This window comes from Sphingopyxis sp. SCN 67-31 (genome assembly GCF_001725095.1).
The window spans coordinates 57,672-114,989 of the sequence record NZ_MEFH01000018.1 but is presented as its reverse complement, the minus strand read 5'-3'; the positions used below and the strand labels follow the sequence as shown (position 1 = coordinate 114,989).

Here is a 57,318-nt window from a genome sequence, read left to right as displayed (position 1 = left end):
GGTCCCGACGAGGCGACGATGGGCGCGGTCGCCGCGCATCTCGTCGGGCTTGCGGGCCCGGAGGCTGAGCGGCTCGACCTCGCCTCGCCGCAGCTGTCGCAGGATGCGGCGCTGCTAGCCGCTGAGGCGGCGTCGATGTCGCTCTTTTCGCCGGCGCGGGTGATCCGGCTGGAGATCGCGGGCAGCGGCGACGATTGCCTGTCGGCGGTTGAGGCGCTGCTCGCCGCCGACACCGCGATCAACCCGGTGATCGCGACCGGCGCGTCGGTGAGCGCGCGTTCGAAGCTCGTCAAGCTGGTCGAGGGCGCGGCGGGGGCGGTTGCCGCCATCTGCTACCAGCCCGACCGGCGCGCGCTGGTCGGCATCGCGATGGACGCGGCGCAGGATCAGGGGTTGCGCCTGTCCAACGCCGATGCACAGCTGCTCGTCGATCTCGTGTCGGGCGACCAGGCGCTGATGCGGCGCGAGATCGAGAAGATCGCGCTCTACCTCGACGCCGCGCCCGACCGGCAGCGGCAGGTGACGGCGGCGGACATCGCCGCGCTGGGCGCCGCGACGCACGAGGAGGACGTCAGCGCATGCATCAACGTCGCGCTCGGCGGCAAGGTGCGCGACCTGCCCGACATGCTGGCGAAGGCGGCGGCGATCGGCGTTGCCGAAATCCGCATCATCCGCGCGCTCGGCATCCGCGCGATGCAGCTCGCCCGGCTGCGCGCCGAGGTCGATGCGGGCGCACATCCGGCGACGGTGGTATCGGCGCGGAGCAGCGGCGTTTTCTGGAAGGAGCGCGATGCGGTGACGGCGCAGCTCCACATCTGGGATTCGCTGCGCGTCGCGCGGCTGATGACGCGGCTGCTCGATTGCGAGCGCGCGCTCAAATCGTCGGGCACCGCGGGGGCGGTGCTGTTCCGCAAGCTGATGACCGACATCGCGCACCAGGCGGCGCGAGCGCGCTAATTCAGGGATCGGTTCAGGGAGCCGCGTCGCGCGCCTCGATCCGCGTGCGCGGCTCGTCGGGCGGGACGAAGGTCCAGACGGTGTCGCCCGGCTCGACCGGCGGCCGGTGCTGGGCGGAAAAGACGGCGAGGTCGCCCGACGGCCGCGCGACCATCAGGCTGTCGCCGCCCGACGCCTTCATCCGCGCGACGAAATCGGCATAGGGGAATTTCTCGGTGATCCGGGTGCGGCCGAAGGTCCACCCCGCCTGCAGCCGGTCGAGCTGCGTCTCGATCGGCGTGCCCCCGAGCGTCAGGACGCGCCCGCGCCGCCGGCTGCCCCGCGGCGTCTCGGCGATCACCCGGCTGACCCGGTCGTGGCCGACCTCGGGCGCCAGCTCGCTGCACACCAGCGCGTTATAGGCGTCGTTGTCGGTCGCGGCGATCAGTTGCTGATAGCGGCCCATGTCGAGATGGTCGTCGTGCGTCTCGTCCAAGATATCGCCGTGATAGACGGGCAGGTCGGCGGCGCGGGCGCGGCGCAGCGCGAGCAGGCTGGTGTCGGCGACCAGCACCGCGCGGCCCTGTGCCTTGACGAACTCGGCGAAGGCGATCGTCCAGCCGTTGGCGCCGACGAGCAGCACCCCGTCGCCCTTGCCGCGGTCGAGCCCCAGCCAGCGCGCGAAGGGCGCGGCGGTGAAGCCGTGCGCGAAGATCGTCGCGATGACCACCGCAAAGGACAGTGGCACCAGCGCCTCCGCGCCCGGCACCCCGTAATCCGACAGGCGCAGCGCGAACAGGCCGGTCACGGCGGCGGCAACAATGCCGCGCGGCGCGATCCAGGCGACGAACAGGCGCTCGCGCAAGGGGATGCGGGTAAAGAGCAGCGCCGCCATGATCGTCAGCGGCCGCACCACGAAAAGCAGCAGGACGAGGAAGAGCAGGAAGCGGAGCTGGAAATTCTGGACGACGGTCCAGTCGAGCGTGGCGGACAGGATGATGAACACGCCCGAGACGAGGAGGACGGTCAAATCCTCCTTGAAGCGCATCAGCATATGGCTCGAATCGGTCTCGCGGTTCGCCATCACCACCCCCATCACCGTGACGGTGATCAGTCCCGTTTCGTGCATGATGAGGTCTGAGAGGACGAAGACCGCGATCACCGTCGTCAGCAGCACCGGCGCCTTCAGATATTCGGGCACCCAGCCGCGCACGAAGGCCGCGGTCAGCGCGAAGGCGGCGGCGCCGCCGATCAGCATCGCGAGCAGGCTGGCGGCGACGACATCGGTGACGATGCCGACGCCGTTCGCGTCGCTGCCGCCGTGGATGATGTAGGAATAGATGCCGACCGCGAGCAGCGCGCCGATCGGGTCGTTCACGATCGCTTCCCATTTCAGCATGTGCTTGACGCGCGGCGTGATGTTGAGCGTGCGCAGCAGCGGCACGATCACCGTCGGGCCGGTGACGACCATGATGCCGCCGAACAGCGCCGACAGCTCGAACGGCAGCCCCGCGCCGTAATAGGCGGCCGCGGTGCCGAGCGCCCAGCCGACCGGCACGCCGACGAAGACGAGCATGAACACCGCGACGCCGGCATGGCGCAGTTCGCGGAATTTCAGGCTGAGCCCGCCCTCGAACAGGATGACGGCGACCGCGAGCTTGATGATCGGTTCGCGCAGCGCCCCGAAATCCTTTGCCGGGTCGATCAGGCCCAGCACCGGACCGGCGACGATGCCGGCGAGCAGCATCAGCGCGATCGCGGGCCGTCCCGTCCGCCAGGCGACCCATTGCGCGCCGATGCCGATGACGCCGATCAGGGCGATTTTGACGAGCAGGGAGTCGATCGCGAACATCGCGCAAGCCTATGCAAGGACAGGCGAAAAGCAAAAGAAAACCGCCCGCGCGCGGGATGGCGCGCGGGCGGTCGAAGCGCGATTGCGCCGGATCAGAACTGGCCGCGCAGCGTCACGCCATAGGTGCGCGGTTCGCCGGGGAAGCCGACGAAAAGCTGGCTCGCCGTCGCCGGGAAGCCCAGCGATGCGGGCGCCGCGACCGATCGGAAGGTGCCGCTGCCCTGCAACGGCATGTCGGCCCCGATCTGGTAGTAGCGCTTGTTGAGCAGATTCTGCCCCCACAGCTCGATTCCCCAGCGCCGGTCGGGACCGTAGAGGCCGACGCGACCGTTGACGACCGCGAAGCCGTCCTGGATCTTCTCGACGTCGAGGTCGGAGCCGGTGTTGGTGTCGCTTTGCAGGCGCGTGTCGAGATAGAAGAGCGCGCTCATCCCCGACCCGCCGATCGGCGGCGTCCAGCTGATCCCGGCGGTTGCGACATATTTGGCGGCGTTCGACACGCCGCGACCGGGAAGCTGGAACAGCACCGGCGACAGCGGCCGGCCTCCGGTGCCGACGAGATTGCGGCGATAGAGGGTGTCGACATAGGTCAGCCCCATGTTGACCGACAGATAGCGCGCGGGGCGCAGGAAGGTCTCGATTTCCAGCCCCTTGGCGACGACGCCGGGTTTCAGCCGGTCGGCCGCGCAGCCGCCGGTAAGGGCGCTGTTGTCGATCGGGCCGGTGCCGAGGTCGTCCTTGCACGCCTGGATGTTCGTCACCTCGAAATTGACGCCATTGTAGGTGTTGAGCTGGTAATTGCTGTATTCCTGCCAGAAGGCGGCGATGTTGACGTCGATCCCCGGCCCGTCCCACTTGATGCCGAGTTCGTAGGCGTCGACCTTTTCGCTCGCGAACTGCAGGTCGCTCGCCTCGGGCCGCCCGTTGGCCGGGGTGTTGGCGGGAAGCGCGAGCAGCGCGGTGCAGGCGGCGTTCTGCGCCGCCGACCCCGCGGTGGTGCTGCACGGCCGGTCGAGCGCCGAGAAGTCGAGGTTGAAGCCCCCGGCCTTGTACCCCTTCGACGCCGAGCCATAGACGAGCAGGTCGGGCGTCGGTTTCCAGCTCAGCACCGCGGTGCCCGTCCACTGGCTGTCGCTGAAGCGCGTGCCCGGCGCGCCCTTGACGAGGTCGGGCGCTGTGCCGTTGATGACGCAGGCGAGGCTCGCGAGCGCCTGCAGCGATGAATTGACGATCGCCGGGCACAGCGTGTTGGTGAAATTGGCGTCGCCGGCCAGCGTCTTCTTTTCGTGCGTGTAGCGCGCGCCGATCGTCAGCGTCAGCCGGTCCTCGACGAGGTCGAAGCTGTTGTGGGTGAACAGCGCATAGTTGGTGCTGCGCTGGTGAAAGCTCGGATCGGCGGCGCCCGTGCCGTTGAGGCGCGGCGCGTTGAGCAGCGCGGCGATCCCCTGGAAGCCGGGGAAGGAGGTCGCGGGCAGGTTCGAGCAGGTGGCCGAGGCGGGATTGACCAGCGTCGGCGCGAGCGTCACCGCCGCGAGGCAGTTGGCGAAGCGCTCGTAATCGGCCCCATAGACGATGTCGTCGTCGATATCGAGCTTCTCGTTGGCGAAATAGCCGCCGATCAGCCAGTCGAGCCGCCCGTCGAGCGCATCGCCCTGCAACCGCAGTTCCTGCGTGAACAGGCGGAAGCGGCGGTCGAGGTCGGTGCGGTGCAGGATGTCGAGCGCGTTGAAGTCGGCGTCCTGCCCCTGCGCATTCTTGTAATCGCGATAGGCGGTGATCGAGGTCAGCGTCGCCGGGCCGAGCTCCCACGTCAGCTCGCCCGAAACGCCCCAGTCCTTGGTGTCGGAGCGATAGGTGATGCCGGGGGTGGTCGCCTGGGTGCGGATGAAGCTCTCCCCCGGGGGCGGCACCTGATGGTTGGCGCCGAGAAGCTGGAGCAGCGGCAGCAGCGTGTTGGGCCCGGCGACCGGAAAGCCGTCGGCGCCGCGCGTCAGGCCGCGCACCGGGCCGAGCAGCACGCCGCCGCAGCAATTCTCGTCGCGCTCGCTGTAATCGGCGATCAGGCGCAGCCTGATGCTGTCGCTCGGTTCGAACAGCATCTGCCCGCGCACCAGCCAGCGGTCGCGGTCGTTGATGTCGGGTTCGCCGGGCGTCGCATTCCTGATGAAGCCATCGCGCTTCTGCCATACGCCGTCGAGACGCAGCGCCGCCTTGTCGCCGAGCGGCGCGTTCAGCGACCCGTCGATGCGCCAGTAATCATAATTGCCGTAGCTGACCGACCCCTTGCCGCCGAAATGGCCGAGTTCGGGCCCCTTGGTGACGATGTTGATCAGCCCGGCGGTCGAGTTGCGGCCGAACAGCGTACCCTGCGGCCCGCGCAGCACCTCGACGCGTTCGATGTCGCCCAGTTCGGACAGGCCGACGCCAGTGCGGCTACGATAGACGCCGTCGATGAACAGGCCGACCGAGCTTTCGAGCCCGGGATTCTCGCCGACCGTACCGATGCCGCGGATGCGCGCGGTGAAATTGACTTCGCTCGTCGCGCCCGACACGAGCAGCGACGGTGCGACCTGCCCCAGCGCGCGCACGTCGGTCGCGCCGGTCTTTTCCAGCGTCTCGCCGGTCACGGCCGATACGGCGATCGGCACGTCCGACAGCATCTCGCTGCGCCTCGTCGCGGTGACGATGATCGAATCGGGATCCTCATATCCCTCGCCACCGCGCGCCTGCGCGAGCGCCGGGGCCGCGGCAAAGGCGACCGCCAGCGATACCCCTAGCGCGCTGGTGTGAAGCAGGTGGGACGCGGAAAAACGCTTGGCTTTCATCTGTGGTCCTCCTCTCGCAATATCTTTTCATTCTGCGAGGAAGGAGCATATCAAAATGGCGTGGAGCGACCAGAGGCCGCCCGTTTCCGTAGCGGTTTTACGCCGCGGGCGCGTCTTTTCTGCCACAGCTGCCACGAATGCCAGTTTGACAAAAAGAAAAAGGCGGGGCGCGCCGGCCCCGCCTTTTCCAATCGGGGCGGCCGCGGCCGCCCCGACCCCCTTGCGGCTCAGAACTTGCCGCGCAGCGTCACGCCATAGGTCCTCGGCTCGGCGAGGAACATCGAGAAGATCTGGCGACCGCCCGGATATTGCGGATCGGCGAAATCGGCCGTCGTCGCACCTTCCTGGAACGGCGAGTTGAAGGCGACCTGCGAATATTGCTTGTTGAAGATATTCTGCGCCCACAGCTCGATGCCCCATTTCTCGTCGGGGCCGCGCACGCCGAGGCGCGCGTTGAAGATGGCGTAGCCGTCCTGTTCCTTCTGCGGGAAGAGGTCGGAGCCGGTGTTGTAGTCGCTGGTCATGCGGCCGTCGACATAGACGAGCCCGGTCAGCCCGCTGCTGCCGATGTCGGGCGTCCAGGCGATGCTGCCGGTCGCGACCAGTTCGGGCGCGTTCGACATATTGTCGCCGGGAAGCTTGCGAAGCGCCTGGTCGAGCGGCGTGCCCGACGAGTTGCCGACCAGATTCTTATTATACTTGGTCCGGGCATAGGTCAGCCCCGCGGTCATGCGGAAGCTGCGTGCCGGGATCAGCGAGGCTTCGAGCTCGAAGCCCTGCGAGCGCACGCCCCAGGTCACGTCGTCCGCGGCGCAGGCGCCGGTCGTTGCGGCTGCCGCGTTGTAGTTGGGCGCACTCGTAAATTTGCTCTGGTCGCGGTCGGCCCCGCCGAGATCGGCCGAGCAGCCGTTGATCGTCTGCACGATATAGGTCGAGCCGTTGAAGGTGTTGAGCTGGAAGTTCTTGAAGTCGGTGCGGAACAGGGTCAGCCCGGCGCTGAACGGACCGCCCGAATATTTGGCGCCGAGTTCGTAGCTGGTGACGAGTTCGGGGTCGAACTGGAGGCCGCTGACCAGAGCTTGCGCGCCCGCTTGGCCGCCGAACGGAACGATCGGCGATTTCAGCGCCGAGCGGTCGAGGTTGAAACCACCCGCCTTGTAGCCGCGTGAATAGCTGGCATAGGTCATCAGATCGTCGGTGGGTTTCCACGACAGGATCGCGGTGCCGGTGAACTTGTCCTCGCTGCGCTGGTCGCTGATCGACACGCCATTGAGCTCGGCGGTAGCATTGCCCTGACAGCCGAGGCCGATCAGCGCGCCCGCCAGCGCCTTGGCGGTCGCATTGCTGGTAGTGCTCGTCAGGTCGTCGAGCACGAGACCTTGTATCGTCGTGCAGACCGTGTTGTCGTTGGTGAAGCTGGCCGAGAATTTCTTCTTGTCGTGCGTGTAGCGCAGGCCGAGCGTCAGATCGAGCGTGTCGGTGATGTGGAAGATATTGTGCGTGAACAGCGCCCAGTTCGTTCCGTTCTGCCGATAGCGGTCGTTGATCGAGCCGAGGTCGTTAAGGCCGTCGAGCGCGGAGAAGGCGGCGACGATATCCGCCCCCGAAGTGCCCGAGGCGCCGAGGATCGTATTGCGGCCCACCCCGAGCGGATTGTCGATGCCCCCCGCGACGCAGCCTGCCTGACCCGGCGAATAGAGGCCCGCAAGCGCGCTGCCGCTAACGAGGCGGCAGTTGGCGAAGCGGCCGTAATCGTCGCCGAAGCGCAGATTGTCGCGCACCGTCAGCTTTTCGTTCGCGTAGAATCCGCCGATCAGCCAGTCGAGCTTGCCGTCGAAGGCTTCGCCCTGCAGCCGCAGTTCCTGGGTGAAGGTGTGGAACTGGCGATAGGCGTCCTTGTCGTCGGCGCGATAGAGGATGTCGACCGCGCCATAGTCGAGGTCGCCCGCCTGTCCGGAGCGATATTCGCGATAAGCGGTGATCGACGTCAGCGTCGCGCCGCCGAAGTCATAGTCGATCTGGCCCGAGAAGCCGTAATCCTTGGTCTTGCCGGCATAGCTGCGGCCCGGGGTGACATAGATGTCGCGGTTGTAGCCGGGGGTCAGCGCCGCGGCGGGCTGTCCCAGGTCGATCAGCACCCGCGTGATGTTGTTGGTCGTCGCGGTCGCGGCCCCCGTCGGGCTCGGGTTGTTGAGGTTGCCGATGTAGGGATTGACGCTGTTGTCGACATAGATGGCAGCGCAGCAGCGCTCGTCGCGGTTGGTATAGTCCGCGATCAGGCGCAGCGACAGCGCGTCGGTCGGTTCGAACAGCAGCTGCCCGCGCAGGAAATAGCGGTCGCGGTTGTTGATCTGCGTGTTGTTGTTGACGTCGTTGTAGAAGCCGTCGCGCTTCACCCACACGCCGTCGATGCGCGCCGCGAGCGTGTCGCTGATCGGCCCGGTGACGCTGCCGCCGAGGCGCCAATAGTCTTGGTTGCCGTAGGTGACCTCGCCATTGGCGCCGAAGGTGAAGGAGGGTTTCTTCGAATAGATGCTGATCAGGCCCGCCGACGAGTTGCGGCCGCCCAGCGTGCCCTGCGGCCCGCGCTGCACCTCGACCCGGTCGATCTCGCCCAGTTCGTTGAGGCCGATGCCGGAGCGCGAGCGATAGACGCCGTCGATGAACACCGGAACCGAGCTTTCGAGCCCGGGGTTGTCGCCGACGGTGCCGATGCCGCGGATGCGCGCCGAGCCGTTGGCCTCCGAACCGGTCGACGAAACGAGCAGCGACGGGGCGACCTGGTTGAGCTGGCGGATGTCGTTGGCGCCGCTGTTCTGCAGCGTCTCGGCGCTGACCGCCGAGATGGCGACCGGCACGTCGGACAGCAGCTGCGCGCGGCCCTGCGCGGTGACGATGATCGGCGCGTCGCCGCTATCGTCCGCCGTCGCCTGATCCTGCGGCGCGGCGTCCTGCGCGAAGGCGGGAACGGCGGCCGCGGCGACCGCCAGCGATACGCCGAGCGCGCTCGTGCGCAGCAGGTGGGCAGACAGAAGGGAAGATGATTTCATTTGGGGCACTCCTCTCAGAGAATTTCTGTTCTCGTTGCCGCGCGATCATAGCCCGATCGCTTCCGCGTTCCAGTCAAGCTCGCGCTTTTGCGCGTTTCTTTGCAACGAGTGATGCTTTTTCGCCACAGCTACACCGGGGCGTGCCGGGCGCAAATTAGGGGAAATCCCCTATGCCGTAGCGTCACATCCGGCGGCGTCACGGCACGGGAAAGCGAGCAGCCGTCCCTGCGCGACGAGCATCGCGCGATACGGGCCGGAAAATTGCTCTGCGATCGCCGCGTCTCGGACGTCGAGGCCGCCTGTGAGGCTACCGAAGGCCGGCAGCATCAGGCGCCGGTCGTCGGCGGCGAAGCAGGGGCGCGACACGTTGCGGCCGCGCAGCGCGAGGCGCAGCTTGGGGTGGAAATGCCCCGAAATCTCGGGCCGCGTTTCGCCGGGCAAGCATTGGTGGCGCAGCACGATGCCGTCGACGACCAGCTCGTCGACGACGGTGCCGCCCCATGCATCGCCGCTCAGCCCGTCGTGGTTCCCGGCCACCCAGACGAGCCGCGCCCGTGCCGCGTGATGGGCGAGCCGCCGGGCGATCGCCGGCGCGACGGCGCGCGCCGCCTGCGGATCGTGGAAGCTGTCGCCGAGGCACCAGATCTGCCGCGCGCCGGTGTCGGCGGCGAGCCGCGCGAGCCGGTCGAGCGTATCGATACTGTCATAGGGCGGCAGCGGCTGGCCGCGCGCGGCATACCAGCGCGCCTTTTCGAGGTGCATGTCGGCAACGATCAGCGCGCCGTGCCGCGCCCAGAACAGCGCGCGGTCGCCCGCCACGGCAAAGCGGTGGCCGGCGAAGTCCAGCGCCGGTCGAGCGGACGGCGGCGGGACGAGCGGGGCAGGCGCCATCGCGCGGCTATGGCAAGGCGGCGGGGCGGCGGCAAGCGCCGGGCGACGGGTTGCGCCGATCAGCTCCCGGCAGCGATCCCGGCGGCGGCATAGCGCAGTGCCGGGTCGCGGCTCGCGCGTTCGGGCAGGTCGAAGACGACGCGCTTGTTCGGGAAATCGATCTCGACCCGGTCGAACAGCGACAGGCTGTCCATGCCGAGCAGCAGCGCCGGACGCTCCGCGAGATCGAGCGCGCGAAACGCCTGCGAATCGGCGAAGCTGACCGGCAGGTCGTTGACCTCCATCCCGTTGATCGAGATGCGGCGGACGATCGTGCGCATCGCCGCGACCGGCTCGCCGGTCACCGCGTTGAGTGTCACCGGCAAGAAGGGCAGGCGGTTCTGCTTCCGGTTGGCGACGAGCCGCTGGAAGGCGAGGTTGCCGACGCTCGTCTGCGCCCCCGTATCGACGATCACGTCGACGCGGTGGCCGTCGAGCCGCGCGTCGGCGAGGATCAGCCGCCCCGCCTGATTGCGCGCGGTGACGACTATCGCGTCGTCGTCGCGGATGATCGGCCGCGCCCGGCGCCGGGTCTCGAGGATCGCCATGCTTTCCTTGCGGAAATCGATGAGGACGCGGCGGTCTTCGAGCATGTCGACGCCGATCAGCCCCGCGGCGCCGATATGGCGGCCGGCGAAGGCCGGGGCTTCGAACCCGCTCATGTGCAGGTCGGTCATCTGCAGCGCCGCGACGCGATAGCTCTGCGCGGTCGCCGAACCGCCGATCGTCGCGAGGCGCAGCGTCGCGCCGGGAAGCAGGCCGAGCCGCTCGGCGAGCTCCTTGGCGATCACGGTGCGTTCGGCGCCGGTATCGACGAGGAAGGAAAAGGGCCCCTGCCCGCCGACCATGACGTTGACCGCCATGCGCCGCGTCGCGTCGAGGTCGAACGGCTGGATGAAGGGCGTGACCTCGCTCGTCGTCGTCGCCGGGTCGGCGATGCCGTCGGTCGGGGGGGCGGGCACGATCGGCGCCGTCGGGATCGTCGCGCCCGGCGGGGTCGATCCCAGCAGCACGGGGGCGGCGAGCAGGAGGATCCAAAGCGGCGCGCGGGCGGCGGCGTGTCTCATGGCGGCATCCTTCTTTTGATGCCAGTCTACGCCTGCGGCGGCGCCGCGGCAAGCGGGACGAGGAGTCGCCCTTCTGGTGGCCCTAGGGCCCCATCGCCGCTTCGGCGAGCGTGTCGGCGAGTTCGCCGAGCAGCGCATCGTCGAGATCGGCGGCGGCGACATTCTCGCGGCCGATCAGGACGAGGACGGGGATTGCGAGCGGGCTGATGCGGTCGAGCCGCTGGTGCACCATCGTTCCGGCCGCGCGGTCGAGCAGGTCGCCGAGCCGCGCGACGTCGGTCAGCCGCTCGCGCGCATCGGCCCAGGCGGCCTCGAGCAGCAGATGGTCGGGCTCGTACTTGCGGAGCACGTCGAAGATCAGGTCGGTCGAAAAGGTCACCTGCTTGCCCGTCTTGCGCTTGCCCGGATGCTGGCGCTCGATGAGGCCGCCGATCACCGCGACCTCGCGGAAGGCGCGTTTCAGCAGGTGCGATGTCTCGACCCACTCGACGAATTCGCCTTCGAGGATCGTCGCGTCGAACAATGCCTCGGGATCGGTGACCGGCCGTAGCGACCAGAGCGCGATCGCATAGTCGGAGGCGACGAAGCCGAGCGGCTGCAGCCCCGCGCGCTCCATCCGCTTCGACAGCAGCATCCCCAGCGACTGGTGCGCGTTCCACCCCTCGAACGGATAGCAGACGAGATAATGCGCGCCTTCGTGCGGAAAACTCTCGACGAGCAGTTCGCCGGGACGCGGCAGCACCGACCGCAGCGCCTGCATCTCCAACCAGAAGCGGACATCCTCGGGAAAGCGTCGCCAGCTTGCCGGATCGGCGAGGAAAGCCCGCACCCGGTCGGCGAGGCGGGTCGAGATGGCGAGCCGCGCGCCCATATAGCTGGGGATGCGCGCGGGACGCGTCGTCGCGCGGACGATCAGGTCGGTGTCGCGGATCGCCTCGACCTCGAGGCTGAGCCCGGCGAAGGCGAAGGTGTCGCCCGGTGTCAGCGTGCTGGCGAAATATTCCTCGACCTGCCCCAGCCGCCGCCCGTTCCGGAACCGCACCGCCGCCATCGGCGCCTCGACGATGATCCCGGCGTTGAGCCGATGCTGCGCCGCGAGCCGGGGGTGCGCGACCCGCCAGCGCCCCGGTCCGTCGGGTGCGAGGCGGCGGAACCGGTCATAGCTCTTGAGCGCATAGCCGCCGTCGCGCACGAAGCCGAGCAGGCGCGCGAAAAGCCCGGCATCGACCCAGCGATAGGGCGTCGCGGTGCGAATCTCGGCAAGCAGTTCGGCCTCGTCGAACGGCGCCGCGCAGGCGAGCGCCATCACATGCTGCGCGAGCACGTCAAGCGCGCCGGGACGGAAGCGGTCGGCATCGCGCTCGCCCGCCGCGACCGCATCGAGCGCGGCGCGTGCCTCCAGATATTCGAAGCGGTTGCCGGGCACGATCAGCGCGCGGCTCGGCTCATCCAGCCGGTGGTTGGCGCGGCCGATGCGCTGGAGCAGCCGCGACGAGCCCTTGGGCGCGCCCATCTGGATCACGCAGTCGACGTCGCCCCAGTCGAGCCCGAGGTCGAGGCTGGCGGTCGCGACGAGCGCGCGCAGCCGCCCCTCGGCCATCGCCGTCTCGGCGCGCTGCCGCGCCTCGCGGTCGAGGCTGCCGTGGTGGATCGCGATCGGCAGCGACAGGTCGTTGACCTTCCACAGCTCCTGAAAGATCAGCTCGGCGAGCCCGCGCGTGTTGCAGAAGATGATCGTCGTGCGGTTCTTCGCGATCTCCGCCATCACCTGATGCACCGCATAGCGCCCCGAATGGCCGGCCCACGGCACCGCGCCTTCGGGCAGCAGGATGCGGATGTCGGGATCGGCCCCGGGCTCGCCCTCGACCAGCGTTACCCCCCCGGCATCGGCGTCGGGCGCCAGCCAGGCGCGATAGGCGTCGGGGTCGGCGATGGTGGCCGACAGGCCGACGCGGCGCAGACCGGGCGCGATCCGCTGAAGCCGCGCCATCGCGAGCGACAGGAGGTCGCCGCGCTTGCCGGGCGCAAAGGCATGTATCTCGTCGATCACCACCGTCTTCAGATCGGCGAACATCGCGAAGCTGTCGGGCCAGGAGAGCAATAGCGACAGCGATTCGGGCGTCGTCAGCAATATGTTCGGCGGCTTTGCGCGCTGCCGCGCCTTCCTGTCCGAACTGGTGTCGCCGCTGCGGCTCTCGACGCTGATGTCGAGGCCCATGGCGGCGATCGGGCCGAGCAGGTTGCGCTCGACATCGGCGGCGAGCGCCTTGAGCGGCGAGACGTACAGCGTGTGCAGCCGGTCGCTGGGACGACCCGCAAGGTCGGTCAGGCTGGGCAGGAAGCCCGCGAGCGTTTTGCCCGCGCCGGTCGCCGCGACGAGCAGCGCATGCTCGCCGCGCTCCGCCGCCGCGAGCATGGCGGCCTGATGTCCGCGCAGCCGCCATCCGCGCGCGGCAAACCAGTCGGCGAAGAGGGGTGGCAGGGCCATGCAGCGGATGTGGCGCCGCGGACGGCGGGGGGCAAGCCCCCGGACCGACGGCAGCGCTACGGATGTTCGCTTTCGACTGGAAGCGGACGTTTCTTCTCCCCTCCCGCCTGCGGGAGGGGAAACCAGGGCATGTCTCAAACGACCGCTTCCCACCCCAAAGCCGACACCGGTTCAGAGAAGTTCGCTCAACCCCTTGAGCAATCTTCGCCAATGTTCGCCCAGCCGGTGCTGGAACAGCATCAGCTCGAACCCGTGCCGCGCGGCGTGATGCTGCGGAATGCCGTCCCATCCGCGATGCTCGACCGTTACCCGCGTGTCGGCGCCGACCGCCTCGAAGCGCACCTCGACCTCGGTGGTCTGGTCGGGCGCGAAGCTGGGCAGCCGCCAGCCGAAGGCGAGGCGTTCGCCGGGCGACCAGTGCCGTACCGCCCCGATCTCCCACTCGGTGCCGTCGGCGAAGCGAGTGACGAGGCGGCCGCCGGGGCCGGGAGGATCGAAGCGCAGTTCGCCGTCGCCTTCCGGTGTCAGCGGGAAGAGCGGGTGGCTCGTCCACCAGCGGCCGATGTCGCGGGTGAAGGCGGTGAAGGCCGCCATCGGCGACGTGGCGACGCGCAGCGCGACGATCACCGCCGCACCGCTCACGTGCCCCGCCCTTCGACATGCGTCTTGAACGCCGCGAGCTGGTGCGCCCAGCGCGCCTCGGTCTCGGCGAGCCAGGCCTTGAGTTCGTCGGTCGCGCCATCCTTCAGGCGATAGATGCGCACGCGCGCGTCGAAATCGGGATGCGCATCCTCGACCAGCCCGCCGGCCTTGAGCGCGCGCAGATGGCGGCTCATCGCGGGCGGGGCGAGGCCGAGCGCGCCAGCGAGATCGCCGGCGCTGCGCGGTCGCTCGCGCAGCAGCTCGACCGCGCGGCGGCGCTGCGGATCGGCGAGCGCGGCGAGGGTGCGGTCGAGCGCGGCGCTCAATCGTCGAGCCGCGTCTTGGTGGTGAAACCGCCCTCGGCGTCCCATTCCGCCGCGGTTTTGGCTTCGACAGTGACGCCGAAGGTCCAGATATGCCCCTCCGGGTCTTTGGCGCGATAGGTACGGTCGCCGTAGAATTGCGTCTCGGGCGCGGCGATGATGTCGGCGCCCGCGGCGCGCGCGCGGCCGCAATGCGCGTCGATGTCCTCGCCGGCGCCGAGCTGGACATGCACCGACTGCGTATTCTTGCCGCCGATCGATTTCGGACTGCGGTGATGGTCCGACCATTCGCTGCCGACCATCACCACCGAATCGCCATAGCCCATCTCGCTGTGCGCGAGATTGCCGTCGGCGTCGAGCAGCACGAACAGCGGCTCGAAACCGAACGCCGCCTCGAGCCAGCGGAAGGCGGCCTTGCTGTCCCGATAGCTGACCGCGCTCGAAAGTCCCTTGGGACGGTGCTGTTCGGTCATTTTCCGTCTCTCCTGCGAATCATATGATTTTCCATATCTACAATATTTGCAGGAAATTGAAAATATATAGATGGAAAGCGATGTTCGAGCCCTGTCGGCGGCACCTGTCTTTTTTGAAACCGACCCCTCTCTGTAAGAAGAGGAGATTATCGGCCTTTCGGTCTGACCGGTCGACCGCTCAGTCGTCGAGCAAGGTCATGTTGACGCGTGCGGTGCCGGAGCGGTGCATGCCGATCTCCTTAGCAGCGGCGTGGCTGACGTCGATCACGCGGCCGCGGCCGAAGGGACCGCGATCATTGATGCGGACGACGACGCTCTGGCCGTTGGCGATGTTGGTCACGCGCACCTTGCTGCCGAAGGGCAGGGTGCGGTGCGCGGCGGTCAGTTCGTCGGGATCGAAGGGCTCGCCGCTCGCGGTGCGGTTTCCGGCGAGTTCGTCGCTGTAATAGCTGGCGACGCCGCTGCCCATCTCGGTGCCGTCGCCGGCGTCGGCTTCGCCCGGACCCTGATCCTGCGCGATCGCCGGCGCGGCCGACCACAAGGACGGGGCCAACAGCAGGGCCAGGGCCAATCCCATCGAACGCCGCATATGCAGACCTTCCCCTTTGACGTGGGCGGCATCAAGCAGCGGCGTCCGCGGGGTGCAAGCGGCCGGCGTCGTATCGGTTCGAATTCGCGGCCAGCGGTGGACCGGTCAGACGTCGAGATTGGCGACCGACAGCGCGTTGGTCTGGATGAAATCGCGCCGCGGTTCGACCTCGTCTCCCATCAGCCGCTCGAAGATGTCGTGCGCGATGTCGGCCTGTTCGGCCTCGACGCGCAGCAGCGAGCGGTTGGCGGGATCGAGCGTGGTTTCCCACAATTGCTCGGCATTCATCTCGCCCAGCCCCTTGTAGCGGCTGATCGCCAGCCCGCGGCGGCTGTGCGCGAAGATCGCGTCGAGCAGTTCGGACGGGCGCGTGACCGGCGTCGCGCGCGCGGCGGGCGTCCGGGCGGCCTCCGCCTCCTCGTCGTCGGGACCCGCCTCGACCTCGGCCGCGGCGCTGCCCGCCTTCACCAGCCGGGCGGGGCGCGCATAGGTTTCGACCTGCTCGGCGGCGAGCTTGTGAAGGCGGCGCGCCTCCTGGCTCGCGAGGAAGGCGGGGTCGATCGCATGATGATCGCTGACTCCGCGCCAGCGGCGTTCGAGCGTATAGCCGCCACCCTCGACCGCGGCGATCGTCCACACCGCTTCGTTGCCGCCGGTCAGCGCGCGCTCGGCGGCGTTCAGCCAGCGGCTGGCGGTTTCGGCGGCGCTGTGGCGGCCCGCGGCGTCGAGCTCTGGATCGAGCGCGCCCGCGAAGGCGAGCGCCTCGATCAGCCCGGCGTCGAGGGTGCGCGGCACGTAGCGCATCAGCGCGCGCAGTCGCCGCCCGTGCTCGATCAGCTCGCGCAGGTCTTTGCCCGAGCGCGCGCCGCCCGCGGTTTCGAGCAGCAGCGCGTCGATGCCGGCGTCGATCAGATAATTTTCGAGCGCGGTGTCGTCCTTCAGATAGACCTCGCTGCGCCCCTTCGCTACCTTGTAGAGCGGCGGCTGGGCGATGTAGAGATGGCCGTTCTCGATGATCTCCGGCATCTGGCGATAGAAGAAGGTGAGCAGCAGCGTGCGGATATGCGCGCCATCGACGTCGGCGTCGGTCATGATCACGATCTTGTGATAGCGCAGCTTCTCGACGTTGAATTCGTCGCGGATGCCGGTGCCGAGCGCCTGGATCAGCGTCCCGACCTCCTTCGACGAGATGATGCGGTCGAAGCGCGCGCGCTCGACGTTCAGAATCTTGCCCTTCAGCGGCAGGATCGCCTGGACGTGGCGGTCGCGGCCCTGCTTGGCCGACCCGCCCGCCGAGTCGCCCTCGACAAGGAACAGCTCGCATTTCGCCGGATCGCGCTCCTGGCAGTCGGCGAGCTTGCCGGGCAGGCTGGCGATGTCCATCGCGCCCTTGCGCCGCGTCAACTCGCGCGCCTTCTTTGCCGCTTCGCGCGCGGCGGCGGCGTCGACGACCTTCTGGATCACCGCCTTGGCATGGCCCGGATTTTCCTCGAGCCATTCGGTCATGCGGTCGGCCATCAGGCTTTCGAGCGGCTGGCGCACCTCGCTGCTGACCAGCTTGTCCTTGGTCTGCGACGAGAATTTGGGGTCGGGCAGCTTGACCGAGACGATCGCGGTCAGTCCCTCGCGCATGTCGTCGCCGGTCAGGCTGACCTTCTCCTTCTTGAGCAGTCCCGACTTCTCGCCATAATTGTTGAGCGTGCGCGTCAGCGCGGCGCGGAAGGCGGCGAGATGGGTGCCGCCGTCGCGCTGCGGGATGTTGTTGGTGAAGCAGAGGACATTTTCATAATAGCTGTCGTTCCATTCGAGCGCGACCTCGATGCCGATGCCGTCGCGTTCGGAGGTGATCGCGATCGGATCGGGAAGCAGCGCGGTCTTGTTGCGGTCGAGCCATTTGACGAACGCCGCGATGCCGCCTTCGTAGAAGAGGTCGTGGACGACATGCTCGGTGCTGCGCGCATCGACCAGCTTGATGCGGACCCCCGAGTTGAGGAAAGCGAGCTCGCGGTAGCGATGTTCGAGCTTCTCGAAATCGAACTCGGTGACGTTCTTGAACGTCTCGGTCGAGGCCTGGAAGGTGACGCGCGTTCCCTTCTTGCCCGCCGGCGCGGGGCCGCGGACGACCAGCGGCGCGACCGCGTCGCCATGCTCGAAGCGCATCCAATGCTCCTCGCCGCCCCGCCAGATGGTGAGTTCGAGCCATTCGGACAGCGCGTTGACGACGCTGACGCCGACGCCGTGCAGGCCGCCCGACACCTTGTAGGCGTTGTCATCGCTGGTATTCTCGAACTTCCCGCCGGCGTGGAGCTGGGTCATGATGACTTCGGCCGCCGACACGCCTTCTTCCGGATGGATGCCGGTCGGGATGCCGCGGCCATTGTCCTCGACGCTGACCGACCCGTCGCTGTTGAGCGTGATGAGAACGAGGTCGCAATGCCCGGCGAGCGCCTCGTCGATCGCATTGTCGCTGACCTCGAACACCATGTGGTGCAGGCCCGACCCGTCGTCGGTGTCGCCGATATACATGCCCGGCCGCTTGCGCACCGCGTCGAGGCCCTTGAGGACCTTGATCGAATCGGCGCCATAGGCATTGGTGTTGGGATGCTTGCCGCCGTGGTCCGGCGCGTTCGTCTCTGCAGTGTCCGTCATGTCGATCATATAGGGTCCGGGGGGGCAAAACCCAAGCGAAAATGCGCCTCTTGCCGCGGCGCCGGGGGGCGTTGCGCCGACGCCGCAGGACGGCTAATTTCGCGGCATGAGACAGACATATGCTCCCCGTTCGATGCTGTACGCGCTGGCGCTGATCGCGTTGCCGCTCGCCGGCTGTTCCAAGCCGGCGCCGCCGCCCGCCGACAATGCCCCGGCGGTGGCCGGCGACCCGATCGCCAGCCGGCCGGTGATGGTCGGCACCGAAGGGCCGAGCCTGCCCGCCTGTTCGAGCGTCAGCCGCGTCAAGGACGGCGGCACCGACGTCTATTGGGCGCCGGGTGAGACGCGCGCGGTCAAGGCGAAGCTGGCGGGCGGCGCGCCGGTGTCGCTGTGCGAGGCGACCGACGACGACGCCTGGTTCGGCGTCGTCTTCATCGCGCCGGGCACCGACAAGGACATGTGCGGCGTCGGCAAGCCGGTGCCCGCGGCGCGCGAATATCAGGGCCCGTGCCGTTGGGGCTGGATTCGCGGCGGCACGATGCGGCTGGGGGCTTAAAGCGACAAAGGACTCGTATCGGGGGGTCCGATTTTTATCCTTTGTGGCTTTAGGGAGACGGTGCGCTGCTCGACGGCCTGCGGGGATTCGAGTTTTGGCGAGTTCCCACATTCTTCGTCATGCTGAACTTGTTTCAGCATCCATGGCCGAACCTTCCCTTTTGCGCTGCCTTTCCGTCGAGGTCAGATCATGGACCCTGAAACAAGTTCAGGGTGACGATGATGACAAGAACTTCGATTCCACCATACTAAAGCGGTGAGCCGTTAATCTGCACCGTTTCAGCACGAACGGAAGCGGGGATGGCGCATCATTTCCGAGCGCGCTTCATCGGCAATCCTCGATCACGCGGCCGATCTCGGACTGCACCGGCAGGGTCAGCGCGCGACCGGCGCCTTCGAGCGCGAAGCGGCCGCGGCTGAAGGCGATGCGGTCGAGGCGGATGTCGCGGTTCGGCACCGTCGCGCTGCCGCCATCGAAGCGGATCTGGTCGGTGCCCGCGCTGGTGCGCAGCGCGACCGGGCCGTCGAGCCCGGCGGTGAGGCGGATGGCGCCGCCGCTGCACGCCATTGTCAGCAGCGGGCTGGCGCCGCCCGTGGGCACGAAGCGGGCGGTGCGGCTGCCGGCGTCGTAGCGCCACGCGCCGCTGTCGAGCGCGCGTGCGTCCCACGCCGCGGCGGGCGGCGGCGGCGCGGGGGACGGCGGCACCGCGGCGGGCGGCGGTGGCGCGGGCGGCGGCGCCTCTGGCGCCGGGATCGCGGTGCAGCCGGCGGCCGCGAGCAGCAGCGCCGCGGCGGCGGCGGAACGAAAGCGGATGGATGGGCGGTTCATGCGTCGAATCCCTGCCAGTCGATGACTTCGTCCAGCCCAACGCGCGGCACCGGCCAGCGGTTCACCGGCGCCTCCTCGTCGGCGTGGCCGATCGCGAGGCCCGAGAAGAGAATCTGGTCGTCGCCAAGCCCCAGTTCGGCCCGCACGGTCGCACCATACATCGCCCAGCATTCCTGCGGGCAGCTCGCAAGGCCGTGCTCGACGAGCAGCAGCATCACCGATTGCAGCCACATCCCCATGTCGGCCCATTGCGGCGGCCCCATGATCCGCGAGCAATGGAGGAAGAGCATCACCGGCGCGCCGAAGCCGCGGTAATTCTGCTGGAACTGGGCGATCCGCCCCGCCTTGTCATCGCGCGCGATGCCGAGCGAGGCGTAAAGCGCCTCGCCGACGCCGAAGCGGCGGCTGTCCCACGGATCGGTGAGCCCCCGGGGATAGATGTCATATTCGGGCTGGAACCCCTCGCGCCCCATCACGATACGCGCCGCGACCGCGTCCTGCACCGCCTGCCAGCGCTCGCCGGTGACGACGGTCGCCTGCCACGGCTGGAGGTTGCCGCCCGATGGCGCGCGCTGTGCGATCTCGAAGATCCGCGCGAGCAGCGCGCGGTCGACGGGCCGGTCGGTGAAGGCGCGCACCGAACGGCGGCGGGCGAGCGCCTCGCTGGCCGAAAGGGAGAGGGTGTCAGTCGCTGGCATATTTATCCTCGCGTCGCTTGCCGAACAGCAATTTGCGTTCGAGCCGGGTCTTGAGCTGGCGATAATAGGAAAGCAGGAAGACGTCATCCTCTTCGGCGATCGGCCGGCCGATCTTGTGCCGGATCGTGTCGGCGACCTCGCGCATCACCCGCGCGTCGCGCCCGCGCAGCACGCGTTCGAGTTCCTGCAGTTCGAAGATGCCATAGACCGAGAGCTCAGCATCGGTGAAGCGCAGGGCGTCGCCCGCCTCCGTCCCCGCCGCCATGTCGCGGTCGAGCTTCGCGCGCTGCGCCATCACCACCCAGGTGCCCGCGATCAGGTCGCCCATCCGCATCCGGTCGCGGTTGAACAGCAGGAAAAGGCTGAGCGTCGCCGACCACAGCACCCCCGCCAGCGCGGTCCAGCCCGACACCATATCCTCCGCCGCGCCGAAGCCGATCATCATCAGCGGCAGGAAAATCTCCAGCTCGCGCATCAGGTTGCGGGCGATCACCGCATCGGCGGTCAGCCGCCCGCCGTCGCGCGCGACGACGCGGATACCCATCGCGCGCTTGCCGGGGGTCGCAGCGCGCTGGCCCAGTTCGAAGCCGACGAACCAGAAGGTCCGCAGCACGAAGGCGCCGAGCAGCCAGATGGTGATCAGCAGGTCGGAGCGCGACGCGAAGCCTGCCCAGACCATGAGCAGCGTGAAGACGACCAGCGCCGCGAGCAGCAGCATGAGGTCGATCAGCAACGCCCCGAAGCGCAGCGACGCGCTGGCGATCCGCAGTTCGAGGTCGACGCCTTCGGGCGTGACGAAGGCGCGGACCTTGTCGCGCCGCGGGCGCGCGGCGGCGGTCATGCGGCGTCCTTTCGCCGCGGGAGGTAGTAATAGGCGAGCCAGAAGAGCAGCATCGCCGTCCCGATGCCGTAGCGCAGCAGCGTATCGGTGACGAGCTGCCGCCCGAAGCCTTCGAGCAGGCCGGCGGCGAGCAGCATGAGGATGACGCCGACCATCACCTTGCCCGCGGTGCGCCCCGCCTCCGACGCCGCCTGCAGCCGGCCGCGCGCGCCGGGGAAGAGGATCGCGGTGCCGATGCGCAGCCCGGCGGCGCCGGAGAGCGCGGCGGCGAACAGCTCGGTCGTGCCGTGGATGAACAGCCAGCCGCCGAAATCGACCCCCAGCCCCTTGCCCGTGAACAGCGCGAGCATCGCGCCGAGCCCGATCCCCTGATAATATTCGAGCATCATCGTCGGCACGCCGAAGGCAAAGCCGAGCGCGAAGGACAGGATCGACACGCGGCTGTTGTGCGTGAACAGATAGGTCGCGAAGATGTGCAGCCCGCTGTTCTGTTCGTCCGCCGCCTTGCCGTGGCCGATCGTCGCCTGCAGGAATTCGGCCGTGGCGCGCGGGTCGCGCCCGCCCGCCATCTCTTCGGGTACGAAATTGAAATACCATTCGGGATTGTGCGCGACGAGCGTCCAGCTGGTCAGCGCGCCGAGCAGGATGACGAGCGCGACGATCAGCGTCTCCTTCCACAGCGCGCGGACCGCGGCGGGCCAGTCGGTGCGGAAGAAGCGCCGCACCCGGCTCCAGCGCGTCTCGCGCACGCCATAGATCAGGAAATAGCCGCGCATCGACAGCGATTCGAGATAGTCGAGCAGCGCGCGGTCGAGGCTGGTCGCGCGCGCGATCGACAGCGATGACAGCGTCGCGCGGTACAGCGAGGGCAGTTGCAGCAGCTCGTCGCTGGTCAGCGCCTTCGCGCCCTTGCGTTCGAGCCGGCCGAGCAGGGTTTCGAAGGCGATCCAGTCGGCCTCGCGCTCGGCGCGGAAGCGGCTGGTCGAGAAATTCGGCGTGTCGAGCCGGGCGAGCGCTTCGGGGGCCGGGATCGCGGGCGGCATCACAGGCTGCCCTGGCGCTTGATCGCCAGATAGGCCTCGACGACGCTGGCACCCATCGCGTCGGCGGGCACCTCGATCACCTCGACGCCCAGCCGCTGGAGCCGCGCGATGACGCGCTGGCGGTCGCGCAGCATCGCGGCGGCGACGTTCGACCGGGTGACGTCCGACGCCTGTTCGGGGCGGCGGCGTTCCTCGCTCTCCAGCTCCTCGTCGCGCAGCACGACGCACAGCAGCCGGTGTTTGCGCACCAGCCGCCCGGCGGCGCGGATCATCAGGTCAGCGCTCGTCGCGTCGGTGAATTCGGTGAACAGGACGATCAGCGAGCGGCGGTCGAGCCCGGCCGACAGCGTCGCCAGCGCGAGGGTGAAATTGCTTTCGACCGGCGCATAGTCGATGCGGCTCGCCGCGCGCTGCAGCGCCGGAAAATCGCGCGTGTGCATATAGGCGGGGGTCAGCGCCTGTGGCTGCGCGGCGAAGGAGAAGAGGCTGATCCGGTCGCCGAGCTTGAGCCCCGCATAGGCGAGCAGCATCGCCGCCGACACCGCGCGGTCGACGCGCGGCATGCCGCCCGCCGGCTCGGCCATTGTCCGCCCGGCGTCGATCGCCAGGACGAGCCGGTTGTCGCGCTCGACGCGATATTCCTTCGCGAGCAGGCGGCCGTGGCGCGCCGAGGCGGTCCAGTCGATCGCACGGCGGTCCATCCCCGGATGATATTCGGCGAGCGCCTCATACTCGCTGCCCTCGCCGCGCAGCTGCTGGCGGCGCAGCCCGAACCAGTCGCCGCGCCGGAACAGCCGCGCCCCCTCCTCGCGCACCGCGCGCAGGCTGGGGACGACCGCGACGACGTGCCCGATCGGGAAGCGACGCTGTTTCCACGCGAGCCCGAGCGGCCCCGCCCAGCGCAGCCACAGCGTCTCGACCGGCGCCGGCCCGCGCCGCGCCGCCGCGAGGGTCAGCGTCGCCGACAGCGCCCCGCCCATCGCGCCCGCGCCGCCCGCGCGCATCGTCGCGGCGATGCGGCCGCCGGGCGCCAGCCGCTCGTCGAGCGCGAGCGCCATGTCGGCGCGCGGCGGCACCGCGCCGCCCGCCGCGGTGAAGGCCAGCTCGAACGGGTCCCCCACTCCCGCCTGGTGCGGAATCCGCGCGTCGAGCGCCAACCGGCGCGGATGCGGCCCGGCGAGCGCGTCGAGCGCGAGGCAGGCAAGGATGACCGCGATCCATCCCGGCGCGACGAGCCACAGTTCGGGCCGCGCCAGCCCGAGCAGCAGCGCCGCGGGGGCGCCGAGCAGTAGCAGATAGATGGCCCGGCGGGTCGGGTAGATCATCGCGGCACCTCTTCGCGTTCAAGCAGCGCGGCGACGACCTGTTCGACGTCGCGGCCCTCGATCTCGGCCGCCGCCGACAGGATGACACGGTGACGCAGCACCCCCGCCGCGAGGCGCTGGACGTCGTCGGGGATCACATAGTCGCGCCCGTCGAGCGCCGCCGCGGCGCACGCCCCGCGCGCGAGCAGGGTCGCGGCGCGCGGGCTCGCCCCGCATTCGAGGTCGGGGCTGGCGCGCGTCGCGCGGATCAGGCGGACGATATAGTCGACGATCTCGTCGGCGAGGCGGACCGTCGCGGTGGCGTCGATCGCGGCGGCGATGGCGTCGGCGTCGGCGATCCGCTCGACCCCGAAATCGGCGACCGCCGGGGTGCGGAAGCGGCCGCCATGCTCGGTGACGATGCGCCGTTCGGCGTCGGCGTCGGGATAGTCGACGACCAGCTTGAACAGGAAGCGGTCGAGCTGCGCCTCGGGCAGCGGATAGACGCCCTGCTGCTCGATCGGGTTCTGCGTCGCGAGGACGGTGAAGCGCGGGCTGAGTGCGTGCGGCTCGCCGCCCAGCGTCACGCGCCGTTCCTGCATCGCCTCCAGCAGCGCCGCCTGCGTCTTGGGCGGGGTCCGGTTGATCTCGTCGGCGAGCAGCAGCTCGGTGAAGATCGGTCCCTTGGTCAGCGTGAAGCTCGACGTCTGGAAGTTGAACAGGTTCGACCCCAATATGTCGCCCGGCATCAGGTCGGGGGTGAACTGGATGCGCCCGAAATCGAGCCCGACCGCGCGCGCGAAGGCCTGCGCGAGCAGCGTCTTGGCGGTGCCCGGCGGGCCTTCGAGCAGCACGTGGCCGCCGGCGAGCAGCGCGATCGTCACCATGCGCGTCAGATCGGCCTGGCCGATCACCGCCTTGGCGACCTCTGCCTCGATCGCGGCCCCGAGGGCGTGGACGCTGTCGATGGAGCTAGCTGTCACGGAGAAGATCCTTCCTGATGGCATGCAGCGCCTGTGCGTCTGCAAGGAAATCGTGGCGGCCCCGCGCCAGCGGCAGGCGCCGTGCGAGGACCGAGAAACGCGGGCCGTCGGCGCGCATCCGGCGGTCGATCCAGGCGTCGGTCGCCGCGGCGTCGAGGCCGGGGGGCGCGTGCAGCCGCCGCGCGATGGCGCGGCGCTGGCCCTGGACATAGGCGTCGGCGCCGTCGAGCTCGCGCCGCGCCTGGCGGATCAGGTCGGCGCTGTTCGCGATCAGCGCCGCCTTCGACACCGGGATCGCGCGCTGCGGGCGCAGCGTCGGGCCGAAGCGCATCCAGGCCTGCCACAGCGCGAGCAGCCCCGCCGCGATCAGGCACAGGGTGATGCCGATGAAGGGCGGCACGAAGGCGAAGCGGAGCAGCGACCGCTGGCCGCCGAAGCCGTTCAGCGTCAGGTCGAAGGCGAAGCCGTCGGCATCGGCATCCTCGGCGACCGCGTCGATCAGCAGCGCCGCGCCCTCGGCCTTCTGGCGCGAGGCGAAGGCGAGATTGTCGACGAGGTCGGGGTCGGCAAGAATATAGAGGTCGCGGTCGGTCGCGCGCGCCATTACCGCACCGCCGTCGGGGGCCGCGACCAGCGTTTCGAGGGCATCGCCTGCGATCGTCTGCGCGCGGTCGGGAAGATGCGCGGTGAAGCGGCGCCCCGCGACGTCGGCGGCTACCGCCCGCGGCCCCGCCTTCGAGGCATCGAAGCGCACCGGGCCGACGAGCGCCTCGACCAGGCGCGTAGAGGGCGCGCTGCGATAGGCCTGCGCGACCCAGCCGGGCTTGCCGCCCTGCCCGGGCGTGCGCATCGCCTGCCACTTGGGCAGGATGACGAGCAGCCGGCCGCCCTGCCGGTCGGCGAGTGCGCGCAGTTCGTCCGGTCGGGTGCGATGCGTCGGGGTCAGGATCAGCAGCGGCTGGTCGGAATAGCCCGTGCGCGGACCGGGCTGGCGGCGCAGCTCGACATCGCCGCCCGCGCGTTCGATCAGGTCGACGATCCCGGCATAGCCGGGCGCAGCGCGCGACAGCGCGTGGCCGCCGCCGTCGTTGCCGCTCGAAAGCTGGGGGCCGAGCGCGACGAGCGCCCACAGCGCGATGAAGGCGACGACGCCGATCGCCACCACCCCCGCGATCAGGCGCGGATCGAAGCCGCCTTCGGCGTCCGGCGCCGCACTCATGTCCGCGCCCAGGCGCGCGGGACGGTCAGCTCGGCATAGGCGGTGCGGCATTGCTCCCACGCGGCGGCGTCGATCGGCCGGCCGCCGAACAGGCTGATCTCGACCGCGCGGGCGATGCGCCCGAAGGCGTCGCGCGCCGCGCCGGGCAGGTCGCGCGCCCCCGCGAGCGCGCGCGAGGTCGTCGCGGGCCGGACGAGGCCGGGGCGGCGGCCCGCGATGTCCTCGACGCTGCGGAAGAGCAGCAGGTGGACCGCCTCGGCATAGCGGCCCGCCGCGGCGAGCGCGTCGGCCTCCGCCAGCAGCACGCGCGCCGCGCCCGCCTCGGCCGTTCCCACCGGGTCGGGCGCGGGCGCGTCGCCGCGCCGGCGGCGCAGCGCATCGACAACGCGCGCGAAGGCGGGAACGAAATGATAGAGGAGAACCAGCGCGAGCAGCGCCACCGCGATCCACAGCAAAGGCTTGCCGGCGGGCGCGCTCCATTCGAAGAAGCGGGCGAGCGCCCTGCCGATCGCCAACAGCCATGTGGGCGTTTCGGGAACCGGCGGCGGGGGCGGGATGCTGGTCTGGATGCTGCCGGACGCCATCGTCTGGCCGAAGCCCGGACCGATCAGTTCGGGGTCGAGCAGCCATCCCCGGTCGGATGCCGCAGCGGATGGGGCAGCGGATTGGGCGGCCGCCGACGCCTGGGCGATTGCCAATGCCATCATGGGAAAAAACAGGCCCCGCGCCGCTCGCTCATCGCGACAGGTGGTAGCGCGAGGCGGCGCGACAAGGCAAGAGATGCTTGCGCCGCCGGGGACCGCACGGCAAAGGCGGCGATGGTTACAGGTGTAACCGGATGGCGAAGGCGCAGCAGGAGGATCGGCGTGGACGCGGCACAGGCGGTGCATGAAAAATTCCTCGCGGCGCTGGCGGCGGGCGCGCTGCCCGATCGCGCCGATGCCCCCGATCCGGGCGCCGTCGGCCTGTCGCGCGCCGAGGCGACCGACATCTTCCTGTCGCAGCTCACCAGCCGCCAGATGGACCGGCTGTCGCGCGCGCTGCAGGCGCGCGGCGAGGGTTTCTACACGATCGGGTCGTCGGGGCACGAGGGCAATGCCGCGGTCGCGGCGGCGCTGCGCGTCACCGACATGGCGTTCCTCCACTATCGCTCGAACGCCTTCCAGCTCCAGCGCGCGCGCCAGCTCCCGGGGCAGACGTCCGACTGGGACATGCTGCTGAGCTTCGCGGCGTCGGCCGAGGACCCGATTTCGGGCGGGCGGCACAAGGTGATCGGGTCGAAGCCGCTGTCCATCCCGCCGCAGACCTCGACCATCGCCTCGCACCTGCCCAAGGCGGTCGGCGCCGCCTTTTCGATCGGCATCGCGCGGCGGCTGGGGCGCACCGGCCTGCCGCTGCCCGACGACGCGGTGGTGCTCGCGAGCTTCGGCGACGCCTCGGCCAATCATTCGACCGCACAGGGCGCGTTCAACACCGCGGGCTGGGCGGCGTATCAGCGGACGCCGCTGCCGTTGATCTTCCTGTGCGAGGACAATGGTATCGGCATTTCGACGCGCACCCCCGACGGCTGGATCGCGGCGCAGTTCCGCCAGCGCGCGGGGCTGTACTATATCGCGTGCGACGGCAGCGACCTCGTCTCCGCCTATGCCGGGGCGAGGGAAGCGGCGGATTTCGCGCGCCGCACCCGCAAGCCGGTGTTCCTCCATATGCGCACGGTGCGGCTTTATGGCCATGCCGGGTCGGACGTGCAGGGCGCCTATCTGCCGAAAGCGCTGATCGAGGCCGACGAGGCGCGCGATCCGCTGCTGGCGGGCGCGGCGCTGATGACCGAACGCGGCTGGATGACCGCGGCCGAGGTCGCCGAGGCCTATGAGGAGATCGGCGCGACGCTGGCGCGGCAGGCCGAGGCGGCGATCCGGCGGCCGAAGATCACGACCGCCGCCGGGGTGATGGAAAACCTGATCCCGCCGAGGCGCGAGCGCGCGCGGGCGAACGCGCCGTCGGCCGAGGATCGCGCGGCGCTGTTCGGCGGCGACGCCGCGCAGATGGACAAGCCGATGCACATGGCGCGGCTGCTGTCGTGGGCGCTTGCCGACCTGATGCTCGCGCACGAGGAGATCGTCGTCGCGGGCGAGGACGTCGGGCCGAAGGGCGGCGTCTACAATGTCACAGCAAAGCTGCACCAGCGCTTCGGTTCGGCGCGCGTCGTCAACACCCTGCTCGACGAACAGGCGATCCTCGGCCTCGCGATCGGGCTGGCGCACAATGATTTCCTGCCGATGCCCGAGATCCAGTTCCTCGCCTATGTCCATAATGCCGAGGACCAGATCCGCGGCGAGGCGGCGACGCTCAGCTTCTTCTCGAACGGCCAATATGCGAACCCGATGGTGATCCGCATCGCCGGGCTCGGCTATCAGAAGGGGTTCGGCGGCCATTTCCACAACGACAACAGCCTGGCGGTGTTCCGCGACATTCCGGGGCTGATCCTGGCGGTGCCATCGAACGGCCGCGACGCGGTGGCGATGCTGCGCGAATGCGTGCGGCTGGCGCGCGAGGAGCAGCGGGTGGTGGTGTTCGTCGAGCCGATCGCGCTCTACATGACCCGCGATCTGCACGCGGAGGGCGACGGGTTGTGGACCAGCGTCTACGAGGCGCCGGGCGAAAGCGTGCCGATCCGGCTGGGCGAGCCGGGGGTGCATGGCGACGGGACCGATCTGGCCATCGTCACCTATGGCAACGGATATTATCTGTCGCGGCAGGCGGAAAAGCTGCTCGCCGCCGAGGGCGTCGCGGCGCGGGTGATCGACCTGCGCTGGCTGGCGCCGCTCGACGCCGACGCGCTGCTCGCCGCGACCGGCGCGGCGGAGCGGGTGCTGATCGTCGACGAATGCCGGATCACCGGGTCGCAGAGCGAGGCGCTGATGGCGCTGTTCGCCGAGCGCGCACCGGGCAAGCGGCTCGCGCGGATCGCCGCCGACGACAGCTTCATCCCGCTGGGCAAGGCGTCGACGCTGACGCTGCCGAGCCGGGACTCGATCGTCGCGGCGGCGCGGGAGCTTTTAGCCAGAGACTGATCCTCAGATCCGTTCGCCCTGAGCGTGTCGAAGGGCTGTCCTTGTTTTGAACCGAAGAGAGAAGAAAGAGAAGAACGGTGCTTCGACAAGCTCAGCACGAACGGAGGGCAGGATGACCGCGAATAAGAGGACCGCGATCGTTGTCGCGCCGGGGCGCGGCACCTATGGCAAGGGCGAACTGGGCAGCATCGCGCGGCTGCACGGCGCACGCTTCGCCGACCTCATCGCCAATTTCGACGCGCAGCGCCGCGCGCGCGGGCAGCCGACGGTGAGCGAGCTCGACGGCGCCGACCGCTTCAGCGTCGCGACGCATATGCGCGGCGACGTCGCGGCGCCGCTGATCTATGCCGCGACGCTGCTCGACTGGTTGAGCATCGACCGCGAGCGCTACGACGTCGTCGCGGCGCTCGGCAATTCGATGGGCTGGTACAGCGCGCTCGCGATCGGCGGTGCGGTGTCGGTCGCCGACGGTTTCCGCATCGCCAATGCGATGGGGCTCAACAGCCAGGCGCACGGGCCGGGCGGGCAGATATTGCTCCAGATCGTCGATGCGGACTGGCGGCCGGTGCCGGGGCTGCGCGACACGCTGCTCGCGCTCGCCGCCGCGACCGACGCGCGGCCGGGGCATGCGCTGGCGCTGTCGATCGACCTTGCCGGGATGCTGGTGTTCGCGGGTAACGAGGACGGGCTCGCCGCGCTGCTGGCAGAGGCGCCGCCGACGCCGGGCCGCGACCCGCTGCGGCTCGCCGGGCACGGGCCGTTCCACACGCCGCTGATGGCGGGCAGCGCCGAACGCGCGCGTGCCGAACTGCCGGCGGCGCTGTTCGGCCGGCCCGCGCTGCCGCTGGTCGATGGGCGCGGGCATATCTGGCGGCGCTTCTCGGCCGACCCGGCGATGCTGTGGGACTACAGCTTCGGACACCAGATCCTCGCGCCCTATGATTTCGCGCTGTCGGTGCAGGTGGCGATGAAGGAATATGCGCCCGACGTCATCATCCTGCCGGGCCCCGGCGACACGCTGGGCGGCGCGATCGCGCAGGCGCTGATCGGCATCGGCTGGCAGGGGCTGACGAGCAAGGCCGCCTTTGCCGAGCGGCAGGCGTCGGACCCGATCCTGCTGGCGATGGGCCGCGCCGAGCAGCGCGCGCTGGTGGCGGGGTAGAGCATCGAGCCATGAATCCGAACGATTGGGCGTGATGCAGATTTACGGCACGCCGCTTTAGGTTGCGGCCGGCGGAGGTGGAACCTCCTCCGCCGGCACGCGTGGGACGCACGGTCCAGGTGGGGTTGGGCCCGTGCAGACGAACGGCGACGCCGATGGGGACCAACTCAAGGGCGGACCGCCGTTCGATCTCCTTATAGGCGGGGCGCGGCACCGCCGGCCGCGCCTGCGCCGAAATGGACCGGATTGCCGCCGCGCGCGCCCTCCTGCTCGACGGTGAAATGCAGCCGCAGCAACTCGGCGACGCTGGCGGCGCCGGCGCGGCGCATCATGCTGGCGCGGTGCACCTCGACGGTGCGCGGGCTGAGGTCTAAGCGCCGCGCGATCGCCTTGTTGCCGAGCCCGGCGGCGACCGCCTCCAATATGTCGCGCTCGCGCGGGGTCAGCGCGGCGAGGCGGGCGGCGGCCTCGCGGTGCCGCGCGGCGGCGCGTTCGCGTTCGCGCCACTCGTCGAGCGCCGCCTCCACCGTGCGGCGGACGAGCCGCGGGTCGAGCGGCGCGGGCAGCAGGTCGCGCGCGCCCGCGCGCAGGATCGCGCGCGCTTCGTCGAAGCTGAGCCGCTCGGCGGCGACGAAGGCGATGAGGTCGCCGCGCCCGGCGATCCGGTCGAGCAGCGCGGCGCCGCTCGTCGGGCCGGGCTGGCGCCAGCGCAGCAGCAGGATGCCGCCGCGCGCACCGTCCTGCGCCTCCAGCCAGGCGTCGGCGCTGGCGAAGCTGCGCACCACGCGATTGGCGCCGCGCGCCAGCAGCCGGAAACAGGCCGCGCGCTCGACCGGGTCGGGCAGGACGAGATGGATATGGCCGCCGCTGTCGCTCACGCCCGCGATGCTGCGGGCGGACGCCGGCAAAGCCCAGCGGGATTCGCTCGATTCCGGCGCCGATCCGAAGCGATCGCAGGGGCGCGGGGGTCAGGCGGGCTGGTTGTACATCTCCGTCGGCCCGGGATATTCGCGGCCGTCGTCGGCCCCGACCTCGCGCGCGACGAGCGCGTTGACCATCTTGTTGAGCCGGAGCACCGTCGCCTTGTGCTTCGGGTCGTTCGCGAGGTTGACCATCTCGCCGGGGTCGGAGCTCGTATCGTAGAGTTCGAGGTCGTTCATCGCAGTCAGCGTCTTCCAGTCGGTCGGCGTGTGGTGATGCGCCGGCGCGAAATAGCGCGCGAACTTGTAGCGGCCATCGTGGATGCCGCGGTGCAGGCGGCGCTTCGACAGATCGAAGCGCTTGCCGTAATCGGGCTCGCCCGACGGGAGGTTGGCGGCGCGGTCGGCCGCGACCGACGTCGGCTCCCAATAATGGGCGACCGCATAGTTGAAGAGATGCCCCTGCCGGTCGCGCTCGGTCGGCGCGGTGGGCGCCGCGAGCAGCCCCGAGACGTCGAGCCCGGGCAGGCCGGGGAAACGGGTCTTCTGCTCGTCCGCCGACAGCCCCGCGAGGCTCATCAGCGTCGGGGCGAGGTCGATCGCGCCCATCAGCCCGCGTGTCGTGCGCCCGCCCGCGAAATCGGGGTGGGCGACGATCATCGGGATATTGACCTCTTCGCGGTACATGGTCGCGCCCTTCTGGCGCATCCCGTGCGCGCCGGCGCGCTCGCCATGGTCGCTGGTGTAGATGATGATCGTGTTGTCGATCTGGCCGCTTTCCTTGAGCGCCCAGAGCAGCTGGCCGATGCTGCGGTCGACGTCGCGCAGGCAGTTGTAATAATAGTTGATGAAGCGGTGCCAGCTTTCCTCGTCGTCGTGGGGCATGGCGCCGTAGAAGAGGTCGTTGAGGCGGACGATCGCGCGATGCGCCTCGGGCTTGCCCGACAGATCGTCCTTGTAGAAGCTTTCGGGCAGGTCGAACTTGTTGTCGACCGCATAGAGCGGGTCGCCCGGCTCGCGGCGCAGCGGCCCCAGGATGTTCGGATCGGGGCGGCTTTCGGCCTGCTTGCCGGTCGCGTCATAGAACATGATGTCGTGCGGATTGACGAGCCCGACGACCTGGAACCAGGGCTTGCCGCCCGCCTTGTCGCGCTGCGCATAGTCGAAGATCGAGCGCGCCGCGTCTCCGGCGACGAACCGGTCGGCGCGATAGCCGTCCCAGGTCAGCCCGACCTCCTCGCCGTCGAAGCCGTAGTCGTGGAAGCCGTATTTCTCCATCGCATGTTCGGTGGTCGGATAGATGCCGCCCGGAATGCGCGTCCAGTTGCGGTCGAAGTTGATCCGGCTGAGGTGCCACTTGCCCTTGTAGCTGGTGTAATAGCCCGCGGCCTGCATTATGTGGCCGAGCGTCGGCATCGTCTCCGCCGCGACCGGATAGGGGGCGTTGTCGCTGTTGAGGAACAGCCCCGTCTGCTGGGTGTGGTGCCCCTGGAAGATCGTCGAGCGCGACGGGGTGCAGGGGGTGGTGTGAACGTGATAGTTTTCGACCAGCATCCCGCGCTCGAGCAGCTCGCGGTGCGCGGGCAGCTTTTCGAGCAGCCCCCTGGGATAGCTGGCGATGCTCTGTTCCTGGTCGGTGACGATCATCAGGACGTTCAGCTTCCGGCCGTTCTTCGCATAGGCTGGCAGCGCCAGCCCCGCGGTGGCGAGCGCCCCCATGCCGACGAACGTGCGGCGATCCAGATCCCAGGTCATCAGACTCTCCCGTATAGGTCCTTTTGCAGAAACAGAAAATCCCGCGGCGCCGGTCGGGGCGCCGCGGGACATGGCCGTCAGAATTTGACCGCGAAGTCGACCCCGAATTCGCGCGGCGGCTGATAGAATTGCGAGATCGGGGTCGCGCCGGCGTTGGTCGCGCCCGAAATCACCTTCTGGTCGGTGAGGTTCGAGCCGTAGAGGGTGACCTTCCACCGGTCGTCCTCGCCCGCGACCGCGATGCTCGCGTTGAGCAGCACGACCTCGTCGCGGTAATAGCCGGGCAGGTTGCTGCGGCCCCAGGTGTTGAAGCGCGACGAATAGCGCGCGTCGCTGTGCAGCTTGATCTCGCCGAACGACATCGGGATCGCATAGTCGACCGCCAGGCTGCCGCTCCACTTCGGCGCGTTGGCGAGGTCGAGACCCGACGAATCGGTCGGGACTGCGAAGGTGCCGTTGGGCACGCCGTTGATCAGGATCGGCTGCGCCGGACCGCACTGGCCGGGTTCGGGCGCCCCGTTGGTGAAGACGCCGTTCGTGTCCGCGCAGAAATCGGTATAGCGCGCGTGGAGATAGGCGAGGTTGGCCCCGATCGTGAGGCCGTCCGCCGGACGCAGCAGCGTCTCGACCTCGAAGCCGTAGATTTTCGCCGCGGCGATGTTGGTCGTGATATTCTCCGCGCGGACGGCGCCCATCTTCGTCACCGACCCCTGAAGGTCGCGATAATTGTTGACGAAGCCCGCGACGTTGAAGCGCAGCAGCCGGTCGAACAGGTCGGTCTTCGCGCCGACTTCGAAGGCGTTGACATATTCGGGGTTATAGGGGCCGACATTCTCCGCGATCGTGCCGCGCGAGTTGAAGCCGCCCGCCTTGTAGCCCTGCGAATAGTTGGCATAGACCATCGCGCTCGGCGAAACGCGATATTCGGCGGTCAGGCGCGGGGTGAATTCGGACCACGACGCCTTGAGGCTGGTCGCGAAGGACGAAAGCTGCGCGCCGCTGAGCAGGGAAGCCATCACCGCCTGGGTATAGGCGTCCCCGGTCAGGTTCCCGACCGACGCGGTGTTCGTGCGCACCTGCGTCGCGATGTCGTATTTCTTGCTGTCATGGCTGAAGCGGCCGCCGATCGACAGCGTCAGCCCGTCGGCGGGGTGCGCGTTGACCAGCGCGAACACCGCATAGCTTTCGGTGTTCTGGTGCAGCTGCGCCAACGTCGTCGTCGTGGGGGTCGCGAACACCGTATTGAACTGCCGCCACTTGTCGGTCTGGTAATAGAGGCCGACGACGAAATCGACCGGCTCGCCCGCCGGCGAGACATAGCGCAGCTCGCCGCTCCTCGATTCGCCCGAGAAATCGCGGATGACGTCGAGCGCCGGACGGGGATCGATCAGCCCGTCGAAGTCGCCACGCGTGACATAGGTCAGGTGGCGATAGCCGAGCACCGAGGTGATCGTGCCGTAGCCGACGTCGAGGTTCGAGGTCCACGACCCGCCATAGGTTTCGGTGTTGGCATAGGGATCGAACAGCACCGCCGCCTTGCGGACGTCGGTCTTGACGACGTCGGGCAGCAGGTCCCAGTTGGCATCGCCATTGTCGAGGACGTGCGGCGCCGGACCGGTGGTCTTCTGCTTCAGCCAGTCGGCGACGATCGTCGAATCGAAAGCGCCGCCCCGGTCGAAGTTGAGCGCGCCGCGCACCGACTTCACATTGGCGCCGTTGAGGCGGTTGCCGGTGATCACGTTGCGGGCGTAACCGTTATAGTCGCGGAAATTGACCGAGACCTTGGCCGCCAGCGCGTCGTCGGCGAAACGGCCCGAATTGAGCTTGCCGCGGAACTGCTTCAGCCCGAACGAGCCGAGCGTGACCCGCGCCTCGCCGCCGAAATCGTCGGTCGGCCGCGCGGTGATGACGTTGATCGTGCCGGCCAGGTTGTTCTTGCCGAACAGCACGCCCTGCGGACCCTTCAGCACCTCGATGCGCTCGACGTCGAACAGGTCGAGCATCGTGCTCGACACGAAGGGGATGTAGACGCCGTCGATGATCGTGCTGACCTTGGGGTCGGCGTTGGGATCGGGGTCCGCCGTGCTCATGCCGCGGATCGAGATCATCGGCACGTTGGCGACCAGCCCCTGCGTCTGCAGCACGACGTTGGGCGCGATGCCGTTGAGGCTGGTGATATTGGTGCTGCCGCTCGATTCGACCATCTCGCTGTTGAAAGCGGAGATCGAGATCGGCACGTCCTGCACGCTCTCGCTGCGGCGCTGCGCGGTGACGACGATGTCGCCGAAGCCGCCGCCCGAAGCGCCTTCGTCGGCCGACTGGGCGTGGGCGGGCGCGCTCGTCAGCGCGACGGCGGCGACCGAAAGAAACAGAAATGCGGTTTTCATCATGTCCTCCCTGATGGGCGGACGCACACGCCCGCCCGCGCATTTGCGCGGCGGACCGTCATACGGCCGCTGCCTTGGTGGAACGGGAGTCCTGGGGGCTTTTTGCCTCTTCACTCGCGATGCGGCCTCGGCCTGTGTCCGGCGCCGACGGGTCTGCGATCCTCACGTCCCACGGCTCCATTAGCATAGGAAAAATATACTTCAAGTGCTAAGTATTATCAGGCTGAAAAAGGGGAAATCCCCGGAAAAGCGCTTGCTACATCGGGGGTGGATTGGCTACAAGTTAGATATCTAAGTATTTTGCGCGACTCCGCCCAGTGGGCGGGATGCGCGTCGGGGGAGCGCGGCGGTGCGAGAATCGAAAGGCGGCGATGAAAGGATGGCGGCGGCCCGGCGCGCGCTGCGCCCGAGTCGCTTCGCCGCGCGCGCCCGGCGCGGAAAGGCTGCCCGCCGATGATCGCGCCGCGCACGCTCTACGACAAGATATGGGACGCGCACGTCGTCGCCGAGGACGATGGCGAGACCTTGCTCTACATCGACCTGCACCTGCTGCACGAGGTGACCTCGCCGCAGGCTTTCTCCGCGCTTGCTGCCGCCGGGCGGCCGGTGCGGCGGCCTGCACTGGCGCTCGCGCTTTCCGATCATAATGTCCCGACCGAAGGGCAGGCGGGCGGGCCCGCCGCGGTCGCCGACGGCCAGGCGCGCGCGCAGATCGAGGCGCTTTCCGACAATTGCGCGCGCTTCGGCGTCGAGCAGTTCGCGATGGGCGACCCGCGCAACGGCATCGTCCATGTCGTCGGCCCCGAACAGGGGCGCTCGCAGCCGGGGATGACGATCGTCTGCGGCGACAGCCACACCTCGACTCACGGGGCCTTCGGCGCGCTCGCCTTCGGCATCGGGACGAGCGAGGTCGAGCATGTGCTCGCGACGCAGACGATCCGCCAGCGCCGCTCGCGCAACATGCGGATCACGGTCGACGGCGTGCTGGCGCCGCACGTCCACGCGAAGGATCTCGCGCTCCACCTGCTCGCGATGCTGGGGGTCGACGGCGCGACCGGGCATGTCATCGAATATGCCGGGTCGGCGATCCGCGCGCTGTCGATGGAGGCGCGGATGACGCTGTGCAACCTCAGCATCGAAATGGGCGCGCGCGCCGGGCTGATCGCGCCCGATGCGACGACCCATGCCTATCTGAAGGGGCGCCCGGCCGCACCGGCGGGGTCGGCGTGGGACGCGGCGCTGGCGCGCTGGGGCGTGCTGGCGAGCGACGAGGGCGCGCATTTCGACCATGAGCTGTGGGTCGATGCCGCCGCCGTCGGTCCGATGGTGAGCTGGGGCACCAATCCGGCACAGGTGGTCGGAATCGGCGGCCACGTCCCCGACCCGGCGCGCTTCGCCAGCGCCGAGGCGCGCGCCGCCGCGGCGCGGGCGCTCGCCTATATGGACCTGACGCCCGGGCAGCCGATCGCCGGGCAGCGGCTCGACCGCGTGTTCATCGGCAGCTGCACCAACAGCCGGATCGAGGACCTGCGCGCCGCCGCCGCGGTGCTGCGCGGGCGCCGCGTCGCGCCGCACGTCCGCGCGATGGCGGTGCCCGGATCGGGGCTGGTCAAGCGGCAGGCCGAGGCGGAGGGCCTCGACGCCGTCTTCCGCGCCGCGGGCTTCGACTGGCGCGAGCCGGGCTGCTCGATGTGCGTCGGGATGAACCCCGACCGGCTGCGTCCCGGCGAGCGCTGCGCGGCGACGTCGAACCGCAATTTCGAGAATCGCCAGGGGCGCGGCGGCCGCACCCACCTGATGAGCCCGGCGCTTGCGGCGGCGAGCGCGGTGGCGGGCGCGATCGCCGCGCCCGACGACCTCGACGCGCCGCGCTGAGCGGTGCGCCGGCGTTCAGCTTCGCTGCTCCACCCTCATCGCCTTTGGCCTATATGCCCATCGGTCAGGCAAGAGCCTGTTCCCCGGCGAAGGCCGGGGCCCGGATGGCGTAGCGCCGCCCCGCACGGACCCCGGCTTTCGCCGGGGGGACGATTCCGTGTCGGACCGGGATGATCGTCAACTTGTTTCCGGGGGCATGGATGCCGAAACAGGTTCAGCATGCCGAAGGAAAGGATGACTCCGTCGAAACCGGAATATTCACGAATCCCCGACCGAACGCGCCGCGCGGGCGGTCTCGAATCGGGCGATCGCGGCGGCGTGGCGCAGCGTGCGGTCGATGTCGTCGAGCCCCTCCATCAGCGTGCGCCGGTCATCGGGATCGACGGCGAAGGCCAGCGATTCGCCGGAGGCGAGGTCGATGCGCTGCTCGGCGAGGTCGACGGTGATCGGCGCGAACTGCGCCAGTTCGACCTCGCGGCGCAGCCGCTGGCACAGCGCGTCCGGAAGGCGGACCAGCAGCAGCCCGTTCTTGCGCGCATTGTTCGCGAAGATGTCGCCGAAGCTGGGCGCGATGACGCAGCGGATGCCGAAATCGGTGAGCGCCCACACCGCATGCTCGCGCGACGAGCCGCAGCCGAAATTGCGGTCGGCGATCAATATCTGCGCGTTCCGGCACGGGCCGCGGTTGAGGATGAACGAATCGCGCTCGGCGCCGTCGTCGCGGTAGCGCAGTTCGTGGAACAGGTGGCGGCCCAGCCCGTCGCGGGTGAGCGACGTCATGTAACGCGCCGGTATGACCATGTCGGTGTCGACATTGGCGAGTGGGAGCGGTGCGGCGGTCGCGGTCAGCCGATCGAATTTTAGCATGGCTCATCCTTTGAACTTAGGATACTAAGTATATCGGATCGGCGGCGCTGTCCAACCCTGCCGGCGCGCCGAAACTATTGCCGGACGAATCATAGGCCCCTACGGTCGGTTTCAGGTTCGTTCGATCAGGCAGGGTCCGCGCGCCCGCGGACCGATTGGGGGGAAGAGCATTGGCCAAGACGAATCCGACATTGCGCTATCCGGCCGAATATTTCACCAATCCGGAAAACAGCATCGGCTATCTCGCCCGCATCACCTTTCGCTCCTTTTCGCGCCTGCTCGAACGCGGCACGCTGTCGCACGGCGTGTCGTCGGGACAGTGGCGCTTCCTGCGCCAGCTGTGGCGCGAGGACGGCATCACCCAGCGCGAGTTGAGCGAGCGGGTCGGGATGCGCGAGCCGACGACGGTGGTCGCGCTGAAAGGGCTGGAGAAGGCCGGCTTCATCACGCGCCGCAAGACCGACGCGGACCGGCGCAAGACCTTCATCTATCTGACCCCGCACGCGAAGAAGCTGGAAATCCTGCTCGCGCCGATCAACGCCGAGGTGCACCAGATCGCGACGCGCGGGATGAGCGACGATGAGGTCGCGCAGTTGCAGGCACTGATGCGCCGCGTCATCGCCAACCTCGCCGACGAGACGGCGAAGCTGACGATCCTGTCGGACGCCAGCGCCTGATCCGTTTGTCGGCGGTTGCCCCCGCCCCGATTGAAGGTTAGAACACTAACCAATTTCGATCGGGAGGGACCATGACCCATATCGCAGTCATCGCCGGCAGCACGCGCGCCGGATCGTTCAACCGTGCGCTCGCCCGGCTCGCCGCGGCCCGGCTCGCGGCGCACGGCGCCGAGGTGGTCGAGGTCGATCTGGCGACCTTCGACCTGCCGCTCTATTCGGCGGCGCTGGAGGCGGAGGCCTTTCCGCCCGACGCGCTGCGCCTCAAGCAGCTGTTCGCGGCGCAGGACGGGCTGTTGTTCGTGTCGCCCGAATATAACGGTTCGGTGCCGCCGCTGCTCAAGAACGCGATCGACTGGGCGTCGCGCCCGACCGGCGACGAGGGGCTCGTCGCGCTGACCGCCTATCGCGGCAAGGCGACGGCGGTGATGGCGGCATCGATCAGCCCGTTCGGCGGGCTGCGGGCGCTCGCGCACCTGCGCCAGATCCTTTCGACCGTGCAGACGCTGGTGATTCCCGAACAGGTGCTGGTGCCGAACGCCCATGCGGCGTTCGACGCCGAAGGCGCGCTGAAGGATGCGCTGCCCGCGTCGCTGGTCGACATGACCGCGGCGCGGCTGGTCGCGGTCGCAGCCGCACTGGCGGGTTAGGACTTCAGGCGCGCTCGACGGCGGGCCGGCGCTCGATATTGTCGCCCCAGTCGGCCTCGAGCGCTTCGAGCAGCGCGTCGAAGCGATCCTGCCCCAGCTTTTCGGCGAGCTGGCCGGTGAGCGCGTCCATCGCGCGCTGTGCGTCGCGGCGCATCCGCGCGCCGAGTTCGGTGAGCGACACGATCATGTGGCGGCGGTCGCGCGGGTCGACCTCCAGCCGGACGACGCCGAGCCGGACCATCTGGTTGATCGTGCTGTGGATCGCCTGACGCGACACGCCGAGGTTGCGCGCGATGTCCGACGGGCGCACGATGCCGCTGGCGATGTTGGTCATGATCATCGACTGCGGCCGGCTGATGTCGGGCCAGCCGCGATCGTGAAGCCGCGACTGCAACCCTTCGTCGAGCCAGCAGAAGCGTTGGAATAGTGCGATGATGAGCTGATTGGTGCGCATGGAATGCCGCGATGAACCCCTGTTTCCCGGTCGGACGCCGGCGGCGCGACGCTAGAAGAAGGGACGGGGCGAAGCAAGGCAGAGCGGCGTTGCAAACCGGAGATACTTAGTATACTATGCTTTTACCGGCCGGGGATGCAAGGAGGCCGGACCAACGAGGGAGGACCGCGGGCCCATGGACGGACTGATGCAGAATGTGCCGCTGACCGTCGATCGCATCATCGATCATGCGGCCGCCTGGCACGGCGCGCGCGAGATCGTGTCGCGCGATGCCGAGGGGCGCGTCACCCGGTCCACCTATGCCGCCGTCCACGCCGACGCCGGGCGCGTGTCGAACGCGCTCGCCGCAGAGGGCATCGCGCCCGGCGACCGCGTCGCGACGATGGGCTGGAACGGCGCCCGCCACCTTGCCGCCTGGTACGGCGCGGCGGGGATGGGGGCGGTGCTCCACACGCTCAATCCGCGGCTGTTTCCCGAACAGATCGCCTATATTGCGAACCATGCCGGCGACCGGCTGCTGATCGCCGACCCGGCGACCGCCGACCTTGTCGAGGAATTGCTGCCGCAGGTGCCGTCGATCGAGAAGGTGATCTTCTTCTGCGATGCGGCCTCGCTGCCGAAGACGAGCTTTCCCGCCGTCGCCTTCGACGACTGGATCGCGGATCATCCGGCTGACTATGCGTGGGGGGATTTCGACGAGAATGCCGCCTGCGGTCTCTGCTACACCAGCGGGACGACGGGCAATCCGAAGGGCGTGCTCTATTCGCACCGCTCCAATTACATCCACGCGCTGATGACCTTGCAGCGCGACGCGCTCGCGCTTTCGGCGCGCGACACGGTGCTGCTCGTCGTGCCGATGTACCACGCCAACGCCTGGGGCGTCGTCTATTCGGCGCCCGCGGTCGGTGCGAAGCTGGTGCTGCCGGGGCAGCGGATGGACGGCGAATCGATCTACAACCTGATCGAGCAGGAGGGCGTCACCTATTCGGCCGCGGTGCCGACCGTGTGGCAGATGCTGCTGCAATATATGCAGGAGAACGGCAAGCGCTTCACGACGCTGGAGCGCGTGACGATCGGCGGATCGGCATGCCCCGAATCGATCATCCGCACCTTCCGCGACGATTATGGCGTCGACGTCATCCAGGGCTGGGGGATGACCGAGACCTCGCCGCTCGGTACCGTTTCGGTCCCGAACGCGTCGGTCGCGGCAAAGTCCGACGCCAAGCAGATGGCGTACAAGCTGAAGCAGGGCCGGCTGCTCTGCGGGCTGGAGATGAAGCTGGTCGACGATGCGGGGAACCGCCTGCCGCACGACGGCCGGACGCCCGGACGGCTGATGATCAAGGGGCCGACGATTGCGGCGGGCTATTTCGGCGGTGAGGGCGGCGACGTGCTCGACGAAGAAGGCTTCTTCGATACCGGCGACGTCAGCACGATCGACGCCGAAGGCTATATGCAGATCACCGACCGCGCCAAGGATGTGGTGAAATCGGGCGGCGAGTGGATCAGCTCGATCGAGATCGAGAATATCGCGATGGGGCACGATGCGGTCGCCAACGCCGCGGTGGTCGGCGTCGCGCACCCCAAATGGGACGAACGGCCGATCCTGCTGTGCGAACTGAAACCCGGCGCGACGGCTTCGGCCGACGACCTCAAGGCCTTTCTCGACGGCAAGATCGCCAGATGGTGGATGCCCGACGACGTGCTGTTCGTCGACGCCATCCCGCTCGGCCCCACCGGCAAGATCGACAAAAGGGCGATCCGCGCCGGGCTGGAAGGCTATGAACTGCCTTTCGAGGTCAGCCGTTGATATGTTCCCCACTTTCGTCATCCCGGATCAAGTCCGGGATGACGATGGTGAGATATAACCAGCAGGAGAGAAACTAATGGACCCGAACGGGATCGAAGGACTGGACGCGCAATTCATCGGAAGGGTGTCGCCGACCGCGCCGCGCATCCAGGCCGGCGGGCATCCGTGCCAGGGCATCTACTGGACCGAGGCGGGCAAGCGCCCGAAGGTCGCGATCATCGCCACCCATTACAACGTCGATTTCTCCGAACATTATATCGCGCCCTATTTCGCGCGGCAGGGCTTCGGCTTCCTCGGCTGGAACACGCGCTATCGCGGGATGGAGGACCAGTTCCTGCTCGAACATGCGGTGCTCGACATCGGCGTCGGGATGAAGTGGCTGAAGGAAGAGGCCGGGGTCGAACAGATCGTCATCCTCGGCAATTCGGGCGGCGGCTCGCTGATGGGGGCCTATCAGGCCGAAGCGATCGCGCCGACGCTGACCGACCGGCTTCCCTCCGCCGGGCAGGATGCGCTCGCGCAACTGGTGAAGGGCGACCTCTACATCAGCTTCAACGCGCACCAGGGACGCCCGGAGGTGCTGACCGACTGGATGGACGCGTCGGTGATCGACGAGAATGATCCGACGCTGACCGACCCCGAACTCGATCCGTTCAACCCCGACAACGGCCCGCCCTATTCGGACGAATTCATCGCCAAGTATCGCGCCGCGCAGCGCGCGCGCAACCAGCGGATCACCGACTGGGCGAAGGCGGAATTGAAGCGGCTCAACGATGCCGGAATCCCCGACCGGATTTTCCCGATGTTCCGCTGCTGGGGCGACATCCGCTGCGTCGATCCGGCGATCGACCCGTCGGACCGCAAGCCCAACTGGTGCTATCGCGGCGACCCCGCGATCGCTAACCGCTCGCCGAGCATCGGCCGCGCGAACACGATTCGGACGTGGCTCAACATGTGGAGCCTCGAAACCTCGCCCTGCCAGGGCCAGCCGCACCTCGCCAAGCACGACACCCCGGCGCTGGTCGTCCAGGGAACCGCCGACACCGGCGTCTTCCCGAGCGATGCGCGCAAGATCTTCGATTTCCTCGGATCGACCGACAAGCAGCTCGAACTGATCAAGGGTGCGCATTATTTCGAGGATTCGATCGAGGAGCGGCAGAATGCCGCCGACCTCGTCGGCGCGTGGATCCGGGAGAAGCTGTAAGTGGACACGGCCGGCGCCGACATCGTCGAAGGGTTGCGCGGCGCCGGCCTGATCGGGACGGAGGCGCCGGCGCTCGAACCGCTGACCGGCGGCGTATCATGCGACGTGTGGAAGGTCGAGACGGCGGCGGGGCCGATCGTCGTCAAACGCCCGCTCGAACAGCTCCGCGTCGCCGCCGAGTGGCACGCGCCGGTAGAGCGCGGCGCGAGCGAGGTGCGCTGGCTGAAGCGCGCGCGCGGCGTCGATCCGCGCATCGCGCCCGAGGTGCTCGCCGAGCTGCCGCACTACGGCTTCGCGATGCGCTTCCTGCCCGATTGCCCGGTGTGGAAGGACGAACTGATCGCGGGACGCGTCGATGCGGATTTCGCGGCGATGGTGGGCGCGCGGATCGCCGCGGTGCACGCCGCGACCGCGAACAGCGCCGCTGACCGCGACGCCTTTCCGACCCAGGCGATGTTCCGCGCGCTGCGCGTCGATCCCTTCCTGCTGCACGTCGCCGATCACGACGCCGAGCTGGCGCCGGTGCTGCGCGACCTCGCCGACGCGCTGTCGGCGACGAAGATCGCGCTGGTACATGGCGACGTCAGTCCCAAGAATATCCTCGTCGCCGCCGACGGCCCGGTGTTCCTCGATGCCGAATGCGCGGTCTATGGCGATCCGGCCTTCGACCTCGCCTTCTGCACGACGCACCTGCTGCTCAAGGCGGTGTGGCTGGACGATGCGCGGCTGGGCGATGCGGCGGTGGCGCTGGTCGCGGCCTATCGCGCCGGCATCGACTGGGAAGCGCCGGACGGGCTGCTGCTGCGCGCCGGCCGGCTCACCTCCGCGCTGCTGCTCGCGCGCGTCGAGGGCAAGTCGCCCGCCCCCTATCTGACCGACCCCGAACACAAGCGCGTCGTGCGCGATCAGGCGCGGGCGCTGCTGCGCGATCCCGCGCCCGTCGACGCACTCGTCGCCAACTGGAAAAGGACTTTTGCATGACCTCGCGTATCGCCTCCGTCACCGGCCGCCAGCTCTGGGATTCGCGCGGCCGGCCCACCGTCGAGGCCGAGGTGCTGCTCGAATCGGGCGCGGTCGGCCGCGCGATCGCGCCGGCGGGCGCCTCGCGCGGGGCGCATGAGGCGATCGACCTGCGCGACGGCGGCACGGCATTCGGTGGCTATGGCGTCAATGGCGCGGTCGCCGGAATCGGCGCCGAGATCGCGGGGGCGATCGCCGGCATGGACGCGCGCGATCAGGCGGCGGTCGACAAGGCGCTGTGCGACCTCGACGGGACGCCGAACAAGGCGCGGCTCGGCGCCAATGCAGTGGTCGCGGTGTCGATGGCGGTGCTCCACGCGGCCGCGGCCGATGCGCGCGAGCCGCTGTGGCGCTATCTGGCGGGCAGGCGTCCGGTGCGCATTCCGCTGCCCGAAATCCAGATTTTCGGCGGCGGCGCGCACGCGGGACGGCGAACCGACGTGCAGGATTTCATGGTGATGTGCCCGAAGGCGGGCAGCTTCCGCCGCGCGCTCGAGATCACCGACGACGTCTATCGCGCCGCGGGCCGCCTGATGGAGGCGAAGGGTCCGCTGTCGGGGGTCGCCGACGAAGGCGGCTGGTGGCCCAATTTCGACTCGAACGAGGATGCGCTCGACACGCTGACCAGGGCGATCGAGGCGAGCGGGCACCGCGCGGGCGAGGAGGTGTTCATCTCGCTCGACATCGCCGCGAACGAGCTGGGCGACGCATCGGGCTACAGCCTCGCGCTCGACGACGGGCGGCTGACGAGCGAGCAGATGGCGGCGCGGATCGTCGAATGGGCGAAACGCTATCCGATCCTGTCGATCGAGGATCCGGCGGGACAGGATGACTGGACGGCGATGGCGGCGGTGACCGCGGCGATCGGCGACCGGGTGCAGATCATCGGCGACGACGTGCTCGTCACCAATGCGGAGCGCGTCGAACGCGCGGGCGAGGCGGCGGTGTGCAACGCGGCGCTGATCAAGGTCAATCAGGTCGGCACCGTGACCGAGGCGAAGGCCGCGCTCGACGCGGCGGTGGCGCGCGGCTGGGGCGCGATCGTCTCGGCGCGCTCGGGCGAGAGCGAGGATGTCACCATCGCGCATCTCGCGACCGGCTGGGACGCGGGCCAGCTCAAGGTCGGCAGCTTCACCCGTTCCGAACGCATGGCGAAGTGGAACGAGATGCTGCGGATCGAGGAGGCGATGGGCGCCGACGCGGTGTTCGCGGGCTTCGGCGCCTTTGCCGCGCCGATCGGGACCGTCGCGGCATGATCGTCCTCCACGCGCGCCCCAGCCCCGGATTCCGCGACGCGGTCGACGCGGTCTTTGGCCCCGGCGTCGTGGTGCATGTCGACGAGGCGGCACCGCTCGGCGCGGTGGCGCCCGACATCACCGCGCTGCTCCACGTCCTGACTCCCGTCACGCCCGACTTCATTGCCTCGGCGCCGAAGCTGAAGCTGATCCAGAAGCTGGGGGTCGGCGTCAACACGATCGCGCTCGACGCGGCGCAGGGCCACGGCGTCGCGGTGTGCAACATGCCCGGCACCAACAGCCAGGCGGTCGCCGAGATGGCGCTGTCGCTGATGATGGCGGTGCTGCGCCGCACCTGCTTCTTCGACGCGCGGACGCGCGCCGGGGAGGGGTGGAGCGCCGACCCGGCCGAACTCGACAGCGTCGGCGAGGTGGCGGGGCGCACGGTCGGGCTGGTCGGTTTCGGCCATTCGGCGCAGTTGCTAGCGCCGGTGCTCGCGGCGCTGGGCGCCAGGGTCGTCTACACGGCGCGCAGCCGCCGCGACGCGCCCTACGACTATTGGCCGCTGGAGCGCATCGTCGCCGAGGCCGACATCGTCTCGCTGCACATGCCGCTGACCGACGAGACGCGCGGCGCCGTCGATCCGCTGGCGATGAAGAAAGGCGCGGTGCTGGTGAACACCGCGCGCGGCGAGCTGGTCGATGCGGCGCGGCTGGTCGAGGCGCTTGCCTCGGGGCATCTGCGCGGCGCCGGGCTCGACGTGTTCGACCGCGAGCCGGTGGCGCCGGGCGATCCACTGCTGGCGCTGCCCAACGTCGTGCTCGCGCCGCATATCGCGTGGCTGACGCCCGAGACGCTGGTGCGCAGCCTGTCGGTCGCGCACGAGAATATCCGCCGGCTCGGCGCGGGTGAAGCGTTGCTGCATCGGGTGGTATGAACCCCGATGCTTCAGGAATTCAGACCATGACTCTCCCCATCGTCCTCATCACCGGCCAGCTTCTGACCGACGCCGTCTGGCAGCCGCTGCTGGGCGCGTGGGCCGACCGCGAGGTCATCCTCGCCGACAATCGCAGCGACGACCGGATCGAGGATTTCGCGCAGCGGCTGCTCGACAACGCCCCGCCGCGCTTCGCGCTGATCGCGCACGCGATGGGCGGCTTCGTCGCCTTCGAGGTGATGCGCCGCGCGCCCGAACGCGTCGCCCGGCTCGCGCTGCTGTCGACGCTCGCCTCGGCCGACGGCCCGGCGCAGACGGCGCGGCGGCAGGGCTATATCGACCTGGTGGAAAGCGGGCGCTTCGACCAGGTGGTCGAGGAACGCATCCCGATCCTCTTCCCCGAGGAGAAGCGCGGCGACGAGCGGCTGCTCGGTATCGCGCGGCGGATGGCGGCCGACACCGGCGCCGACACCTTCCTCGCGCAGCAGCGCGCGATCATGGCGCGCATCGACAGCCGCCCGCGGCTCGGCGAGATCGCGGTGCCGACGCTGCTGGTCTGGGGCGAGAAGGACGGCATCACCAGCCGCGCGCATCATCAGGAGATCGCCGATGCGATTCCCGGCGCGCGGCTGGCGGTGGTGCCCGGCGCGGGGCATCTGACCACGATCGAGGCGCCCGAGGTGGTGGTGCCGCTGCTGACGGAATTCGTCGACGGGTGATTTGCGGCGCAATAACGCCTTGTCATCCCCGCGAAAGCGGGGATCCAGGGTGCGCGTCGGCTGATCCAACCCTGGATTCCCGCTTTCGCGGGAACGGCAAAGCTATTTCAGTTCCGCGCGCGCCAGCGCCGTGCCGTCGACCATCGCCTTGAGCTTGGCCAGCGAATGCTCGCGGCTGTGATATTTCATCCCGCAGTCGGGGGCGATCCACAGCCGGTCGGCGTCGACGTAGCGCAGCGCCTCGCGGATGCGGCCGGCGACGACCTCCGGGGTCTCGACCTCGGGAATCGAGAGGTCGAGGACGCCATACATGATCGTCTTGGACGGCAGCTCGGCGAGGATCGCGGGGTCGAGCCCCGGCTGCGCCGCCTCGATCGAGATGACGTCGATGTCGGAGGCTTCGAGCTCGGCGAGGAAATCATAGGCCTTCGGCTTGGGTCCGGTCGCCCCCGCGCCGTGGTGGACCATCGCATAGCCGAAGCAGATGTGGAGCGCGGTCATGCCCTCGACCCCGTCGAGCGCGCGGTTGATCGCCTCGATCGCATAGCCCTGCGCTTCGCCCGCGCGCGCTTGGAGATAGGGTTCGTCGAGCTGGACGACATCGACCCCGGCGGCGAACAGGTCGCGCACCTCGGCATTGACCGCGTCGGCATAGTCCATCGCCAGCGACCGCGCGTCGGGATAATAGCCGTTCTCGGCCTGCTGGGTCATGGTGAAGGGGCCGGGGAGGGTCAGCTTCACCGGCTTCGTCGAATGGCGGCGCAGGAAGGCGGCGTCCTGTGCCTCGATCGGCGCGACGCGGCGGATCGGGCCGGAGACGAGCGGCACCGGATTCGCGTTGCCGGTGCGGTCGATCGCGGTGCCGTGCCGTTCGCGGTCGATCCCCGACAGCGCGGTCGCGAGCCGGTTCGAATAGCTTTCGCGCCGCATCTCGCCGTCGCCGACGATGTCGATGCCGACTTCCTCCTGGTCGCGGATCGCCATCAGCGTCGCGGCTTCCTGCGCGTCGGCGAGCCACGGATCGGGGATGCGCCACAGCGTTTCGGCGCGCACACGCGGCGGCAGGCTGGCCTTGAGCCGCTCGCGGTCGATCAACCAGTCCGGCTGGGGGTAGCTTCCGACGATGGTTGTCGGCAGGATGGGGTGATCGACCAAGGCAAATCCTCTCTTTTTGGACTAGTCAAATATTTACTTAGTATTCTATCTAACTCAAGATCAAAGTGACGGTGGGAGAGCGAAATGATTGACCTGGATGCCATCCGCACGCTGGCCGACATACCGGCGGCGCAGGCGCGCAAGCGCGGCGACGCGGTCGCGGTGAAGTTCGGCGACCGCGAGACCCGCTTCGCCGAACTCGACGCGCAGTCGAACCGCGTGGCGCACGCGCTGATCGCCGCAGGGGTCGTGCCGGGCGACCGCGTGTCGGTGCTGACCAAGAATCACGACGCCTGGTATCCGCTCTTCTTCGGCACCGCGCGGGCGCGCGCCTGCCTTGCGCCGATCAACTGCCGGCTCGCGGCGGGCGAGATCGAATTCATCCTGGGTGATGCCGGGCCGAAGCTGCTGTTCGTCGGCGAGGATTTCTTCGACACCGCGCTGGCGGCGGTCGCCGGACTGCCGAACCCGCCGCGCCTCGTCGCGCTCTATGGCGCGCATCCGGCGTTCGAATCGCTCGACGCCTGGATCGGCGACGCGCCCGCGACGCCACCCGCCGACGAGCCGCAGCTCGGCGACGACGTGCTCCAGCTCTATACCAGCGGCACGACCGGGCGGCCGAAGGGCGTGGTGCTGGCGAACCGGACCTATCGCCGCTTCCTCGAGATGGCGACCGAGATCGACGGCTTCGCCTATGACGAGGACGAGACGGTGATGATCGTCATGCCGCTGTTCCATGTCGCGGGGACGAACGTCAGCTTCTCCGGCCTCGCGCAGGGCGGGCGGCTGGTGCTGGTCAAGGATTTCGCCGCGGGCGATGCGATCGCGATGCTGAGCGAGGAACGCGTCGCGCACGCCTTCCTCGCGCCCGCGATGATCCAGATGATGCTGCAGCAGCCGGGGGCGGAGACGGGCGACTATGCGCGGCTGCGCTCGATCGCCTATGGCGCCTCGCCGATCGCCGAGGATGTGCTGCGCCGCGCGCGCGCCGTCTTCGGCTGCGACTTCGTGCAATTCTACGGCATGACCGAATCGGCGGGGGGCGGCTCCTATCTGTCGCCCGCGGCGCACGACCTGCCGGGCAAGCTGACCTCCTGCGGCCAGCCGTGGCCGGGGGCCGAGATGGCGATCCTCGACGGCGAGGGCCGGCCGCTCGGCGACGGCGAGATCGGCGAGATCGCGATCCGCGGCGACATCGTGATGAAGGAATATTGGAACCGGCCCGAAGCGACCGCCGAGACGGTCGTCGACGGCTGGCTGCACACCGGCGACGTCGGCTATCGCGACGCCGACGGCTATTATTTCGTCCACGACCGGATCAAGGACATGATCGTCTCGGGCGGCGAGAATGTCTATCCGGCCGAGGTGGAAAGCGCGATCATGGGCTGCCCCGGCGTCGCCGACGTCGCGGTGATCGGGGTTCCCGACGCCAGGTGGGGCGAGGCGGTGAAGGCGCTGATCGTCCCGGCGCCCGGCGCCGAGGTGGCGGCCGACGACGTCATCGCCTGGGCGCGCGAGCGCATCGCCGCCTACAAGGCGCCAAAAAGCGTCGACATCATCGACGCGCTGCCGCGCAACCCGTCGGGCAAGGTGCTGCGCCGCGAACTGCGCGCGCCCTATTGGGAAGGCCGCGACCGCGCGGTGGGATAAAGGCTTTCCGACCCTGACGGCGTCATGGCGGGGACCGATTTCCGTCGTCCCGGCGAAAGCCGGGGCCGCCATCGCGCCGGCGTCAGCCTTCAGGCTTCGCGGGGGCGACGATTTGGCGTTCGATGGCCACCCAAAAAAGTGTTTATATCGTTTTGCCAATACCGAGGAACTATTCTCCTCATTATACCCCTGAGACAGGGACGCTGGTGATCCCCGGCGAAAGCCGGGGTCCATGCGAGGCAGCGCTGTGCCATCTGGACCCCGGCTTTCGCCGGGGAACGCTCACGTGTCGGAAGGGGATGATTGCGAACTTGTTTCAGAGCCTGCCCCGGACCCGATCCGGGGGGCCATTGGCCTGCCCCCGAAGCGAGCGCGGCGTACAAGGAGATATCCGGCCATGGATGCTGAAAACGAGTTCAGCATGACGAAGGCTGGGGAGGGCGGGACGCCTGCCTCATATTTGCAAACGATATAATCGCCAAAAAAAAAGGGCCCGGCGCGCGGCCGGGCCACAGGGGATTCCCAAATCGACGGGGCCTATTCGGCGGGCGTCATCTCGCCGGCCAGCGCCGCGTCGTTCGCCGCCAGCGCCTTGTTGCGCAGGACGAATCCCTCGCGCCGGGTGCCGTCGGCCTGGCGCGGGTCGTGCGCGACGTCGGCGTCGGTGAACTCGCCGTTCGCCATCGTCCACGCCGCGAATTCGAGGCAGACGCCGTCGGGGTCGAAGAAATAGATCGAGCGGACATAGACGCTGTCGTCGAAGCTGTCGGCGACCTGCGTTTCCGAATTGTCGTGGTTGAGGATCGGCGTGACGTCGATGCCCTTGTCGATCAGCCGCTGGTGATATTCCTCGAACTTCTCGGCGGGCACGTTGAAGGCGATGTGGTTCATCGACCCGTGCGCCGACATGAAGTTGCCGCGGGTCGGCAGCGCCTCGGGCGCCGCGATGCCGGGCGCCGCCTCGGGCGCTTCGGGGAACCAGAAGAAGGCGAGGCTGTCGCCGTTGCCGAGGTCGAAGAAGAAATGCTGTCCGCGCCCGCCCGGCAGGTCGAGCGTCTTGACGAGCGGCATGCCGAGGACGTCGCGATAGAATTCGACCGTCTTCGCCATGTCCTTGCATACCAGCGCCAGGTGGTTGACGCCGCGAAATTCGAATTCCTTATTGGTTGCAGCCATGATCCGTCTCCTTCGTGCAATCGGCTGTAGTCAGTTCGGGTTGGCGCCGGGGCGGGCCTTCATCCCCGCGAACCAGCGCGCGATGTTGGCGCAGGCGGGGTCGAGCGGCTGACCCACCGTGGCACCGAAATCGAGAAAGGCGAAAAGCAGCAGGTCGGCGAGGCTCAGCCGGTCGCCGGCGATGAAGTCGCGCCCGGCGATCAGTGGATCGAGCCAGCGCAGCCCGTCCTGGGCGATCGCCTTCAGCCCCGGCGCCGCCTCCGGCACGCAGCGCATCCGCGATTCGAACAGCGGCAGCCCTTCGGCGAAGCGGAAGCCGTTGGCGAGCGGCTCGCAGATCTTGAGGTCGACGCGGCGCACCCACATGCGCGTGCGTGCGCGTTCCTCGGCCGTGGTGCCGATCAGCGGCGGCGCGGGAAACAGCTCCTCCAGATATTCGCAGATCGCGGTGATCTCGGTCAGCACCGAGCCGTCGTCGAGCGCGAGCGCGGGGGTCTGCCCGGCGGGGTTCACCGCGCTGTTATAGGGCGCGCGCCGGTTCTCGCCGCCGCGCAGGTCGACCTCGACCGTGGGGATGTCGATCCCCTTTTCCGCCATGAACAGGGTCACGACGCGGGGGTTGGGGCCGACCGAATTATAGAATTGCATCGCCATCCTCTCGGCACGATTCCTAGCATGTTCGGAGCCAACCGTCAATTAACTTGACGGTTGGCTCCGCGTCTCTTCGTACGACCCTTTCGCCCGGTCATTCGGGCTTGCGCGCCGGGGCGCTCAGGAAGTCGGCGGCGTTGAAGCCCTCGGGCGCCGCGATCTCGACGATCGGCTCCTCGCGCGCGTCATATTCCATGCGCAGCGCGCGGGTGATCACCGCGTGCATGTCGTAAAGGCAGGTGATGTAGGTGAATTCGAAGATCTGCTCGTCGTCCCAGAAGCTCTTGAGCTTGTCGAACACCGCGAGCGGGACGCGGCCGCCCGCCTGGCTGAGGCAGTCGGCATAGGCGAGCACGGCGCGTTCCTGCTCGTCGAAGCAGTCGGCGACCGCCCAATGCGGGATGGCGGCGATCTTCTCGTCGGACACGCCGAGCCCGCGCAGCGACTTGCAATGCTGCGAAAAGACGAACTGGCTGCCCTTCACCCAGCCCGCGCGCGTCTGGCCGAGCTCGCGCAGCACCGGGTCGATCTTGCGCGCCGGATGGCGATAGACCGCGAAGCCGTCGACCGCATGCTTGAAGATGTCGGGCGCGAGCGCATAGACGGTCCACCAGTCGCCGGGCGTGCCGGTCGCGGTGCCCGGCTCGGCGACCGGGTCGCGATCGCCGAACAGGCGGTTGTAATAGGCGATGACGGTCTCGTCGGTCACTTCGGACCGGGGGACCTGGCGCAGCACGGGCATGGCGTCCTCCTCAGGCGTCGGCATATTTGCGGAATGCGGCAACATGCGCCGAATCGAAATATTCGTCGAGCCGCGCGATCTTGCCGTCCTCGACGCGGCAGACGATCGCGCAGGGCAGCCGCACCGCGACGTCGTCGTGCACCCGCCGGCCCTTCAGCACATGCTGCTGGACGAAGCCGCCGGGAAAGACGTGGAGTTGGCGTTCGGCATAGGCGCGGTCCTTGATCCGCGCGACCATGCCGGTCAGCGTCGCGGCGGTCTGCTCGGGGGTGACGATCGCCTCGTCGCTGTTGTGCCAGATCTCGGCACCGGGGGCGAAGCTGGCCTTCATCGTCTCTATGTCGCCGGCCTCGATCGCGTCGAAGAAGCGCTGGGCCATCGCCCGGATATCGTCCTGTTCTGCCATCATCGTCTCCCGATCGTTTCCTGAAAATAGGGTCACTCGGCGAAATCGCCCTCGAGGTGGCGGGCCATCGCATATTGCGCGACCCCGGCCGCGGCGGCGAAGGGCAGGATGCTCAGCAGCGCCCAGCGCAGGCTCTCGTCGCCATGCACCGCCTTCAGCGCGTCGCTGACCATGCCCACGAACAGCGGGCCGAGCCCCAGCCCGACGATGTTGAACATCAGCAGCAGCAGGGCCACCGATGTCGCGCGCGAACCCGGCGGGGTCAGGTTCTGGACCAGCGCCAGCGCGGGCGCCACATAGACGGTGCAGGCCGCCATCGGCAGCAGCATCAGCGCCAGCGACAGCCGCCAGTCGTCGACCAGCAGCGCCGCCGCCAGCGTCGGGACGAGGATCAGCGTCGCGAGCGCCGGGATCGTGCCATAGGCCCGCGTCGAGCGGCGCGCGAAGCGGCTGACCAGCCAGCCGCCGCCGAGGATGCCGATGCCGAAGGTGAGTCCCGCGGCGCTCGCATACCAGGTCGCCATCGCCTCGAGCGGCATCTTCTGCGTCCGCATCAGGAAGGCGGGAATCCAGTTGAGCATGCCATAGCTGACGAAGGCGGCGAGCCCGCTGCCGACCAGCACCATCCGCAGCGAGGGGCGGCGGACGAAGGCGGCGAAGCATTGGGCGAAGGTCGGGCTGGCGTCGGTGGCCGTCCCGGCGTCCGCCGGCACGCGCGCCGGCGCGTCCATCTGCCCGCGCGGCGGCTCGCGCACCAGCCAGACGAGCAGCGGGGCGACGACGAGCCCGACGAGCCCGACCGCGAAAAAGGCCTGGCGCCAGCCGATGTGCGCGGCTGCCCACGCGCCGAAGGCCGTGCCGAGAAAGACCCCGAACGGCCCGTTGAGGGTGAAGAGACCCGACACGAACGGCCGCTGCGCCGGCGGATAATAGTCGGCGAGCACCGACAGCGACGGCGCGGTCCCGCCCGCCTCTCCGGTGCCGACGCCGAAGCGCATCACCGCCAGTTGCCAGAAATTCGACACCATGCCGCACGCGGCGGTGAAGACGCTCCATATCACGCAGGCGATGCCGACCAGCTTCACGCGGTTCCAGCGGTCGGCGATCATCGCCACCGGCACGCCCATCGCGGCATAGAAGAGCGCGAAGGCAAGGCCGGTGAGCAGCCCGAACTGGGTGTCGCTGAACTGCATCTCGGCGCGGATCGGCTCGACGAGCACAGAGAGGAGCTGGCGGTCGAGGAAGTTGATCGTCCCGACGAGGAACAGCATCGCGAGCGCGACGGTTCGGCGAAGGCCGAGGCCGCGATCGGGCGGCGCGGCGCCTGCTTCCAGCGCGGTGGCTTGCGTCATGGCTCTCCCCGAAACGTGATTCTTGCTTCGCCGGAATGCTTAGGTATTTAAGTTTATCTGTCAACGCGCTTTACGGTCGACCGGGCGCGGCAGCGGGAGAGATATACATGGACATCAAGGGAAAACGCGCGATCGTCACCGGGGCGGCGTCGGGCATCGGCCGCGCGACCGCGCTGATGCTCGCCGGGCGCGGCGCGGCGGAGATCGCGCTCGTCGATATCGACGGCGCGGGGCTGGAGGACAGCGCGCGGCAGGTCGCGGCGTTGGGCGCGCACGCGATTCCGCATCGACTCGACCTCGCCGACCTCGCGGCGGTCGCGGCGTGGTTCGGTGCGCAGGGCGATGCCGACATCCTGCACAACAATGCCGGGGTCGTGTCGGGGCCCGACGCCTTTCCCGAAATGCCCGTCGACCGGATCGGCTGGATCGTCGACGTCAACCTGACCTCGCTGGTCGTCGCGACGCAGATCGCGGCGCGGGCGATGCGGGCGCGCGGCGGCGGGGTGATCGTCAACACCGTGTCGACCGTCGCGCTCGGCCCCGGCTTTCGCGATGCGATGTATGCGACGACCAAGGCGGGGGCGATGATGTTCACGCGCTGCTGCGCGGCGCTGAAGGCCGACTGGAACGTCCGCGTCATGGGAGTGCTCCCCGGTCTCACCGACACGCCGATCCTCCACACGACCGGCGGCGACCGCGCCGCCGACTGGATGGCCCCGATCCTCGCCAACAACGACCGCTGCCAGCCCGAAGACATCGCCGCGGCGGTGATCGACCTGATCGAGGACGACGATCTAGCGGGCGGTGACTGGGTCGCGGTGCGGCGCGAGCAGGGCGTCGTCACGCGGCAGTGGGGGCACGACACGCCGGCGGCATAGAGTGTCTTCACCGCCCGCCGACTCCGAAAATACGGCAAGACGACAATCCGGAGCGCCGGTTTTGATCCAATCAAAACCGAACACTCTATAGAAAACGGCCCCCTCCGCAGATGCGGAGGGGGCCGCCTTCACCCCAGGGACTGCCCCCTGTTTTAGAATTTCACCCCGGCCTCGATCGCGATGTTGCGCGGCGGTTCGACGAACAGGATCGAACGTTCCGAGGTGGTGATGGGGACCGGCAGGCGGAAGGCGCTGCCGGTGGTCAGCTTGTCGGTCAGGTTCTTGCCGACCAGCGCGATGTGCCAGCTGTCGTCCTGCGGCGCGAATTGCAGGCGCAGGTCGAGCTTCGCATAGCCGCCCTGATAGCCATAGAGCGGGCTCTGGTCGTCGGAGTCGAAGAAGCCCGAGCGGCCGCCGAGCACCGCCGTGCCGTCGAGCTTGTAGTCGCTGACGTCGACGCGGCCGTGGACCGCGACGTTGCCGGTGAACTTCGAAGTATAGGGCAGGCGGCGCCCGCTGAGATCGCAGATCGGGCCCGTCATGCCGGCCAGGCAGGGGGCGTCCGGATAGCGATCATATTTGATGTCCTGATAGGCGGCCGACGCCGTGATGTCGAAATAGCGGCTCGGCGCGATGCGCAGCGAGGCCTCGACGCCCTTCGCCGTCGCCGATGCCGCGTTCTTGGTGATGTAGGACGAGGAATCGGGGTCGTAGCCTGAGGTCTGGAGGTTGGTGAACTTGGTGTCGTAGACCGACAGGTTCAGCGTCGCGCGGCCGTCCCACAGCGTCGACTTGATGCCCGCCTCCCAGTTGCGCGAGCGTTCGGGCTTGTAGACGAAGGTCGCGTCGGTGGTGCCGAAGGTGTTCGACACGAAGCCGCCCGACTTCGACCCGCGGCCATAGACCGCATAGACCATCAGGTCGCGCGAAAGGTCGTACTGGACCGTGATCGACGGATCGGTGAGGCCTTCGCTGATCGAACCGCTGGCTGTGGTCAGCGGCCGGAACATCTGGCCGTCGAGCAGCTTGCCGCTGAACGTCCCGTCCTTGTGCGTGTTGGTGTAGCGCAGGCTGCCGATGATTCGCACGCCTTCGACCGGACGCACGGTCGCCTGACCGAATACCGACAGGGTGCGCGATTTCTGGTGGAAATAGAGCTGGTTCAGCGAGACCAGATTATAGGCGCGCAGGTCGTAGTAGAGAAAGGGATCCACATTGTAGCGCGCGGTGTCGTAATAGGCGCCCACGACATATTCGATCGTGCCGCCGGTCGGCGACAGCAGGCGGAGTTCCTGCGAGAACTGGTGGAAATTCTCGGGATATTTGTTGGCGACCGAATTTTCGACGACCGGACCAGCGGGCGTCTGCTGGTCGAAATAGTTGGTGACGTCGCCGTTGAACCACGAATAGCCGGTGATCGAGGTCAGCGTGTGGTCGCCGACCTTGAGATTGGCGATGACCGAACCGAGCACCGAGCGATTGCTGTAGCCTTCCCGGCCGAGCGGATATTCCTCGGTATAGCGCTCGAGCTTCGGGCGCTGCCTGGTATTGACGGGGCTCGACACGCCGAGCCCGCCGATGCGGTCGTAGTTCGATATTTCGAGCTTCGCCGACATGTCGAAGCTGTCGCTGGGTTCCCACAGCGCGCTGACGCGGAACAGCTGCAACTTGTTGCGCGGGTCGTCGCGGCCCGTGGCGAGATTCTTGATATAGCCTTCCTGATTCTGGAGCCGCGTCGCGACGCGCAGGCTCAGCGTGTCGCTGACCGGGCCGGAGACATAGCCGGTCAGGTCATAGCCTTCGAGGTCGAAATTATAGGTGCCGGTGACGCCGCCCTCGAACGAAGAGGTCGGACCGGCGCTGACGACGCTGACCGCGCCCGCCGGCGTGTTCTTGCCATAGAGCGCACCCTGCGGGCCGCGCATCACCTCGACGCGCGCGACGTCGAAGAAGGGATTGAGCGCCTGGCGCATCTTGCCCGCATAGACGCCGTCCATATAGACGCTGACCGCCTGGTCGAACGAGAAATTCTGCGGCGGCGAGCCGAAGCCGCGGATATAGATGGTGTCGTTGCCGTTGGTCTGCTGCACGAAGACGTTGGGGACGTAATTCTGTACCGCCTTGAAATCGACGGCGGCAAAGTCGGCGATGCGTTCGCCGCTGACCACTTCCATCGAGATCGGCACATCCTGCAGATTCTGCGCGCGCTTCTGTGCGGTGACGATGATCTCGCTACCGGTCGCGGCGGTGTCGGCGGCATCCGCGGCCTGCGCCATCGCCGGTGCCGCGCCCGCGGTCATCGCGGCCAGGGCCACGCCGGATAGCAGAATCGGATGAAGAAACTTCATATGCACCCTCCCTTTTCGTTGTTCCGGCATCCCGATAGCCTTCGGGGTCCGTCAATCTGATTGACCCTTAGTATACTAATGGTTTTATACTGTCCATAGCTTTGGCAGGAGGATTCAGCATGACGCAGCAGGATAAGGCGCCGGTTCCGGCGGGACTCGAAAGCCGCCACCTGTGCACGGTGGAGTTCGATGTCGGCGGCGGCATCATCGCGATCGGGGCGTCGCCCTTTGGCGAGCAGCGCGTCGGCTATGTCACCGGCGGGCGCATCCTGGGGCCGCGAATCACCGGCGAAGTGCTGCCGGGCGGCGGCAACTGGCCGCGCTCGGGCCGGATCGGCGATGCGGCGGTGGGCACCTTCGACGCGCGCGCGGTGTGGAAGACGGACGAGGGCGACCTCATCTACCTGACCTATACGGGACGCAGCCTGATCCCCGACGACGTCCGGGCGCTGTTCGCTGACCCCGCGAAGCCGCCGGTCGATCCGTCGCGCTATTATCTGCGCATCGCCGCGGTGTTCGAGACCGCGAGCGAGACCTACGGCTGGCTCAACGGCACCCTCGCGGTCGGGGTAGGCGAGGTCACCGGCTTCGGCGTGCGACACGTCTTCTACGAGATCGGGTGACGGTTCCGCCGTTCCGGCGCGTGAGGATTTTGAATGGACCCGCTTGCGTCATTGCGAGCGGAGCGAAGCAATCCAGGGCGGCATAAGTCCACTCTGGATTGCCGCGCGGCTCCGCCGCTCGCAATGACGGGTCGTTTGGGGGCGCCTTATCCCTCGCTCAATTCGCGATGACGATGCGCCAGCGTCCTACCCCTCGCGCCCCAGCCAGCGTTCGAGCACTGCGTCGGTGTCCTGTCCGACCGCGACCGGGGCGGGGCGGCGGATGCTGCCCGGCGTCGCCGACAGCTTCGGAAAGAC

48 protein-coding genes (2 of these 48 running past the window's edge) are annotated in these 57,318 nt (G+C 68.6%); 16 read left to right on the top strand and 32 right to left on the bottom strand.

Annotation, left to right across the window (positions count from 1 at the left end; genetic code table 11):
- Nucleotides 1-957: the 3' portion of a DNA polymerase III subunit delta gene (holA, locus tag ABS88_RS03595; RefSeq protein ID WP_067111000.1), read on the top strand. It extends 75 nt beyond the left edge of the window; the window shows 957 of its 1,032 coding nt (coding positions 76-1,032); the start codon falls outside the window, past its left edge; it ends in the stop codon at nt 955-957.
- 13 nt (nt 958-970) lie between these two features.
- Here holA and ABS88_RS03590 read toward each other — a convergent pair whose 3' ends face one another.
- The 11 genes from ABS88_RS03590 to gyrB form a co-directional block, all read right to left on the bottom strand.
- Nucleotides 971-2,788: a cation:proton antiporter gene (locus tag ABS88_RS03590; protein WP_286749083.1), complete on the bottom strand. Its 1,818-nt coding sequence runs from the start codon at nt 2,786-2,788 to the stop codon at nt 971-973.
- A 92-nt stretch (nt 2,789-2,880) separates the two neighbouring features.
- Entirely contained in the window at nt 2,881-5,613 is a 2,733-nt protein-coding gene (locus ABS88_RS03585) for a TonB-dependent receptor (protein ID WP_286749082.1), read from the bottom strand.
- A gap of 227 nt (nt 5,614-5,840) precedes the next feature.
- A complete protein-coding gene (locus ABS88_RS03580; RefSeq protein ID WP_286749081.1) occupies nt 5,841-8,663 on the bottom strand; it encodes a TonB-dependent receptor in 2,823 nt (940 codons plus the stop codon).
- Between the two features lie 168 nt (nt 8,664-8,831).
- Nucleotides 8,832-9,554: a ligase-associated DNA damage response endonuclease PdeM gene (gene pdeM / locus ABS88_RS03575; RefSeq protein WP_286749079.1), complete on the bottom strand. Its 723-nt coding sequence runs from the start codon at nt 9,552-9,554 to the stop codon at nt 8,832-8,834.
- Nucleotides 9,555-9,613: 59 nt separating this feature from the next.
- Nucleotides 9,614-10,660 (bottom strand): retroviral-like aspartic protease family protein, encoded by a 1,047-nt coding sequence (locus tag ABS88_RS03570; protein ID WP_076073450.1) that lies wholly within the window; start codon nt 10,658-10,660, stop codon nt 9,614-9,616.
- Between the two features lie 82 nt (nt 10,661-10,742).
- A complete protein-coding gene (locus ABS88_RS03565) occupies nt 10,743-13,148 on the bottom strand; it encodes a ligase-associated DNA damage response DEXH box helicase (RefSeq protein ID WP_067111014.1) in 2,406 nt (801 codons plus the stop codon).
- Between the two features lie 171 nt (nt 13,149-13,319).
- Nucleotides 13,320-13,790 (bottom strand): SRPBCC domain-containing protein, encoded by a 471-nt coding sequence (locus tag ABS88_RS03560; RefSeq protein WP_234002539.1) that lies wholly within the window; start codon nt 13,788-13,790, stop codon nt 13,320-13,322.
- The gene (locus tag ABS88_RS03555) at nt 13,787-14,116 is read right to left on the bottom strand and encodes an ArsR/SmtB family transcription factor (protein WP_076073451.1); all 330 of its coding nucleotides are present in this window, start codon (nt 14,114-14,116) and stop codon (nt 13,787-13,789) included. The genes ABS88_RS03560 and ABS88_RS03555 overlap by 4 nt, the downstream gene beginning before the upstream one ends.
- Nucleotides 14,113-14,586, bottom strand: coding sequence for a VOC family protein (locus tag ABS88_RS03550; protein ID WP_067111019.1), 474 nt, complete (start codon nt 14,584-14,586; stop codon nt 14,113-14,115). The genes ABS88_RS03555 and ABS88_RS03550 overlap by 4 nt, the downstream gene beginning before the upstream one ends.
- A gap of 178 nt (nt 14,587-14,764) precedes the next feature.
- Nucleotides 14,765-15,163 carry a septal ring lytic transglycosylase RlpA family protein gene (locus tag ABS88_RS03545; protein WP_324787691.1) on the bottom strand — a complete coding sequence of 133 codons (399 nt, stop codon included), beginning with the start codon at nt 15,161-15,163 and terminating at the stop codon, nt 14,765-14,767.
- A gap of 117 nt (nt 15,164-15,280) precedes the next feature.
- Nucleotides 15,281-17,824, bottom strand: coding sequence for a DNA topoisomerase (ATP-hydrolyzing) subunit B (gene gyrB, locus ABS88_RS03540; RefSeq protein WP_076077427.1), 2,544 nt, complete (start codon nt 17,822-17,824; stop codon nt 15,281-15,283).
- A gap of 106 nt (nt 17,825-17,930) precedes the next feature.
- Between gyrB and ABS88_RS03535 the strand changes: the two genes are divergently transcribed.
- The gene (locus ABS88_RS03535; protein ID WP_158682363.1) at nt 17,931-18,380 is read left to right on the top strand and encodes a hypothetical protein; all 450 of its coding nucleotides are present in this window, start codon (nt 17,931-17,933) and stop codon (nt 18,378-18,380) included.
- Nucleotides 18,381-18,704: 324 nt separating this feature from the next.
- Here ABS88_RS03535 and ABS88_RS03530 read toward each other — a convergent pair whose 3' ends face one another.
- Genes ABS88_RS03530 through ABS88_RS03495 form a run of 8 tightly spaced genes read right to left on the bottom strand, consistent with a single transcriptional unit; the run spans nt 18,705 to nt 26,003 of the window.
- On the bottom strand, nt 18,705-19,208 hold the full coding sequence (locus ABS88_RS03530) for a hypothetical protein (protein ID WP_286749071.1): 504 nt from the start codon (nt 19,206-19,208) through the stop codon (nt 18,705-18,707).
- Nucleotides 19,205-19,906: a nitroreductase gene (locus tag ABS88_RS03525; RefSeq protein WP_076073454.1), complete on the bottom strand. Its 702-nt coding sequence runs from the start codon at nt 19,904-19,906 to the stop codon at nt 19,205-19,207. The genes ABS88_RS03530 and ABS88_RS03525 overlap by 4 nt, the downstream gene beginning before the upstream one ends.
- On the bottom strand, nt 19,893-20,747 hold the full coding sequence (locus tag ABS88_RS03520; protein ID WP_286749069.1) for an RDD family protein: 855 nt from the start codon (nt 20,745-20,747) through the stop codon (nt 19,893-19,895). The genes ABS88_RS03525 and ABS88_RS03520 overlap by 14 nt, the downstream gene beginning before the upstream one ends.
- Entirely contained in the window at nt 20,744-21,790 is a 1,047-nt protein-coding gene (locus ABS88_RS03515) for a stage II sporulation protein M (protein ID WP_104960223.1), read from the bottom strand. The genes ABS88_RS03520 and ABS88_RS03515 overlap by 4 nt, the downstream gene beginning before the upstream one ends.
- Nucleotides 21,790-23,115 (bottom strand): DUF58 domain-containing protein, encoded by a 1,326-nt coding sequence (locus tag ABS88_RS03510; protein ID WP_076073457.1) that lies wholly within the window; start codon nt 23,113-23,115, stop codon nt 21,790-21,792. Before ABS88_RS03510 ends, ABS88_RS03515 begins: the two co-directional genes overlap by 1 nt.
- Nucleotides 23,112-24,101 carry an AAA family ATPase gene (locus ABS88_RS03505; RefSeq protein ID WP_076073458.1) on the bottom strand — a complete coding sequence of 330 codons (990 nt, stop codon included), beginning with the start codon at nt 24,099-24,101 and terminating at the stop codon, nt 23,112-23,114. The genes ABS88_RS03510 and ABS88_RS03505 overlap by 4 nt, the downstream gene beginning before the upstream one ends.
- Nucleotides 24,067-25,296, bottom strand: coding sequence for a DUF4350 domain-containing protein (locus ABS88_RS03500; protein WP_076073459.1), 1,230 nt, complete (start codon nt 25,294-25,296; stop codon nt 24,067-24,069). Before ABS88_RS03500 ends, ABS88_RS03505 begins: the two co-directional genes overlap by 35 nt.
- Complete coding sequence (locus tag ABS88_RS03495) at nt 25,293-26,003, bottom strand: DUF4129 domain-containing protein (protein ID WP_104960224.1); 711 nt, start codon at nt 26,001-26,003, stop codon at nt 25,293-25,295. The genes ABS88_RS03500 and ABS88_RS03495 overlap by 4 nt, the downstream gene beginning before the upstream one ends.
- A gap of 159 nt (nt 26,004-26,162) precedes the next feature.
- Between ABS88_RS03495 and ABS88_RS03490 the strand changes: the two genes are divergently transcribed.
- Together ABS88_RS03490 and ABS88_RS03485 are read left to right on the top strand one after the other, a co-directional pair.
- Nucleotides 26,163-28,370, top strand: coding sequence for a thiamine pyrophosphate-dependent enzyme (locus ABS88_RS03490; protein WP_286749067.1), 2,208 nt, complete (start codon nt 26,163-26,165; stop codon nt 28,368-28,370).
- Between the two features lie 112 nt (nt 28,371-28,482).
- Nucleotides 28,483-29,532, top strand: a complete 1,050-nt coding sequence (locus tag ABS88_RS03485; RefSeq protein ID WP_076073461.1) for an acyl carrier protein — start codon at nt 28,483-28,485, stop codon at nt 29,530-29,532.
- Nucleotides 29,533-29,726: 194 nt separating this feature from the next.
- Here the strand turns inward: ABS88_RS03485 and ABS88_RS03480 are convergent, their stop codons facing one another.
- The 3 genes from ABS88_RS03480 to ABS88_RS03470 all read right to left on the bottom strand — a co-directional run bounded on the left by ABS88_RS03480 (nt 29,727) and on the right by ABS88_RS03470 (nt 34,594).
- Nucleotides 29,727-30,410 (bottom strand): response regulator transcription factor, encoded by a 684-nt coding sequence (locus ABS88_RS03480; protein ID WP_076077431.1) that lies wholly within the window; start codon nt 30,408-30,410, stop codon nt 29,727-29,729.
- Between the two features lie 90 nt (nt 30,411-30,500).
- A complete protein-coding gene (locus ABS88_RS03475) occupies nt 30,501-32,207 on the bottom strand; it encodes a sulfatase family protein (protein ID WP_076073462.1) in 1,707 nt (568 codons plus the stop codon).
- A 77-nt stretch (nt 32,208-32,284) separates the two neighbouring features.
- The gene (locus tag ABS88_RS03470) at nt 32,285-34,594 is read right to left on the bottom strand and encodes a TonB-dependent receptor (protein ID WP_158682364.1); all 2,310 of its coding nucleotides are present in this window, start codon (nt 34,592-34,594) and stop codon (nt 32,285-32,287) included.
- Nucleotides 34,595-35,047: 453 nt separating this feature from the next.
- On the opposite strand from ABS88_RS03470, the gene leuC reads away from it, so the two are divergent.
- Nucleotides 35,048-36,469, top strand: a complete 1,422-nt coding sequence (leuC, locus tag ABS88_RS03465) for a 3-isopropylmalate dehydratase large subunit (RefSeq protein ID WP_076073464.1) — start codon at nt 35,048-35,050, stop codon at nt 36,467-36,469.
- 258 nt (nt 36,470-36,727) lie between these two features.
- Here leuC and leuD read toward each other — a convergent pair whose 3' ends face one another.
- Nucleotides 36,728-37,336 carry a 3-isopropylmalate dehydratase small subunit gene (gene leuD, locus ABS88_RS03460; RefSeq protein WP_076073465.1) on the bottom strand — a complete coding sequence of 203 codons (609 nt, stop codon included), beginning with the start codon at nt 37,334-37,336 and terminating at the stop codon, nt 36,728-36,730.
- Nucleotides 37,337-37,506: 170 nt separating this feature from the next.
- Between leuD and ABS88_RS03455 the strand changes: the two genes are divergently transcribed.
- Together ABS88_RS03455 and ABS88_RS03450 are read left to right on the top strand one after the other, a co-directional pair.
- Complete coding sequence (locus tag ABS88_RS03455) at nt 37,507-38,013, top strand: MarR family winged helix-turn-helix transcriptional regulator (protein ID WP_076073466.1); 507 nt, start codon at nt 37,507-37,509, stop codon at nt 38,011-38,013.
- A 71-nt stretch (nt 38,014-38,084) separates the two neighbouring features.
- Nucleotides 38,085-38,660 carry an NADPH-dependent FMN reductase gene (locus ABS88_RS03450; RefSeq protein ID WP_104960226.1) on the top strand — a complete coding sequence of 192 codons (576 nt, stop codon included), beginning with the start codon at nt 38,085-38,087 and terminating at the stop codon, nt 38,658-38,660.
- A 4-nt stretch (nt 38,661-38,664) separates the two neighbouring features.
- Here ABS88_RS03450 and ABS88_RS03445 read toward each other — a convergent pair whose 3' ends face one another.
- Complete coding sequence (locus ABS88_RS03445; RefSeq protein WP_067111196.1) at nt 38,665-39,114, bottom strand: MarR family winged helix-turn-helix transcriptional regulator; 450 nt, start codon at nt 39,112-39,114, stop codon at nt 38,665-38,667.
- 175 nt (nt 39,115-39,289) lie between these two features.
- Here ABS88_RS03445 and ABS88_RS03440 point away from each other — a divergent pair, with 175 nt between their 5' ends.
- The 6 genes from ABS88_RS03440 to ABS88_RS03415 all read left to right on the top strand — a co-directional run bounded on the left by ABS88_RS03440 (nt 39,290) and on the right by ABS88_RS03415 (nt 46,040).
- Entirely contained in the window at nt 39,290-40,924 is a 1,635-nt protein-coding gene (locus ABS88_RS03440; RefSeq protein ID WP_076073469.1) for a long-chain-fatty-acid--CoA ligase, read from the top strand.
- A gap of 76 nt (nt 40,925-41,000) precedes the next feature.
- On the top strand, nt 41,001-42,128 hold the full coding sequence (locus ABS88_RS03435) for an alpha/beta hydrolase (RefSeq protein ID WP_104960227.1): 1,128 nt from the start codon (nt 41,001-41,003) through the stop codon (nt 42,126-42,128).
- Nucleotides 42,129-43,109 (top strand): phosphotransferase family protein, encoded by a 981-nt coding sequence (locus tag ABS88_RS03430; RefSeq protein ID WP_076073471.1) that lies wholly within the window; start codon nt 42,129-42,131, stop codon nt 43,107-43,109. It abuts the gene before it with no gap.
- Nucleotides 43,106-44,404: a phosphopyruvate hydratase gene (eno, locus tag ABS88_RS03425; RefSeq protein ID WP_076073472.1), complete on the top strand. Its 1,299-nt coding sequence runs from the start codon at nt 43,106-43,108 to the stop codon at nt 44,402-44,404. Before ABS88_RS03430 ends, eno begins: the two co-directional genes overlap by 4 nt.
- Complete coding sequence (locus tag ABS88_RS03420; RefSeq protein ID WP_076073473.1) at nt 44,401-45,321, top strand: NAD(P)-dependent oxidoreductase; 921 nt, start codon at nt 44,401-44,403, stop codon at nt 45,319-45,321. The genes eno and ABS88_RS03420 overlap by 4 nt, the downstream gene beginning before the upstream one ends.
- Before the next feature lie 26 nt (nt 45,322-45,347).
- Nucleotides 45,348-46,040, top strand: a complete 693-nt coding sequence (locus ABS88_RS03415; protein WP_067111178.1) for an alpha/beta fold hydrolase — start codon at nt 45,348-45,350, stop codon at nt 46,038-46,040.
- Nucleotides 46,041-46,142: 102 nt separating this feature from the next.
- Here ABS88_RS03415 and ABS88_RS03410 read toward each other — a convergent pair whose 3' ends face one another.
- Nucleotides 46,143-47,195, bottom strand: coding sequence for a cobalamin-independent methionine synthase II family protein (locus tag ABS88_RS03410; RefSeq protein WP_076073474.1), 1,053 nt, complete (start codon nt 47,193-47,195; stop codon nt 46,143-46,145).
- 84 nt (nt 47,196-47,279) lie between these two features.
- On the opposite strand from ABS88_RS03410, the gene ABS88_RS03405 reads away from it, so the two are divergent.
- On the top strand, nt 47,280-48,845 hold the full coding sequence (locus ABS88_RS03405) for a long-chain-fatty-acid--CoA ligase (protein WP_076073475.1): 1,566 nt from the start codon (nt 47,280-47,282) through the stop codon (nt 48,843-48,845).
- A 537-nt stretch (nt 48,846-49,382) separates the two neighbouring features.
- On the opposite strand, the gene ABS88_RS03400 is transcribed toward ABS88_RS03405, so the two are convergent.
- The 5 genes from ABS88_RS03400 to ABS88_RS03380 form a co-directional block, all read right to left on the bottom strand.
- Nucleotides 49,383-50,021 carry a VOC family protein gene (locus tag ABS88_RS03400; protein WP_082737042.1) on the bottom strand — a complete coding sequence of 213 codons (639 nt, stop codon included), beginning with the start codon at nt 50,019-50,021 and terminating at the stop codon, nt 49,383-49,385.
- A gap of 30 nt (nt 50,022-50,051) precedes the next feature.
- The gene (locus ABS88_RS03395; protein ID WP_076077433.1) at nt 50,052-50,669 is read right to left on the bottom strand and encodes a glutathione S-transferase family protein; all 618 of its coding nucleotides are present in this window, start codon (nt 50,667-50,669) and stop codon (nt 50,052-50,054) included.
- A 97-nt stretch (nt 50,670-50,766) separates the two neighbouring features.
- Entirely contained in the window at nt 50,767-51,414 is a 648-nt protein-coding gene (locus tag ABS88_RS03390; RefSeq protein WP_067106899.1) for a carboxymuconolactone decarboxylase family protein, read from the bottom strand.
- A gap of 10 nt (nt 51,415-51,424) precedes the next feature.
- On the bottom strand, nt 51,425-51,823 hold the full coding sequence (locus ABS88_RS03385) for a nuclear transport factor 2 family protein (protein ID WP_083674939.1): 399 nt from the start codon (nt 51,821-51,823) through the stop codon (nt 51,425-51,427).
- Nucleotides 51,824-51,852: 29 nt separating this feature from the next.
- Nucleotides 51,853-53,172: a spinster family MFS transporter gene (locus tag ABS88_RS03380; protein WP_076073476.1), complete on the bottom strand. Its 1,320-nt coding sequence runs from the start codon at nt 53,170-53,172 to the stop codon at nt 51,853-51,855.
- 107 nt (nt 53,173-53,279) lie between these two features.
- On the opposite strand from ABS88_RS03380, the gene ABS88_RS03375 reads away from it, so the two are divergent.
- The gene (locus ABS88_RS03375) at nt 53,280-54,050 is read left to right on the top strand and encodes an SDR family NAD(P)-dependent oxidoreductase (protein ID WP_076073477.1); all 771 of its coding nucleotides are present in this window, start codon (nt 53,280-53,282) and stop codon (nt 54,048-54,050) included.
- A gap of 152 nt (nt 54,051-54,202) precedes the next feature.
- On the opposite strand, the gene ABS88_RS03370 is transcribed toward ABS88_RS03375, so the two are convergent.
- The gene (locus ABS88_RS03370; protein WP_076073478.1) at nt 54,203-56,398 is read right to left on the bottom strand and encodes a TonB-dependent receptor; all 2,196 of its coding nucleotides are present in this window, start codon (nt 56,396-56,398) and stop codon (nt 54,203-54,205) included.
- A gap of 119 nt (nt 56,399-56,517) precedes the next feature.
- Here ABS88_RS03370 and ABS88_RS03365 point away from each other — a divergent pair, with 119 nt between their 5' ends.
- Nucleotides 56,518-57,021, top strand: coding sequence for a DUF3237 domain-containing protein (locus ABS88_RS03365; protein WP_067106800.1), 504 nt, complete (start codon nt 56,518-56,520; stop codon nt 57,019-57,021).
- Nucleotides 57,022-57,207: 186 nt separating this feature from the next.
- On the opposite strand, the gene ABS88_RS03360 is transcribed toward ABS88_RS03365, so the two are convergent.
- On the bottom strand, nt 57,208-57,318 hold the end of the coding sequence (locus tag ABS88_RS03360) for a CaiB/BaiF CoA transferase family protein (protein WP_076073479.1). It continues 1,056 nt past the right edge of the window; only the last 111 of its 1,167 coding nucleotides appear in the window; its start codon lies off the right edge, out of view — the gene reads right to left on this strand; the stop codon is at nt 57,208-57,210.

Coding starts and splice junctions, on each gene's coding strand:
- ABS88_RS03515 (WP_104960223.1), bottom strand. CDS start 21,790: ATGCCGCCCGCGATCCCGGCCCCCGAAGCGCTCGCCCGGCTCGACACG.
- ABS88_RS03370 (WP_076073478.1), bottom strand. CDS start 56,398: ATGAAGTTTCTTCATCCGATTCTGCTATCCGGCGTGGCCCTGGCCGCG.
- ABS88_RS03500 (WP_076073459.1), bottom strand. CDS start 25,296: ATGAGTGCGGCGCCGGACGCCGAAGGCGGCTTCGATCCGCGCCTGATC.
- ABS88_RS03375 (WP_076073477.1), top strand. CDS start 53,280: ATGGACATCAAGGGAAAACGCGCGATCGTCACCGGGGCGGCGTCGGGC.
- ABS88_RS03590 (WP_286749083.1), bottom strand. CDS start 2,788: ATGTTCGCGATCGACTCCCTGCTCGTCAAAATCGCCCTGATCGGCGTC.
- eno (WP_076073472.1), top strand. CDS start 43,106: ATGACCTCGCGTATCGCCTCCGTCACCGGCCGCCAGCTCTGGGATTCG.
- ABS88_RS03380 (WP_076073476.1), bottom strand. CDS start 53,172: ATGACGCAAGCCACCGCGCTGGAAGCAGGCGCCGCGCCGCCCGATCGC.
- ABS88_RS03520 (WP_286749069.1), bottom strand. CDS start 20,747: ATGACCGCCGCCGCGCGCCCGCGGCGCGACAAGGTCCGCGCCTTCGTC.
- ABS88_RS03385 (WP_083674939.1), bottom strand. CDS start 51,823: ATGATGGCAGAACAGGACGATATCCGGGCGATGGCCCAGCGCTTCTTC.
- ABS88_RS03485 (WP_076073461.1), top strand. CDS start 28,483: ATGACCGCGAATAAGAGGACCGCGATCGTTGTCGCGCCGGGGCGCGGC.
- ABS88_RS03585 (WP_286749082.1), bottom strand. CDS start 5,613: ATGAAAGCCAAGCGTTTTTCCGCGTCCCACCTGCTTCACACCAGCGCG.
- ABS88_RS03365 (WP_067106800.1), top strand. CDS start 56,518: ATGACGCAGCAGGATAAGGCGCCGGTTCCGGCGGGACTCGAAAGCCGC.
- ABS88_RS03440 (WP_076073469.1), top strand. CDS start 39,290: ATGGACGGACTGATGCAGAATGTGCCGCTGACCGTCGATCGCATCATC.
- ABS88_RS03580 (WP_286749081.1), bottom strand. CDS start 8,663: ATGAAATCATCTTCCCTTCTGTCTGCCCACCTGCTGCGCACGAGCGCG.
- ABS88_RS03445 (WP_067111196.1), bottom strand. CDS start 39,114: ATGCGCACCAATCAGCTCATCATCGCACTATTCCAACGCTTCTGCTGG.
- ABS88_RS03550 (WP_067111019.1), bottom strand. CDS start 14,586: ATGACCGAACAGCACCGTCCCAAGGGACTTTCGAGCGCGGTCAGCTAT.
- leuC (WP_076073464.1), top strand. CDS start 35,048: ATGATCGCGCCGCGCACGCTCTACGACAAGATATGGGACGCGCACGTC.
- ABS88_RS03405 (WP_076073475.1), top strand. CDS start 47,280: ATGATTGACCTGGATGCCATCCGCACGCTGGCCGACATACCGGCGGCG.
- ABS88_RS03475 (WP_076073462.1), bottom strand. CDS start 32,207: ATGACCTGGGATCTGGATCGCCGCACGTTCGTCGGCATGGGGGCGCTC.
- ABS88_RS03420 (WP_076073473.1), top strand. CDS start 44,401: ATGATCGTCCTCCACGCGCGCCCCAGCCCCGGATTCCGCGACGCGGTC.
- ABS88_RS03400 (WP_082737042.1), bottom strand. CDS start 50,021: ATGGCTGCAACCAATAAGGAATTCGAATTTCGCGGCGTCAACCACCTG.
- pdeM (WP_286749079.1), bottom strand. CDS start 9,554: ATGGCGCCTGCCCCGCTCGTCCCGCCGCCGTCCGCTCGACCGGCGCTG.
- ABS88_RS03395 (WP_076077433.1), bottom strand. CDS start 50,669: ATGCAATTCTATAATTCGGTCGGCCCCAACCCCCGCGTCGTGACCCTG.
- ABS88_RS03570 (WP_076073450.1), bottom strand. CDS start 10,660: ATGAGACACGCCGCCGCCCGCGCGCCGCTTTGGATCCTCCTGCTCGCC.
- ABS88_RS03435 (WP_104960227.1), top strand. CDS start 41,001: ATGGACCCGAACGGGATCGAAGGACTGGACGCGCAATTCATCGGAAGG.
- ABS88_RS03450 (WP_104960226.1), top strand. CDS start 38,085: ATGACCCATATCGCAGTCATCGCCGGCAGCACGCGCGCCGGATCGTTC.
- ABS88_RS03470 (WP_158682364.1), bottom strand. CDS start 34,594: ATGAAAACCGCATTTCTGTTTCTTTCGGTCGCCGCCGTCGCGCTGACG.
- gyrB (WP_076077427.1), bottom strand. CDS start 17,824: ATGACGGACACTGCAGAGACGAACGCGCCGGACCACGGCGGCAAGCAT.
- ABS88_RS03565 (WP_067111014.1), bottom strand. CDS start 13,148: ATGGCCCTGCCACCCCTCTTCGCCGACTGGTTTGCCGCGCGCGGATGG.
- ABS88_RS03510 (WP_076073457.1), bottom strand. CDS start 23,115: ATGATCTACCCGACCCGCCGGGCCATCTATCTGCTACTGCTCGGCGCC.
- ABS88_RS03530 (WP_286749071.1), bottom strand. CDS start 19,208: ATGAACCGCCCATCCATCCGCTTTCGTTCCGCCGCCGCCGCGGCGCTG.
- ABS88_RS03535 (WP_158682363.1), top strand. CDS start 17,931: ATGAGACAGACATATGCTCCCCGTTCGATGCTGTACGCGCTGGCGCTG.
- ABS88_RS03495 (WP_104960224.1), bottom strand. CDS start 26,003: ATGATGGCATTGGCAATCGCCCAGGCGTCGGCGGCCGCCCAATCCGCT.
- leuD (WP_076073465.1), bottom strand. CDS start 37,336: ATGCTAAAATTCGATCGGCTGACCGCGACCGCCGCACCGCTCCCACTC.
- ABS88_RS03525 (WP_076073454.1), bottom strand. CDS start 19,906: ATGCCAGCGACTGACACCCTCTCCCTTTCGGCCAGCGAGGCGCTCGCC.
- ABS88_RS03545 (WP_324787691.1), bottom strand. CDS start 15,163: ATGGGATTGGCCCTGGCCCTGCTGTTGGCCCCGTCCTTGTGGTCGGCC.
- ABS88_RS03390 (WP_067106899.1), bottom strand. CDS start 51,414: ATGCCCGTGCTGCGCCAGGTCCCCCGGTCCGAAGTGACCGACGAGACC.
- ABS88_RS03505 (WP_076073458.1), bottom strand. CDS start 24,101: ATGCCATCAGGAAGGATCTTCTCCGTGACAGCTAGCTCCATCGACAGC.
- ABS88_RS03415 (WP_067111178.1), top strand. CDS start 45,348: ATGACTCTCCCCATCGTCCTCATCACCGGCCAGCTTCTGACCGACGCC.